58 protein-coding genes (2 of these 58 running past the window's edge) are annotated in these 56083 nt (G+C 72.8%); 33 read left to right on the top strand and 25 right to left on the bottom strand.

Features of this window, described 5'->3' with window-relative positions:
- The 4 genes in view from RWK90_RS02710 to RWK90_RS02695 are tightly spaced (at most 56 nt apart) and all read left to right on the top strand, a layout consistent with a single transcriptional unit that may run on beyond the window.
- A protein-coding gene (locus RWK90_RS02710) for an acyl-CoA dehydrogenase family protein (RefSeq protein ID WP_314034415.1) crosses the window boundary here: on the top strand, positions 1–272 show its end. Its footprint begins 847 nt before the window's first position; 272 of the gene's 1119 nt are visible here — the last part of the coding sequence; the start codon falls outside the window, past its left edge; it ends in the stop codon at positions 270–272.
- 56 nt (positions 273–328) lie between these two features.
- Positions 329–1018 carry an ABC transporter ATP-binding protein gene (locus RWK90_RS02705; protein WP_396230259.1) on the top strand — a complete coding sequence of 230 codons (690 nt, stop codon included), beginning with the start codon at positions 329–331 and terminating at the stop codon, positions 1016–1018.
- Positions 1019–1027: 9 nt separating this feature from the next.
- Positions 1028–2215, top strand: coding sequence for an ABC transporter substrate-binding protein (locus RWK90_RS02700; RefSeq protein ID WP_314034413.1), 1188 nt, complete (start codon positions 1028–1030; stop codon positions 2213–2215).
- Positions 2216–3136 carry an ABC transporter permease gene (locus RWK90_RS02695; RefSeq protein ID WP_314034411.1) on the top strand — a complete coding sequence of 307 codons (921 nt, stop codon included), beginning with the start codon at positions 2216–2218 and terminating at the stop codon, positions 3134–3136. It abuts the gene before it with no gap.
- A gap of 76 nt (positions 3137–3212) precedes the next feature.
- Here the strand turns inward: RWK90_RS02695 and RWK90_RS02690 are convergent, their stop codons facing one another.
- The 4 genes from RWK90_RS02690 to RWK90_RS02675 all read right to left on the bottom strand — a co-directional run bounded on the left by RWK90_RS02690 (position 3213) and on the right by RWK90_RS02675 (position 6311).
- Positions 3213–3695, bottom strand: a complete 483-nt coding sequence (locus RWK90_RS02690; RefSeq protein WP_314034409.1) for an FABP family protein — start codon at positions 3693–3695, stop codon at positions 3213–3215.
- 74 nt (positions 3696–3769) lie between these two features.
- Positions 3770–4297 carry a DUF488 domain-containing protein gene (locus tag RWK90_RS02685; protein WP_314034407.1) on the bottom strand — a complete coding sequence of 176 codons (528 nt, stop codon included), beginning with the start codon at positions 4295–4297 and terminating at the stop codon, positions 3770–3772.
- Positions 4297–5304: a DUF808 domain-containing protein gene (locus RWK90_RS02680; protein WP_314034405.1), complete on the bottom strand. Its 1008-nt coding sequence runs from the start codon at positions 5302–5304 to the stop codon at positions 4297–4299. Before RWK90_RS02680 ends, RWK90_RS02685 begins: the two co-directional genes overlap by 1 nt.
- A 131-nt stretch (positions 5305–5435) precedes the next feature.
- Positions 5436–6311 carry an oxygenase MpaB family protein gene (locus tag RWK90_RS02675; RefSeq protein WP_314034403.1) on the bottom strand — a complete coding sequence of 292 codons (876 nt, stop codon included), beginning with the start codon at positions 6309–6311 and terminating at the stop codon, positions 5436–5438.
- Positions 6312–6414: 103 nt separating this feature from the next.
- On the opposite strand from RWK90_RS02675, the gene RWK90_RS02670 reads away from it, so the two are divergent.
- Positions 6415–7152, top strand: a complete 738-nt coding sequence (locus RWK90_RS02670; protein ID WP_314034401.1) for a CPBP family intramembrane glutamic endopeptidase — start codon at positions 6415–6417, stop codon at positions 7150–7152.
- On the opposite strand, the gene RWK90_RS02665 is transcribed toward RWK90_RS02670, so the two are convergent.
- Positions 7127–8362: a multidrug effflux MFS transporter gene (locus RWK90_RS02665; RefSeq protein WP_314034399.1), complete on the bottom strand. Its 1236-nt coding sequence runs from the start codon at positions 8360–8362 to the stop codon at positions 7127–7129. The genes RWK90_RS02670 and RWK90_RS02665 overlap by 26 nt on opposite strands.
- Positions 8363–8404: 42 nt before the next feature.
- On the bottom strand, positions 8405–8923 hold the full coding sequence (locus tag RWK90_RS02660; RefSeq protein WP_314034397.1) for a hypothetical protein: 519 nt from the start codon (positions 8921–8923) through the stop codon (positions 8405–8407).
- A 168-nt stretch (positions 8924–9091) separates the two neighbouring features.
- Here RWK90_RS02660 and RWK90_RS02655 point away from each other — a divergent pair, with 168 nt between their 5' ends.
- On the top strand, positions 9092–9571 hold the full coding sequence (locus tag RWK90_RS02655) for a VOC family protein (protein WP_314034395.1): 480 nt from the start codon (positions 9092–9094) through the stop codon (positions 9569–9571).
- A gap of 63 nt (positions 9572–9634) precedes the next feature.
- Here the strand turns inward: RWK90_RS02655 and RWK90_RS02650 are convergent, their stop codons facing one another.
- From RWK90_RS02650 to RWK90_RS02620, 7 genes are all read right to left on the bottom strand, one after another.
- Positions 9635–11332 carry a fumarate hydratase gene (locus RWK90_RS02650; protein ID WP_314034393.1) on the bottom strand — a complete coding sequence of 566 codons (1698 nt, stop codon included), beginning with the start codon at positions 11330–11332 and terminating at the stop codon, positions 9635–9637.
- A gap of 64 nt (positions 11333–11396) precedes the next feature.
- Positions 11397–11963: a protein-L-isoaspartate O-methyltransferase gene (locus RWK90_RS02645; protein ID WP_314034391.1), complete on the bottom strand. Its 567-nt coding sequence runs from the start codon at positions 11961–11963 to the stop codon at positions 11397–11399.
- 39 nt (positions 11964–12002) lie between these two features.
- The gene (locus RWK90_RS02640; RefSeq protein WP_314034389.1) at positions 12003–12299 is read right to left on the bottom strand and encodes a hypothetical protein; all 297 of its coding nucleotides are present in this window, start codon (positions 12297–12299) and stop codon (positions 12003–12005) included.
- Between the two features lie 49 nt (positions 12300–12348).
- Entirely contained in the window at positions 12349–13104 is a 756-nt protein-coding gene (locus RWK90_RS02635) for an ATP-binding cassette domain-containing protein (RefSeq protein WP_314034387.1), read from the bottom strand.
- Positions 13101–14159 carry an iron chelate uptake ABC transporter family permease subunit gene (locus RWK90_RS02630; RefSeq protein WP_314034385.1) on the bottom strand — a complete coding sequence of 353 codons (1059 nt, stop codon included), beginning with the start codon at positions 14157–14159 and terminating at the stop codon, positions 13101–13103. Before RWK90_RS02630 ends, RWK90_RS02635 begins: the two co-directional genes overlap by 4 nt.
- Positions 14152–15165, bottom strand: coding sequence for an iron chelate uptake ABC transporter family permease subunit (locus RWK90_RS02625; protein WP_314034383.1), 1014 nt, complete (start codon positions 15163–15165; stop codon positions 14152–14154). The genes RWK90_RS02630 and RWK90_RS02625 overlap by 8 nt, the downstream gene beginning before the upstream one ends.
- 132 nt (positions 15166–15297) lie before the next feature.
- The gene (locus RWK90_RS02620; RefSeq protein ID WP_314034381.1) at positions 15298–16293 is read right to left on the bottom strand and encodes an ABC transporter substrate-binding protein; all 996 of its coding nucleotides are present in this window, start codon (positions 16291–16293) and stop codon (positions 15298–15300) included.
- Positions 16294–16479: 186 nt separating this feature from the next.
- On the opposite strand from RWK90_RS02620, the gene RWK90_RS02615 reads away from it, so the two are divergent.
- The 3 genes from RWK90_RS02615 (at position 16480) to RWK90_RS02605 (ending at position 19597) form a co-directional block, all read left to right on the top strand.
- Positions 16480–17715, top strand: a complete 1236-nt coding sequence (locus RWK90_RS02615) for a sugar phosphate nucleotidyltransferase (RefSeq protein ID WP_314034379.1) — start codon at positions 16480–16482, stop codon at positions 17713–17715.
- A gap of 78 nt (positions 17716–17793) precedes the next feature.
- Positions 17794–18780 (top strand): TIGR03560 family F420-dependent LLM class oxidoreductase, encoded by a 987-nt coding sequence (locus RWK90_RS02610; protein WP_314034377.1) that lies wholly within the window; start codon positions 17794–17796, stop codon positions 18778–18780.
- Between the two features lie 103 nt (positions 18781–18883).
- A complete protein-coding gene (locus RWK90_RS02605; protein ID WP_314034375.1) occupies positions 18884–19597 on the top strand; it encodes a hypothetical protein in 714 nt (237 codons plus the stop codon).
- Positions 19598–19648: 51 nt separating this feature from the next.
- On the opposite strand, the gene aqpZ is transcribed toward RWK90_RS02605, so the two are convergent.
- From aqpZ to RWK90_RS02590, 3 genes are all read right to left on the bottom strand, one after another.
- Positions 19649–20356 carry an aquaporin Z gene (aqpZ, locus tag RWK90_RS02600; protein ID WP_314034760.1) on the bottom strand — a complete coding sequence of 236 codons (708 nt, stop codon included), beginning with the start codon at positions 20354–20356 and terminating at the stop codon, positions 19649–19651.
- A gap of 209 nt (positions 20357–20565) precedes the next feature.
- Complete coding sequence (locus RWK90_RS02595; protein ID WP_314034758.1) at positions 20566–21294, bottom strand: NAD-dependent deacylase; 729 nt, start codon at positions 21292–21294, stop codon at positions 20566–20568.
- Positions 21295–21344: 50 nt separating this feature from the next.
- Positions 21345–22025: a hypothetical protein gene (locus RWK90_RS02590; protein ID WP_314034373.1), complete on the bottom strand. Its 681-nt coding sequence runs from the start codon at positions 22023–22025 to the stop codon at positions 21345–21347.
- Between the two features lie 356 nt (positions 22026–22381).
- On the opposite strand from RWK90_RS02590, the gene typA reads away from it, so the two are divergent.
- Genes typA through RWK90_RS02570 form a run of 4 tightly spaced genes read left to right on the top strand, consistent with a single transcriptional unit; the run spans position 22382 to position 27590 of the window.
- A complete protein-coding gene (typA, locus tag RWK90_RS02585) occupies positions 22382–24304 on the top strand; it encodes a translational GTPase TypA (protein WP_314034371.1) in 1923 nt (640 codons plus the stop codon).
- 12 nt (positions 24305–24316) lie between these two features.
- The gene (locus RWK90_RS02580; protein ID WP_314034369.1) at positions 24317–26230 is read left to right on the top strand and encodes an ABC transporter family substrate-binding protein; all 1914 of its coding nucleotides are present in this window, start codon (positions 24317–24319) and stop codon (positions 26228–26230) included.
- On the top strand, positions 26227–27147 hold the full coding sequence (mshB, locus tag RWK90_RS02575; RefSeq protein WP_314034367.1) for an N-acetyl-1-D-myo-inositol-2-amino-2-deoxy-alpha-D-glucopyranoside deacetylase: 921 nt from the start codon (positions 26227–26229) through the stop codon (positions 27145–27147). The genes RWK90_RS02580 and mshB overlap by 4 nt, the downstream gene beginning before the upstream one ends.
- On the top strand, positions 27144–27590 hold the full coding sequence (locus RWK90_RS02570) for a hypothetical protein (protein WP_314034365.1): 447 nt from the start codon (positions 27144–27146) through the stop codon (positions 27588–27590). Before mshB ends, RWK90_RS02570 begins: the two co-directional genes overlap by 4 nt.
- On the opposite strand, the gene RWK90_RS02565 is transcribed toward RWK90_RS02570, so the two are convergent.
- Together RWK90_RS02565 and RWK90_RS02560 are read right to left on the bottom strand one after the other, a co-directional pair.
- Positions 27561–29252, bottom strand: a complete 1692-nt coding sequence (locus RWK90_RS02565) for a PH domain-containing protein (protein WP_314034363.1) — start codon at positions 29250–29252, stop codon at positions 27561–27563. The genes RWK90_RS02570 and RWK90_RS02565 overlap by 30 nt on opposite strands.
- Positions 29249–29902 carry a PH domain-containing protein gene (locus RWK90_RS02560; protein ID WP_314034361.1) on the bottom strand — a complete coding sequence of 218 codons (654 nt, stop codon included), beginning with the start codon at positions 29900–29902 and terminating at the stop codon, positions 29249–29251. Before RWK90_RS02560 ends, RWK90_RS02565 begins: the two co-directional genes overlap by 4 nt.
- Positions 29903–30002: 100 nt before the next feature.
- On the opposite strand from RWK90_RS02560, the gene RWK90_RS02555 reads away from it, so the two are divergent.
- The 3 genes from RWK90_RS02555 (at position 30003) to dapC (ending at position 34110) form a co-directional block, all read left to right on the top strand.
- Entirely contained in the window at positions 30003–32582 is a 2580-nt protein-coding gene (locus tag RWK90_RS02555) for a bifunctional FO biosynthesis protein CofGH (RefSeq protein WP_314034359.1), read from the top strand.
- An 86-nt stretch (positions 32583–32668) separates the two neighbouring features.
- Entirely contained in the window at positions 32669–32992 is a 324-nt protein-coding gene (fdxA, locus tag RWK90_RS02550; RefSeq protein WP_314034357.1) for a ferredoxin, read from the top strand.
- A gap of 5 nt (positions 32993–32997) precedes the next feature.
- Positions 32998–34110, top strand: a complete 1113-nt coding sequence (gene dapC / locus RWK90_RS02545) for a succinyldiaminopimelate transaminase (protein WP_314034355.1) — start codon at positions 32998–33000, stop codon at positions 34108–34110.
- 37 nt (positions 34111–34147) lie between these two features.
- Here the strand turns inward: dapC and dapD are convergent, their stop codons facing one another.
- Positions 34148–35116 carry a 2,3,4,5-tetrahydropyridine-2,6-dicarboxylate N-succinyltransferase gene (gene dapD / locus RWK90_RS02540; RefSeq protein ID WP_314034353.1) on the bottom strand — a complete coding sequence of 323 codons (969 nt, stop codon included), beginning with the start codon at positions 35114–35116 and terminating at the stop codon, positions 34148–34150.
- Positions 35117–35199: 83 nt separating this feature from the next.
- On the opposite strand from dapD, the gene dapE reads away from it, so the two are divergent.
- The 8 genes from dapE (at position 35200) to RWK90_RS02500 (ending at position 41970) form a co-directional block, all read left to right on the top strand.
- Positions 35200–36369: a succinyl-diaminopimelate desuccinylase gene (gene dapE, locus RWK90_RS02535; protein ID WP_314034351.1), complete on the top strand. Its 1170-nt coding sequence runs from the start codon at positions 35200–35202 to the stop codon at positions 36367–36369.
- A 70-nt stretch (positions 36370–36439) separates the two neighbouring features.
- The gene (locus RWK90_RS02530) at positions 36440–37240 is read left to right on the top strand and encodes a TIGR00730 family Rossman fold protein (RefSeq protein ID WP_314034349.1); all 801 of its coding nucleotides are present in this window, start codon (positions 36440–36442) and stop codon (positions 37238–37240) included.
- The gene (locus RWK90_RS02525) at positions 37240–37794 is read left to right on the top strand and encodes a TIGR00730 family Rossman fold protein (protein ID WP_314034347.1); all 555 of its coding nucleotides are present in this window, start codon (positions 37240–37242) and stop codon (positions 37792–37794) included. The genes RWK90_RS02530 and RWK90_RS02525 overlap by 1 nt, the downstream gene beginning before the upstream one ends.
- A gap of 107 nt (positions 37795–37901) precedes the next feature.
- Complete coding sequence (gene folP, locus RWK90_RS02520; RefSeq protein WP_314034756.1) at positions 37902–38714, top strand: dihydropteroate synthase; 813 nt, start codon at positions 37902–37904, stop codon at positions 38712–38714.
- 50 nt (positions 38715–38764) lie between these two features.
- On the top strand, positions 38765–39136 hold the full coding sequence (locus RWK90_RS02515; RefSeq protein ID WP_314034345.1) for a DivIVA domain-containing protein: 372 nt from the start codon (positions 38765–38767) through the stop codon (positions 39134–39136).
- A 90-nt stretch (positions 39137–39226) separates the two neighbouring features.
- Positions 39227–39394 (top strand): DUF3117 domain-containing protein, encoded by a 168-nt coding sequence (locus tag RWK90_RS02510; RefSeq protein ID WP_007629831.1) that lies wholly within the window; start codon positions 39227–39229, stop codon positions 39392–39394.
- 78 nt (positions 39395–39472) lie between these two features.
- Complete coding sequence (locus RWK90_RS02505) at positions 39473–40951, top strand: M17 family metallopeptidase (protein ID WP_314034341.1); 1479 nt, start codon at positions 39473–39475, stop codon at positions 40949–40951.
- Positions 40948–41970: a putative RNA methyltransferase gene (locus RWK90_RS02500; RefSeq protein WP_314034339.1), complete on the top strand. Its 1023-nt coding sequence runs from the start codon at positions 40948–40950 to the stop codon at positions 41968–41970. The genes RWK90_RS02505 and RWK90_RS02500 overlap by 4 nt, the downstream gene beginning before the upstream one ends.
- 49 nt (positions 41971–42019) lie before the next feature.
- Here RWK90_RS02500 and glgA read toward each other — a convergent pair whose 3' ends face one another.
- Positions 42020–43186, bottom strand: coding sequence for a glycogen synthase (glgA, locus tag RWK90_RS02495; protein WP_314034338.1), 1167 nt, complete (start codon positions 43184–43186; stop codon positions 42020–42022).
- Positions 43187–43329: 143 nt separating this feature from the next.
- On the opposite strand from glgA, the gene glgC reads away from it, so the two are divergent.
- Positions 43330–44556, top strand: coding sequence for a glucose-1-phosphate adenylyltransferase (gene glgC, locus RWK90_RS02490; protein WP_314034336.1), 1227 nt, complete (start codon positions 43330–43332; stop codon positions 44554–44556).
- Positions 44557–44610: 54 nt separating this feature from the next.
- On the opposite strand, the gene RWK90_RS02485 is transcribed toward glgC, so the two are convergent.
- Positions 44611–45219, bottom strand: a complete 609-nt coding sequence (locus tag RWK90_RS02485; protein WP_314034334.1) for a class I SAM-dependent methyltransferase — start codon at positions 45217–45219, stop codon at positions 44611–44613.
- A gap of 197 nt (positions 45220–45416) precedes the next feature.
- On the opposite strand from RWK90_RS02485, the gene sigE reads away from it, so the two are divergent.
- The 4 genes from sigE to tatB all read left to right on the top strand — a co-directional run bounded on the left by sigE (position 45417) and on the right by tatB (position 48704).
- Complete coding sequence (gene sigE, locus RWK90_RS02480; RefSeq protein WP_314034332.1) at positions 45417–46037, top strand: RNA polymerase sigma factor SigE; 621 nt, start codon at positions 45417–45419, stop codon at positions 46035–46037.
- A 104-nt stretch (positions 46038–46141) separates the two neighbouring features.
- Positions 46142–46603 (top strand): zf-HC2 domain-containing protein, encoded by a 462-nt coding sequence (locus RWK90_RS02475; protein ID WP_314034330.1) that lies wholly within the window; start codon positions 46142–46144, stop codon positions 46601–46603.
- Positions 46604–46613: 10 nt separating this feature from the next.
- The gene (locus RWK90_RS02470; protein WP_314034328.1) at positions 46614–48137 is read left to right on the top strand and encodes a trypsin-like peptidase domain-containing protein; all 1524 of its coding nucleotides are present in this window, start codon (positions 46614–46616) and stop codon (positions 48135–48137) included.
- 63 nt (positions 48138–48200) lie between these two features.
- Positions 48201–48704 carry a Sec-independent protein translocase protein TatB gene (tatB, locus tag RWK90_RS02465; protein ID WP_314034326.1) on the top strand — a complete coding sequence of 168 codons (504 nt, stop codon included), beginning with the start codon at positions 48201–48203 and terminating at the stop codon, positions 48702–48704.
- A 51-nt stretch (positions 48705–48755) separates the two neighbouring features.
- Here the strand turns inward: tatB and RWK90_RS02460 are convergent, their stop codons facing one another.
- From RWK90_RS02460 to RWK90_RS02445, 4 genes are all read right to left on the bottom strand, one after another.
- Positions 48756–49895: an Mrp/NBP35 family ATP-binding protein gene (locus tag RWK90_RS02460; protein ID WP_314034324.1), complete on the bottom strand. Its 1140-nt coding sequence runs from the start codon at positions 49893–49895 to the stop codon at positions 48756–48758.
- Between the two features lie 39 nt (positions 49896–49934).
- Entirely contained in the window at positions 49935–51014 is a 1080-nt protein-coding gene (locus tag RWK90_RS02455) for a hypothetical protein (RefSeq protein ID WP_314034322.1), read from the bottom strand.
- Between the two features lie 125 nt (positions 51015–51139).
- Positions 51140–51691, bottom strand: coding sequence for a DUF1003 domain-containing protein (locus RWK90_RS02450; RefSeq protein ID WP_314034320.1), 552 nt, complete (start codon positions 51689–51691; stop codon positions 51140–51142).
- Positions 51688–53013, bottom strand: coding sequence for a magnesium transporter MgtE N-terminal domain-containing protein (locus RWK90_RS02445; protein WP_314034318.1), 1326 nt, complete (start codon positions 53011–53013; stop codon positions 51688–51690). Before RWK90_RS02445 ends, RWK90_RS02450 begins: the two co-directional genes overlap by 4 nt.
- Positions 53014–53082: 69 nt before the next feature.
- On the opposite strand from RWK90_RS02445, the gene RWK90_RS02440 reads away from it, so the two are divergent.
- The 4 genes from RWK90_RS02440 to RWK90_RS02425 form a co-directional block, all read left to right on the top strand.
- Positions 53083–54120 (top strand): CoA ester lyase, encoded by a 1038-nt coding sequence (locus RWK90_RS02440; RefSeq protein ID WP_314034316.1) that lies wholly within the window; start codon positions 53083–53085, stop codon positions 54118–54120.
- Positions 54117–54623 (top strand): general stress protein, encoded by a 507-nt coding sequence (locus RWK90_RS02435; RefSeq protein WP_314034314.1) that lies wholly within the window; start codon positions 54117–54119, stop codon positions 54621–54623. Before RWK90_RS02440 ends, RWK90_RS02435 begins: the two co-directional genes overlap by 4 nt.
- Before the next feature lie 50 nt (positions 54624–54673).
- Positions 54674–55228, top strand: a complete 555-nt coding sequence (locus tag RWK90_RS02430; RefSeq protein ID WP_314034754.1) for a suppressor of fused domain protein — start codon at positions 54674–54676, stop codon at positions 55226–55228.
- A 170-nt stretch (positions 55229–55398) separates the two neighbouring features.
- Positions 55399–56083: the 5' portion of a glycine betaine ABC transporter substrate-binding protein gene (locus RWK90_RS02425; RefSeq protein ID WP_314034313.1), read on the top strand. The gene runs 230 nt beyond the window's last position; only the first 685 of its 915 coding nucleotides appear in the window; it begins with the start codon at positions 55399–55401; the stop codon falls past the right edge of the window.

Below are 56083 nucleotides of genomic sequence, written 5' to 3'. Positions count from 1 at the left end.
CCACCCGCCACACCCACATGCACGCCGAACTGCACCGGCTCGGCGCCGCGCCGGCCGAGGCCGCGCTGGCCGACCTGCTCCTGTTGCGCCTGGACGGCGCGGAGATCGCCCCGGCCGCGACCCGGCTCGAGGCCGTCCTCTGCGGCGGGATGGGTTACGCCCAGGCGGCCCCGGCCAACCGGCGCATGCGCGAGGCCGCGTTCCTGCCGGTGCAGTCGCCCTCGCAGTCGCAGTTGAAGTGGGAGCTCGACCGGCTGGGGATCCGCGCGTGACCGCCGGTGTGCTCGAGCGGCCCGTGGCCGTGAGCGTCACGGGCCTGCGCTACGACCTGCCGGGTGGTCGGCCGCTGTTCTCCGAGCTGGACCTGCAGGTCCGTGCCGGTGAGTCACTGGTGCTGCTGGGACCGTCCGGGGTCGGCAAGTCCACCCTCCTGCGGCTGCTCGCCGGGCTCGAGGAGCCGGCGGGCGGCGACCTGCGCGTCGGGTCCCGCGGCGTCGGCGACGAGGGCGGGCACTCGTACGCGGTGGTCTTCCAGAAGCCGCTGCTCTACCCCTGGCTGTCGGTTCGTGAGAACGTCGCCCTGGGGGCGCGCTTCCGCGCCCTGCGCGGTCGGGTCGACGCGGCCCACGTGGACGACCTCCTGCGCCACTTCGGCATCGCCGACCTCGCCGACGCCCGGCCCGACCAGATCTCGGGCGGTCAGGCCCAGCGCGTGGCGGTGGTGCGCGCCGCGGCCACCCGCCCGGAGATCCTGCTCCTCGACGAGCCCTTCAGTGCCCTCGACCCCGTGACCCGCGCCGATTCCCAGCGATGGCTCGTCGGCGTGACCGCGGACCTCGGTGTCACCACGGTGATGGTGACGCACGACGTGGACGAGGCACTCGTCGTGGGGTCACGCATCGCGCTGCTCGGGTCGTCGGGGCGCGTCCGCGAGGAGTGGACGAACCCCTCCCACGGGACCACGGACTCCGACCCGGCGCTGCGCGAGAGCATCATCGCCGCATACCGGACCGCCTGACCCGCGACGATGACCGATAGTTCCCGGGGCCCGGGCCCCGTCCTGGACAGGCGGGCGCTCCTGCGGGCCGGCGGCGCGATCGCCGTCGGCGCCGGGGCACTCGGAGGTGCCGCCGCCCTCGGCTCCCTCGTCACCGCGGCGACCGGGCCGCGCGGAGCGGTGAGCGAGGAGTTGAGGCTCGGCTACCTCCCGATCACCGATGCCGCGCCGCTGCTGGTGGCGCACGGCGACGGATACTTCGAGCAGCAGAAGCTCATCGTGGGGCGGCCGGTGCTGTTCCGTTCGTGGTCGTCACTGATGGAGGCGTTCCTCACGCGGCAGGTCGACCTCATCCACCTGCTCATGCCCTCGGCGGTCCAGTTGCGGTACGTGATCGGCGCGGACGTCAAGGTGGTGGCCTGGAACCACACCGGCGGCGGGGCCATCACGGTCGCGCCGGGTGTGACGGACATCGGCCAGCTCGCCGGTACGCAGGTGGCGATCCCCGGCTGGTGGTCGATCCACAACATCCTGCTGCAGCGGGTGCTGCGCGCGCACGGTCTCACGCCGGTGGCGCGACGGGCCGCCAGTCGCTCGGACGGGACGGTCGAGCTCGTCGTCATGGGGCCGTCGGACATGATCCCCGCCATGGCCACCGGGTCCATCTCGGCCTTCACCGTCGCCGACCCGTTCAACGCCGGCGCCGTCGCGCAGGGGGTCGGGTCGCTGCACATGCTTCTCGACCAGGTCTGGCGCGACCACGCGTGCTGCGTGACGGTCGTGCACCGGGACCTCATCGAGAACCGCCCGGAGACCGTCCAGGCCCTCGTCGACGCGGCTGTCGCGGCTCAGCTGGGGATCACCGCCGACCGGCCGGCCGCCGCCGCGATCCTCTCCGGGAAGGGATACCTACCGCAGCCGCCCAAGGCGGTCGAGGTGGCCATGACCGGCACGGTGCCCGACTCCGACGGGGGGCCGGCCCGCAACAGGATCGACTTCCACCCGTACCCGTTCCCCAGCTTCACGGCCGAGCTGGTGAGGCAGATGCGCACGACCGTCGTCGACGGTGAGACCCGCTTCCTCGACGGCCTCGACCCCGCCGGCGTCCACGGCGAACTGGTGGACGACAGGTTCGTCCGCACCGCCATCGCCCGTCACGGCGGTCCCGCCGCCCTCGGCCTGCCCGCCTCGCTGACACGACACGAACGGTTGATCTAGATGACGCGCACCGATTCGACCCCGGACCCGGGCACCGACCCCGTCGCCGCGGACCCGACGATCACCGCCCCGGGCGGCCCCGGCGGTGACGTCCCGGCGGCCGGCCCGGTGACCGAACCGTCCCCGCCCGGCGGGGGGCGTCGGCGCCGGGGCACCGGCGGGCCTGCGGGCGGCCTGCTCTCGCGCTGGGCCGCCGGCCTCGTGGGCCTGCTGCTGGGCCTGGCCGTGTGGTCGCTGCTCACCTCGGGACTGGTCACGGATGATCCGGTGATCGGGGGCATGTCGCCGGTGGAGACGTGGTCCGGCTTCGGTGACCTCCTCGACCGGGGTGTGCTCCTCTCCGACGCCGCGGTCAGCCTGTACCGGCTGGTCGCCGGCCTCGCGGTGGCCGCCCTCCTCGGTGTCCCGCTCGGGCTGTGGCTCGGGCTGCGGCGCCGGGCCGAGGCCGTCGCGGGCCCACTCGTCCAGTTCCTCCGCATGATCTCGCCGCTCTCGTGGGCGCCGGTCGCCATCGCGGTGTTCGGGATCGGCAACGAGCCGGTGATCTTCCTCGTGGCCGCGGCCGCGGTCTGGCCGATCATGCTCTCCACGTCGGCCGGCGTCCACGCGATGGACCCGGGGTATCTCGACGTGGCCCGGACGATGGGGGCCAACGGGTGGGAACGCCTCACCCGGGTGGTGATCCCCGCGGTGCGTCCGTCGATCCTCGGCGGCATCCGGCTGGCGCTCGGCACCGCCTGGATCGTCCTGGTGCCGGCGGAGATGCTCGGGGTCCGGTCGGGGCTGGGCTACCAGATCCTCAACGCCCGCGATCAGCTGGCCTACGACCAGGTGATGGCGGTGATCCTCGTGATCGGCGTGCTCGGGTTCGCGCTGGACTCGCTGTCCAGGCTCATCCTCCGGGACGCCTCCGGACGCTGACCGGCGTCATCCCCGGGCCCGGCGCCGCGGCGACCGCCCCGCGCGACCGCTCCGCGGCCGGCGCCCCGCCCGGCGGTCACACGCGCCGGAGGTCCGAGCGCAGGTGGTGGGTGAGCGGCCGGCCGACCGCGGCCATCGCGAACGTCGTGACCATCCGGTCGCCGACGGTCTCGTAGCGACGTCTCGTGGTCTCGACGGTCTTGGCGGTGGCGCTGCCCACCACGCGTGAGTCGAACTCCAGCACCACGGTGTCGGCCTCGGCGATCACCCGCCCCTCGCAGAGCTCGGTCTGCCCGGTGGGCTGGGCCAGCACGAACTCGGCGATCCCGTCCCCGGGGATGCGCAGATACCCGGTCTCGGTGTGCATGGGCGCACCGGCCGGGTTGAACGTGCGCTGGAGGTAGTGCAGGAAGGGCTTGCCCACGTCGGTGAAGGTGATCTCCTCGGTGTAGGTGAAGGGCTCGATGGTCGGGTACGACCCGACGCCCTCGCCCCTCCAGGTGCCGAGCAGAGCCGCGACGGTGGCGAGATTGGGGGCGAGTGTGGAGGCGGGATCCATGGCGTGAGACTAGGCCATCCCCGTGGCGGGAGGCGATCCCGGCGACCGGGGCGGTGACGGACGGCGCCGGAAGGTCAGCCGTCCCAGACGGGCTCACCGTCCGCGTCGAGGCGCAGGCCCTCGCTGGGGGTGTGCTCGGTGACGGAGCCCGAATGCATGAGATGGCCCACCGGGAGCCCGTGGACCGTCGCCACGACGTCGGCGACGATGCGGCGGTGACAGCGCCACCACACGGACTCCGAGCACATCACGGCCACCTGCCGCGCGCGGGCCTCGTCCACCACGCGGGCCAACGCGTCGCGGAAGGCGGGGTCGCGGGTCCACGCGCTGTACGCGCGGAACGCCTCCACGCGCCACCAGGTGTCGGGGGAGCGGCGTCGTTGCTCCGCGGTGAGGCGGCGGCGGCCACCCAGGTCCTCCTCCCAGCGGTACTCGATACCGGCTCCGGCGACGATCTCCGGCACCGCGCCCTTCGCGGCGGCCGCGTTCGCCCTGCTGCCGGGGAAGCGCCGGATGTCCACGAGCACCTCGACCCCGGCACCCCGCAGGAGGGCGGCGAGCTCGTCGCGCTCCAGGCGGCCGTGCCCCACGGTCAGCAGCATCAGTGACCCGGCTCCTCCCGCGTGGGGGCCTCGGCCGCCCGGGCGTCGGGATCGGCGGCCACGGGGCTGCCGCCGTGGGCGTCACCGCGGCCGCGGCGGGGGATGAGGTGCATGAGCGCGACGACGACGGCGCCCACGACGAGGCCGAAGACGAGCGCGCAGAGGGTGTCGACGAGCCATCCCAGGACGGCGCCCACGCCCGCCACCGCCGCCGCGGGGTCGGCCAGGACGTGCACGAGGTGGTAGGGCGCGGTGACCCCGAGTTCGTCGAGTCCCACGAGCAGGATGTGGCCACCGACCCACAGCATCGCGAGCATCCCGACGAACGAGATCACCTCGAGCACGGTGGGCATCGCCTTGACGAGGCCGAGGCCGAACCGCTTGCCGCCGGGCGAGTCCTTGCCCGCGAGGTGGAGTCCGATGTCGTCCATCTTCACGATCACGGCGACGACGCCGTAGACCAGCGCGGTGATCCCCAGGCCCACCACGACGAGGATGACGGCCCGGGACCAGAAGCTCTCCGAGGCGACCTCGTTGAGCGCGATCACCATGATCTCGGCGCTGAGGATGAAGTCGGTCGTGACGGCCCCGCGGACCATCTTCGCCTCGGCCTCGGGGCCCTTCTCGACGACCGGCGCGGCCTCCTCGTGGTGGCCGGACACGCGCTCCCACACCTTCTCCGCGCCCTCGTAACAGAGGTAGAGGCCGCCGAGCATGAGGATCGGGGTGAGCAGCCACGGGACGAACTGGCTGAGCAGGAGGGCGAACACGATGATGATCGCCTTGTTGCCCAGTGAGCCGAGGGCGATCTTGCGGATGATCGGCAGCTCGCGCGACGGTTCGACGTCGCGCACGTACTGCGGGGTGACGGCGGTGTCGTCGACCACCACGCCGGCGGCCTTGACGCTGGCGCGGCCGGCGGCGGCGGCGACGTCGTCGGCACTGGCGGCGGCCATGCGGGCGAGCACCGCGACGTCGTCGAGCAGGGCGGCGAGTCCACCGGCCATGGATGACCTCTTTCGTGCGGGCGGGCGCGGCCCGGTGGTCGGGTGCGGCCCCGCGGACGGGTCCGACCGCAGGGGTCGGGTCGTCACAGCGTATCGCCGGGGCGGCGCCCGCGCCGCCGCACACCCGGTGCTCAGTCCAGGGCGTCGAGGACCCAGCGCAGCGTGGAGACGCCGGCGCGGCCCGCCGCCAGGCCCAGATCGCGGGAGCCGAGCGGCCCTGCGGGCAACTCGAGCATCGCGCGCGCCCACCCGGGTAGTGCCGCGACGGCGCCCTGGCGCAGCAGGGCGTACGCGGGCCGGTCCGTCCACGCCATGGGCGGGCCGTCGAGGAGGAAGCGCCGGGCGTCGAGTGCGGCGGGGGAGGCCTCGAGCTCGGGGCGGTAGGACTCGAGGGCGTCCTCGAGTCCCCGCACGGTGGTCGGGACGTCCTTCGCGCCCAGCATCTGTCCGGTCCGCGCGGACTGGCGGACGTAGGCGTCCCGGTCGGCGCCGAACAGCTTCTCGCGCCCGTAGAGGCGGTGGCACTCGAGGAAGCTCCAGATCTCGGCGACGTGCACCCACCGCAGGAGGTGGGGGTCCCGGGCGTCGTAGGGGCGACCGCGGTGGTCGGTGCCGACGACGCTGCGGTGGGCTCCGTTGATGGCGCGGATGAGGGCGGAGGCGTCGGGGATCGTGCCGAAGGTGGTGGTGGCGATGAACTGGGAGGTGCGCTGGAGGCGGCCCCACGGGTCCCCGCGGTAGTCGCTGTGATCGGCGACCCCGGCCATCGCGCCGGGGTGCAGGGACTGCAGCAGCAGGGCGGTGAGGCCGGCGGCGAACATCGAGGCGTCGCCGTTGACCCGGCAGATGGCGTCGTCGGGGGAGTTCCACCGTTCGCCCTCGGACAGCCAGATCTGCTGCCGCCGTGCGTCGGCGTCGTCGCCGGCGATCCGTGACCGCACCACCAGGCCCACCCTGCGCCGGGCGCCGGTGAGGGCGCGGGACGCGGTCGTCGTCACCGTGGTCATGGCGGACACCACCTCGTGCCGGAGCGGTCGTCGTGGGACGACTCGCGGTCGTCCGCGTCACCATACCCCCGGTACGGACGTCGCGCGAGGTATCGTCGCGGTGATGTCCCCGCAGTACCGCGTCCCGGCCGACCGTTCCCGCCTGAGGGGGGTGGTCGGGGTCGTCGGGGTCCTGGGCACGTTGGTGGCGATCAACCTCACCGCGAACCTGGCGGGGCTGCCCCACCGGGAGTGGGTCGTGCCGCTGTCCGTGCTCGCCCTGGTGATCGTGGTCAAGGCCCGCGGGATGCACTGGGCCGAGCTCGGCCTGTCACTGCGCCACATGCCGCGGGGGCTGGCGTACGGGCTCGCCGCGACCGTCGCGGTGGCCGCGGTGGTGACGGCCGGGTGCCTCATCCCGGCCACGAGCCCGTTCTTCCTCTCCGAGCGCTACTCCGATCTGCGGATGGCCGTGTTCTCGGCGCTCGTGCTCATCCCGCTGATGACCGTGCTGCCGGAGGAGTTCGCGTTCCGCGGGGTCCTGCAGGGCGCGCTCGAGCGGACTTTCGGCACGACCGGCGTGTTCGTGGTCGGTTCGCTCGCGTTCGGCCTGTGGCACGTCACCTCGTCACTGGGACTGACGGCCGGCAACGCGGGCCTGGCGGAGGTCCTCGGGACCGGACTGGCCGGTCAGCTCGCCGGGATCGGCCTCGCGGTGGCCGCGACGTCGGTGGCGGGTGCCGGGTTCATCTGGATCCGTCGCCGCAGCCGGAGCCTGCTGGCGCCCATCGGGCTGCACTGGGCGTTCAACGCGGTGGGTGCGCTCGCCGCCGCGCTCACGTGGCGCGCACTGGCCGGCTGAACACCGCCCGCGCGGCCAGCACCGCGACCGCCGCGCACGTGCCCATCACGGCGAGCATCGGGGCGGCCGAGTGCGGACCGGCGAGGCCGGTCAGGGGGGACACGAGCGCGGCCAGGCTGAACTGCGCGGCGCCGAGCAGCGCGGACCCCGCGCCGGAGTTGCCCCGGGTGGCCTGCATCGCCAGCGCCACGGCGTTGGGCAGGACCGTGCCGATGGACAGGGTGAGCAGGATGAACCCGACCGTGACCGGGGCCAGCGCGAGGGTACCGGCGGGGGAGAGGGCGACGACGACGACGAGGAACGCGATCGCCACGACCATGCCCGCCACCCCGGCGCCCATCAGTTTCTCGGGCGCGAACCTGCCCACCAGCCGCGCACCCGCGAGATTCGACACGAGGATGCCGAGGGCGTTGACGGTGAACGCGATCGCGTACGCGGTGGGCGACAACCCGACCATGTCCTGGTAGATGAACGGGCTGGCGGAGATGTAGGCGAACAGGACGCCGAAGGTGGACACGAACACCGTGACGCGGGCGGCGAACGGGAAGTGGGTGGCCACCGTTCGCATCCCCGAGACCGTGGCGCGGACGCCGCCGGCTCGACGGTCCGCCGGGTCCAGGGACTCGGGCACGGCCACGGCCACGCCCACGGCCGTGACCGCGGCCAGCGCTCCGAGCAGCCAGAACACGCCCCGCCACCCGCCGAACGGCACGACGGCGCCGCCGACGAGCGGTGCGATCACCGGGGCGACGGACTGGATGGCCATGAGTGTGGCGAAGGCCTTGGCCACGCCCGCGCCGCGCCCCACGTCGACGACGACGGCCTTGGTGAGCACGACTCCCGCGGCGCCGAAGAACCCCTGGGCCACCCGCCCGGCCAGCAGCACCCAGATGTTCGGCGCGAGTGCGCACACCACGGCCGCCACCGCGGTGCCTATCGAACCGGCGATGAGCAGGCCGCGACGCCCGGTGCGGTCGGACAGCGGGCCGATCACCAGCTGACCGGCGGCGAGCGCCACCATGAACGCGGTGAGGGTGAGCTGGGCGGTCGAGGCGGACACGCCGAACTCGTCGACGATGAGCGGCAGCGCCGGCAGGTAGGTATCGGTCGCGAACGGGCCGATCGCACCGCACAGGGCCAGGGCCAGCAGCATCGTCGCGGGCACGGCGCCCGGCGGCGGGGTCGGGGTCGGGGAGGGGGTCGTCGTCACGACTGGACGATAGCGCCGGGGTGCCGACCGGCCCCGACCGGGTCAGTCGGTCCGGACCTCGGCGACGCCGTCGAGGTAGGTGATCACGCCGCCGTCGAAGGTGGAGATCCAGCCGCCGTCCGTGGTCGCCTCGTCGGCGGTGGGGAAGCCCAGGTCACCGGCCGGGCCGCCCGCCTCCCGGTAGGCGGCGAGGATCTCGCCCTGGACGACGAACGCCCGCCCGGTCGGTGTCAGGACGACCGCGCCGCCCTCGAAGTCGACGACCGCCCCACCCTCTACATCCGTGGCGGGTCCCGTCACCCGGCCGAGCGTGCCCTGCTCGCCACCGAGTTCGCTCCAGCGGTCCGCCACCGCCACCGGGATGTCCACCGGGGTCTCGGCGGGGCCGAGAACGGGGGTCGAGCTCGTCGTCGTCGCCGTCCGGGTCGTGGTGAGAGTCGGTACGGCCGGCGCGGCGGGGTCCCCCGCGGCGGGACCGTCCTCCGACGAGCAGGCCACCAGAGCAGCCCCGGTGACCACGGCCACGGCGAGGGGGGCGAGGACACGCGTCATCCTGTCCATGTCCCCGATCCTAGCCACCCGCGCACGGGTGCCGATCCGTGGCCGGATCGCGACCACCGACCTCTTCCCGACGGCAGCGCGGCGGCGCAGACTGGGACCCGACCCCGCCGGTCGCCACCACCGCCCGGTATGCCGCCGGGACGCCGACCGGCCCGCGAGGAGGACACCATGGCCGAGATGACGACATGCCTGTGGTTCGCCACCGAGGCGCAGGAGGCCGCCGAGTTCTACTGCTCGGTCTTCCCGCGCTCGGCCATCCGCGCCGTCGACACCACGCCCGTCGACACCCCCGGCCCGTCGGCCGGTGACGTGCTGCTCGTGGAGTTCGAACTCGACGGCCGGCCGTTCATCGCCCTCAACGGCGGGACCGCCGCGGAGTACACCGACGCCGTCTCACTCGAGATCCGGTGCGAGACGCAGGACGAGATCGACCACTACTGGAACGGGTTGCTCGCCGGCGGCGGGCAGGAGGTCCAGTGCGGGTGGCTCATCGACCGCTACGGGCTGCGCTGGCAGGTGGCGCCGCAGATGTTCTACCGGCTCGCGCGGGGCGGTGACGTCGAGGCCGCGCGCCGGGCGTTCACCGCGATGCTGGGAATGGTGAAGCTCGACATCGCCCGGATCGACGCCGCCGCCCGCGGGGACTGAGCCCCACGGACGGCGATGCCGTGGCGCGGCGGAGAGGGCCGGCGGGGAGCCGGCCGTCGCCGGTCAGAGGCCGGGGCGCTTGCCGATCGTCAGCGTGACCTCGCCGGTGTGGGCGAAGAAGTCCTCGCCCTTGTCGTCCACCACGATGAAGGCGGGGAAGTCCTCGACCTCGATCTTCCACACCGCCTCCATGCCGAGCTCCTCGTACTCGATGATCTCGACGTGCTTGATGCAGTCCTGCGCCAGCCGCGCGGCGGGGCCGCCGATCGAGCCGAGGTAGAAGCCGCCGTGGGTGGCGCACGCGTCGGTGACCTGCTTGGAGCGGTTGCCCTTGGCGAGCATGACCATGGAGCCGCCCGCGGCCTGGAACTGCTCCACGTAGGAGTCCATCCGGCCCGCGGTGGTCGGGCCGAACGAGCCCGACGGCATACCCTCCGGGGTCTTGGCCGGGCCCGCGTAGTACACGGGGTGGTCCTTGAGGTACTGCGGCATCTCCTCGCCGGCGTCGAGGCGCTCCTTGATCTTGGCGTGGGCGATGTCGCGGGCCACGACGAGCGGGCCGGTGAGCGACAGGCGGGTCTTCACCGGGTGCTTGCTCAGCTCGGCGAGGATCTCCGGCATGGGCTTGTTGAGGTCGATCTTCACCGCGGCGCCCTTGCCGGTACCGGAGATGCCGTCGGTGGCGGCGTCGAGCTCGGCGTCGGTGGTGGCGGGCAGGTACTGACCCGGGTTGAACTCGAGCTGCTCGAGGAACACGCCCTCGGGGGTGATCTTGGCCTTGGCCTGACGGTCGGCCGAGCACGACACCGCGAGCGCCACCGGCAGGGACGCGCCGTGGCGGGGCAGGCGGACCACGCGGACGTCGTGGCAGAAGTACTTGCCGCCGAACTGCGCGCCGATACCGATCTTCTGGGTCAGCTCGAAGACCTTCTCCTCCAGCTCGACATCGCGGAAGCCCCGGCCCGTGATGGCGCCCTCGCGGGGCAGCTCGTCGAGGTAGTGCGCGGAGGCGAGCTTGGCGGTCTTGAGCGCGAACTCGGCCGAGGTGCCGCCCACGACCAGGGCGAGGTGGTACGGCGGGCACGCCGCGGTGCCCAGCGACCGGATCTTCTCCTCGATGAACTGCATCATGCGGTCGGGGTTGAGGATCGCCTTGGTCTCCTGGTACAGGAAGGACTTGTTGGCCGACCCGCCGCCCTTGGCCATGAAGAGGAACTTGTAGGCGTTCTCGGAGCCCGGGGTGGTGTTGGCGCCGATCTCGATCTGGGCCGGCAGATTGGTGCCGGTGTTCTTCTCGTCCCACATCGTGATGGGGGCGTTCTGCGAGTAGCGGAGGTTGAGGCGGGTGAACGCGTCGTAGACGCCGCGCGCCACGGCCTCCTCGTCGGGGCCCGGGGTCAGCACGTGCTGGCCGCGCTCGCCCTTGACGATCGCCGTCCCGGTGTCCTGGCACATGGGCAGGACACCGCCGGCGGCGATGTTGGCGTTCTTCAGCAGGTCCAGCGCGACGAACTTGTCGTTGTCGCTCGCCTCGGGGTCGTCGAGGATCTTCGCGACCTGCGCGAGGTGGTCACTGCGCAGGTAGTGGGAGATGTCGTGCATCGCCGTCTCGGTGAGCAGGCGGATCGCCTCGGGCTCGACCTTGAGGAACGTCATACCGTCGGGGCCCTCCACCGTCGAGACGCCCTCGGTGGTGAGAAGGCGGTACTCCGTGGTGTCCTCCCCGACGGGAAGAAGGTCCTCGTAGAGGAAGTCGGCCATCGACGGCTCCTGGGTGTGCGGCGCGGATGAGGTCCGCCTCAGGATAGTTGCCGGATCACGCTGCTCAGAATCGGGTGTGCAGCAAGGGTACGAACCGGTAGCCGCCGTGCTCGGTGATCTCGACCTCCGCGCCGACCCGTCGCACGCGGTGCATCCGGTTCGCCCACGGCGCGACCATGATCCCGTCGTCGGCGAGCTGGTCGACGAGCTCGCGCGGCAGATCGGGGGCCATCGCGGAGACGAGGATCCGATCGAAGGGGGCGAGGTCGGGGAGCCCCAGGATCCCGGGCTCGGCCGGGTGGACCCTGACCCACGGCTGGTCGATCGCCTCGCGTGAGCGCTCCACCAACTCGGGGACGAGTTCCACGGCGTGGACCCGCGACTCCGGGCCACCGAGTTCACCGAGGATCGCGGAGGTCCATCCGCTGCCGGAGCCCACGTCGAGCACCGTCATCCCGGGGAACGGTTCGAGGAGGCCGAGCATGTCCGCCACCGTGGACGGCTGGGAGTTGGTCTGCCCGTACCCGATGGGCAGCGGGGCGTCGCGGAAGTGATCCGCGACGACCTCCGGCGGGAGGAAGCGGCGGCGGTCCTGGGCTCGCATCGCCGCGGCGATGCTCCGGCCGGTCACTGCGCCACCTCCTCCCGCCGGGTGCGGGGGACGGACCCGCTACGCCTCGCCGAGGACGCGCGTCTCGCCCTCAGGGTCCAGATCATCGATCTCGTCGCGCGGCTCGGGGGAGACGCCCTCGTCCTCCGGCTCCGGGCTGTCGACGTCGGGGCGCTCCGCGGCGAGCTTGTCGTCGAGGTCGTGGTTCTCCTCGATCGGCTTCCACGTCTCGGGGGCGTCGACGGTCAGGTCCTCGTTGTCGGTCGTGATGACGTCCGCGTCGAGCCCCTCGCTCCCGTCCAGGGTGTTCTCGTCGTAGTCTCCGTCGGTGTCCTGGTCGTACTGTCGTTCGGTCATGCCCCGATTGTCCTGAATCCGGGGCGGTCGCGCATCCGGTCAGCCCGGCTCAGTAGTAGCAGGCGAGCTTGCCGTCCGGGCCGTCGATCACGCTCACCGGGGTGTCGAAGACCCTGCTCAGGACCTCGTCGGTCATGATCTCGCCAGGGGTGCCGAACTCGACCACCTCGCCGTTCTTCATGGCGCAGATGTGATCCGCGTAATGCGAGGCGAAGTTGATGTCGTGCAACACGATCACGATGGTGCGGCCGAGCTCCTCCGCGGCGCTGCGCAGGTGCTTCATCATCTGCACGGAGTGCCGCATGTCGAGGTTGTTGAGCGGCTCGTCCAGCAGGACGTAGTCGGTCTGCTGGCTCAGCACCATCGCCACGTACGCGCGTTGACGTTGACCGCCCGAGAGCTGGTCGAGGTATCGGTTCTCGAGCGCGGCCAGGTCGAGGAAGTCGATCGCCTGGGTGATGATCTCCTCGTCCGCGACCGTGAGCCGGCCCTTGGAGTGCGGGAAGCGCCCGAACCCGACGAGCTGGCGCACGGTGAGCCGGGTGATGAAGTGGTTCTCCTGCCGCAGGATCGACACGATGCGGGCGAGGTCCTTGGACTTGGTGGTGGTCACGTCGTACCCGGCGACCTCGATGACACCCTCGTCGAGCCCCATGAGACGCCCGATCATGGTGAGCATCGTGGACTTGCCCGCCCCGTTCGGACCGACCAGCGCGGTGATACCGCCGCGGGGGATCTCGAGGTCGACGGGCCCGATGGTGACCGTGTCGGAGTAGTTCTTGGAGACCTTCTCGAGGGTGATCACAGGCGTCCCTTTCTGAGGATGACGAAGAGGAAGACCGAGCCGCCGATCACCTCGATGATGATCGAGACGACGCCCTGCGCGTAGAAGACGTGCTTCATGATGAAGTAGGCGCCGGAGAGCACCACGAAGCCGAGCAGGGCGGACACGGGGAAGATGTAGCGGTGGTCGTAGCTGTCGGCGAACTGGTAGGCCAGCGTGGCCACCAGGAAGCCGAGGAAGGTCATCGGGCCGACGAGCGCGGTGGACACGGCCATGAGGATCGACACGAAGAACAGCGTCCGCATCACCTCGCGGCGATGGTCCAGCCCGAGGTTGTGGGTGATGTCCTTGCCGAGGGAGACCACGTTGAGGCGTTTGGCGCTGAGCACGAGCATCACGCCCGCGACCACGCACAGCGGGATCGCCACGGGCAGGTAGGACACCTCGGCGTTGGCCATCGAGCCGAAGAGCCGGGCGGTGAGGATGTCGAAGTCGCTCGGGGTGAGCAGGCGCTGCATGAAGGTGGAGATCGACCCGAGGCCGCCGCCGATCACGATGCCGATGAGCAGCATCACCTGGATGTTCGCGTAGCGGCCGGAGAGCAGCCACCCGTACAGCGCGACCGACAGTCCCACCATGAGCGCGACCTGCAGGATGAACTGGGGCAGCCCGGTCAGCGCCATGAGCCCGGCGGCGCCGAGGAAGTAGATGGCGGAGGTCTGCACCGCCACGTAGAGCGCCTCGAAGCCCATGATCGACGGGGTGACGATCCGGTTGTTGGCGACCGTCTGGAAACTCACCGTGGCCAGCGCCTGGCACAGGGCCACCACGACCATGACGACGACCGTCGTGGTGCGCAGTTCGGCGACGCGCCAGAAGCCCGTCGACCCGATGGGCATGGGGTTGTCCCAGGCGAGGATCCCGAATCCGAAGCCCACGGCGAGGAGCGACAGGGCCGTGACGACGATCCAGTAGCGGCGCCGCGAGCGGGGCGTGGGCAGGGGGCCGCTCTCCCGGGCCGGGGCGCCCGGACCGTGGATCGCACCCGGGTCGGCGGCGGCGTCGCGGCTATCCATTGCTGCGCTGCCGGAGGAGCAGGGACACGAACACGACCGAGCCGACGATGCCGAGGATGAGCGAGACCGGGACCTCGAACGGCATGATCACGGTCCGGCCGACGAGGTCGCAGACGGTGACGATGCCGATCCCGAGCAGGCACACCCAGGGCAGGTTGGACCGCAGGTCGTCGCCGCGGATGAGGGACACGATGTTGGGGACGATGAGCCCGAGGAAGGGCAGGTTGCCCACCACGACGGTGACCACGCCGGTGGCGACCGAGATCAGGGCGGTGCCGACGAGCAGGATGCGGTTGTAGTTGAGACCGACGTTGGTGGAGATCTCCTCGCCGAGCCCGGCGACGGTGAAGCGGTCGGCGACGATGAACACGGCGAGCCCCACGAGCGCGACGACCCACAGGACCTCGTACTGGCCACGGATCACGGACGTGAAGCTGCCGGCGAACCAGATGCCGAGACTCTGCAGCATGTCGGTCTGCAGCGCGATGAACGTGGAGACGGAACCCACCACGGCGCCGAGCATGATCCCGACGATCGGGACGATGAGCGACGAGCGCAGGGACACCCTGCGCAGAAACAGGAAGAACACCATCGTGCCGATGAAGGCGGCGATGACGGCCGCCACCATGCGCGTGAGGATGTCGGCCTCGGGGTAGAGGATGAGCACGGCGAGCAGGCCCAGTCCCGCCCACTCGGTGGTCCCGGTGGTGGTGGGTTCGACGAACCTGTTCTGGGTGAGCAGCTGCATCACGAGCCCGGACATGGCCATCGCGGCGCCGGCGAGGACCAGCGCGATGGTGCGGGGGATCCGGGTGATGCCGAACATCTCGGCCCCGTCCTCCGCGCCGAAGACGTCGTAGACTCCGGTGAACAGCGACAGGGCGAGCAACCCGGCCACGACGAGGACGCCGACGAGCAGCTTCCAGTCGAACAGTCGGCCCTTGGATCGGGTGGGGGTGGGAGGTGTACCGGCCCCGGGCGGGGGAGCGGTGGAGGAGGCAGTCACGTCTGGTCGTCAATCGGTGTCGTCACGGGCGGGGGACGGTGCCGTCCGGACCGGGAGGGCTCCCGGCGACGACGACGAGGGTGGGCCCGCCGCGACCGGCGGTCCCACCCTCGTCCGACAGGTGTCGCGAGATCAGTTCTTCGCCGCTTCCAGCTTGTCGGCCAGGGCGTTGAGGAACTCGGTGTAGGTCTGGATGCTCTCGTTGGTGTAGGTGTCCGCGGGCATGTAGACGATGTTGTCCTCACGCACGGCGGTGACTCCCTGGAGCGCCTGGGACTCGGCGAGCAGCTCGCTGGCCGGGCGGTAGGCCGGGTCGTCGGCGCCGGTGGCGGTGCCGCCGTCACGGTCCATGACGATCATGATGTCCGGGTTGGAGTCGGCGATCGCCTCGACGGAGATGTCGTCACCCTGGTGGTTGCTCGAGCCGTCCTCGACCTCGAGGGACGGGGTCAGGCCGAGGATGTCGAACAGGGGGCCGATGGTGCGGCCGGTGCCCGGGGTCACGTAGTTGATCTCGCCACCGGAGGTGATGAGGCCCATGACGGTGTCGTCGGCGGAGTAGGCGGCCTTGACGCGCTCGATGGCGGCGTCGAGGTCGGCGTTGAGCTGCTCGGCCTCGGCCTCCTTGCCGAAGATCTCGCCCAGCACGGTGGTCTGGCGCTTGAGCTCGGCGTCGAAGGGCTGGCCGTCACGCGGGTCGAGGGAGATGATCGCGGCGTCGGGGACCAGGCGCTCGAAGTCGGCCTGGTACTGGGTGAAGCGCTGACCGTTGATGATGAGGTCGGGCTCGGCGGCGACGACGGCCTCGAGGTCCGGCTCGCGGTGGCTGCCGAGGTCGATGATGCTCTCGTCGGTCTTGTAGGCGATGGTCTTCGGCATGAGGGAGACCGCGCCGGCCTTCAGCTCGACCCCCCAGTCGGCCAGCGTCTCGAACGTACGGTTGTCCGTGGCGACCACGGACTGCGGCGGGATGGTGACGGTCTGGGTGCCGTTGTTGTCCTCGACCTCGATGGTGGTCGTCTCGCCCTCGGCGGCGGTGTTCTCGACGTCGGCGTCCGAGCCACAGGCGGTCAGGCCGAGAGCCAGCGCGCCGAGGACGGCGCCGATACGTACGCGTGTAGAAATCATGATTCCCTTGCTTCAACGTGACTGGAAGGGTCGCCCCGCCGTGTGACGAGCGCCGCTTAGCCAAACCTAACCTAAGCCCCGGCTGACCGGCAAACCCGGGTGGGTGGCGGATCCACCGCGCCCGTCGGCACTAGAGTGGGCGCACCGACGCGCCGTCAGAGACGGTGCAGGAGAGGAGTCCTCGTCATGGCGCCGCTGTCCGTGGTCACGATCGTCCTCGCAGGCGGGGCGGGGTCCCGTCTCCGCGCACTCACCCGGGACAGGGCCAAGCCCGCCGTGCCGTACGGCGGCGGGTACCAGCTCATCGACTTCTCCCTGAGCAACGCGGCCAACTCCGGCCTGAGAGACGTCTGGGTGGTCCAGCAGTTCCATCCGGTGTCACTGGGTTCTCATCTGCGCAGTGGGCGCCCGTGGGACCTCGACCGGCTGGACGGGGGCCTGTTGGTGCTGCACCCCTCGCAGGGCACGGGCCGCGACGGGTTCCACTCCGGCACGGCGGACGCGTTGTGGAAGCAGGTCGAGCCCCTGCGCGAGGCCGCGCCGGAGGTGACGGTCGTGGTGAGTGCTGACGCGGTGTACCGGCTCGACTACGACCGCCTGGTCCGGGACCATCTGGCGTCGTTCGCGGAGGTCACGATGGTGACGACGCGCGTGGCGCCGGAGGACGCGGGACGCTACGGCGTGGTCCGCGTGGACGAGGCCGGAGCGGTCACCGACTACGCCTACAAGCCCGAGGATCCCGACGGCGACCTGATCTGCGCGGAGATCTTCGCGTTCAACACCGCTGCGCTGATCCGCCACCTGGAACAGGCCCACGCCGACGTCGAGGCCGCCGGCGGGGACGGCGACATGGGCGATATCGGGGACAACGTCCTCCCGGCCATGGTGTCGGCCGGGCACGCGCGGGAGTGGCGGCACGAGGAGTACTGGCGGGACGTGGGGACCGTCGCGTCGTACTGGGCGGGGCACATGGACCTGATCGGGGACCCGCCGGTCCACGAGCTCGACGTGCCGGGCTGGTCGCTGCGGACGGCGTCGGCGTACAGCGGCCCGGCCAGGACGGGCCCGGAGGCGCGGGTCTCGCGGTCCCTGCTGGGGCACGGCGCCGTGGTGGACGGTGCGGTGGAGCACTCGGTGATCGGGCCGGGCGCCGTCGTCGAGGAGGGGGCCCGGGTGCGCGACAGCGTGGTGCTCCCCGGTGCCGTGGTGCGGGCCGGGGCGCGGGTCGACACGGCGGTGATCGACGCCGGGGTGGAGGTCCCGGCGGACGCGCGGATCGGCGAGCACCAGCCCGGCGCCGAGGAGTCGTCGGTGCGCGTGGCATTGCTGGGCACGGCCCCGGACTGGCCGCGGCCGTCCGGGTTCACCCTCCCGGCGGGGGAGCTCGACCCACCCGACGACGACGAGGACCCGCGCGTCTGACGTGGGCCGGGGCCGTGGGGGCGGAGCCGGCCCGGCGCGATCCCGCCGGTGATGCGGCGCCGGCGCTACGCTCGTGCCATGCGATTCGGTCTCTTCCTGCCCCAGGGTTGGCGTCTCGATCTGGTCGACGTGCCGGCCGCCCGTCACTGGCCGGTGATCTCCGACCTGGCCGCCCGCGCCGATGCCGGACCGTGGGAGTCGGTGTGGGTCTACGACCACATGCACTCCGCGCCGTTGACCACCACCGAGGCGACGCACGAGGCGTGGAGTCTGATGTCGGCGCTGGGGGCGGTGACCACGCGTGTGCGTCTCGGCCAGATGTGCACGTGTCTCGGGTACCGCAACCCGGCGCTGCTCGCGAAGATCGCCGCGACCGTCGACCACATCTCCGGTGGTCGCGTGGAGATGGGGATCGGGGCGGGGTGGTACGAGCACGAGTGGCGCGCGTACGGCTACGGGTTCCCCTCCGCCGGCGACCGCCTGGCGATGCTCGACGAGGGCGTGCGGATCATGCGCGGGGCCTGGGCGGACGGTGTCGTCTCCCTCGACGGTGAGCACTACCGGGTGGACGGGGCGGTCGTGCAGCCGCGGCCGCTGCAGCCGGGCGGGATCCCGATGTGGATCGCCGGCGGCGGGGAGCGCAAGACGCTGCGGACCGCCGCCCGCTTCGCCGACTACACCAACTTCGACGGCACGCCTGAGGGGTTCGCGCACAAGGCGGATGTGCTGCGCGGACACTGCGCGGACCTCGGCCGCGATCCCGCGGAGATCACGATGACGGCCAACTACAACGTGGCCATCGGCGAGACCGAGCGGGAGGTCGCCGACCGGCTGGAGTTCCTGCGCGACCGCATGTCGCGCCACGTGGGTGCCGAGGAGGCGGACCGCCAGCTCGGTGCGTACCGCGGACTGCCCGGGGTCGGCACGCCGGAGCAGATCGTCGAGAAGCTCACCGCGCTGGAGAAGCTGGGTATGGGCTACGGCATCTTCTACTTCCCGGAGATCGCCACCGACACCTCGGGACTCGAGCTGTTCGAGCGGGAGGTCGTGCCCGCGCTGTCCTGAGCCCGCACCCGGGGCGGTGTCCGCCGACCGCGCTCCGGTGGTGATGCCCTCCGGCCGGGGTTACGTTCCAGGTTCATCCGACCCCGTACCGAGGGAGGCAGCCGTGGACCCGATCATCTGGATCGTCATCGGAGTGGTCGCGCTGATCGTCGTGATCGCGCTCATCGCCCTGGCGGTGAGGAACAACAACCGGAGGAAACTGACCGAGGCGGCGGAGCTCCGTGCCGAGGCCCGCGAGCGCGAACAGCGTCTCGAGCGTCAACACGCGGCGGCCCGCGAGCAGGAGCACCGTGCGGGCGCGGCCGAGCAGGAGGCCAGGGCGAAGGCGGCGGAGGCCGACAGGCTGCGCGCCGAGGCCGACGAGCAGCGCCGCACACTGGACGAGCAGCACCGTGACGTGAAGCGGATGGAGCAGACCGCCGAGAAGCTCGACCCGCGGCACCGCGCAGATGAGCAGGGGCGGGATCGCCGGGACGACAGCGGACACCGGGGCGAGCGCGGACACGGCCACGACCACGGGCACGACCACGGTCACGACCACGGTCGAGACGGCGGTCGCGACCACGTCGCCGCGGGTCCGGCTGACACCGCGGACCGTGGCCGTCACGCGGCGGCGGACGATGCGACCCCGGGCCGGCCCGGCGGGGAGGGCACGCTCGGTCGCCATGCGACCCCGGACGACGCGGCGGGGCTCGCGGCACCCGGGGGCGTCGCCGATCCGGGGACGACCGGCCCGGGCGGTGCGGACGCGGGCCGCGGGCGCGGTGTCACGGACGGGCTGCGCGAGCACGGTCGTCCGGACGAGCCGCGTCGGTAGAGCGCACGCGGAGGGCGGCCGCCGGGGAAGACTCCCCGGCGGCCGCCGCCGTCAGTGCGACACGCGCCGGGGGCGTTCGCCGAACAACGGACCGTAGAGGGCTCCGGCGAGGAGGGCGCCCGCGATCGGCGCCACCCAGAACAGCCACAGCTGGCCGGGGGCGCCGTCCCCGTTGAAGAACGCGACGGCCGTGGAGCGGGCCGGGTTCACCGAGGTGTTGGTCACGGGAATCGAGATCAGGTGGATCAGGGTGAGGGTCAGGCCGATCGCCGCGGGCGCGACCCCGGCCGGGGCCCGGCGATCGGTGGAACCGAGGATGACCCACACGAACACCGCGGTGAGGACGACCTCGATGATCAGGGCCGAGAGCAGGCTGTAACCGTCCGGCGAATGGGCCCCGAAGCCGTTGGCGGCCATGTGCCCGGTGGCCTCGAACCCGTCCTTCCCCGACGCGACCAGGAGGATCACCGCGCCCGCGGCCAGGCCGCCGACGACCTGGCTGACGACGTAGACTGGTGTCGCGGACCAGGGAAGGCGTCCGGCGATCGCGGCGCCCACGGTCACGGCCGGGTTGAAGTGCCCGCCCGAGATGTGGCCGAACGCGTACGCGCCGGTGAGGACGGTCAGGCCGAACGCGAGTGACACGCCGAGGTAACCGACCCCGACGGGGACGTCACCGGTGTCGGCGGTGGCGACCTGCACCGCCGCGAACACGGCGGTGCCGCACCCGCCGAGGACGAGCCAGAACGTCCCGATCAGTTCGGCGGCGATGACGGAGGAGACCCGGGGCGCGGGGGGCGGTGTGGCCTCGGCGTCCGCGGGCGGGGCGGCGGTTGACGGATCGGACACGGCTGACCTCCTGGCCTCTGCGGGGTGGAGAACCGCGGCCTCGGGGGTGAGGTCCCGGTCCGGTCAACCTAGCGCGATCGCCGCCGCTCCGGGGCGGGTATCCGGGGCCGATCCGGCGGTCAGGCGTCGAGCAGCGCCGGGAGGGCGTCGCCGGCCGTGGAGCGCACGTGGACGCTCACCTCGGGGCCGAGGCCCGAGGGGCCGGGGTTGACCTCGACCACCGGGAGCCCGGCGTCCGCCGCCAGGCCGGGGAGCGAGGCCGCGGGATGGACCAGCCCGGAGGTCCCCACGACGAGCACCGCCGCGGCGGAGGTGACCGCGTCGACGGCGGCCTCCCAGGGGGCGCGGGGGAGCAGCTCGCCGAACCACACGACGCCGGGACGGGCCCGCCCGCCACACCGTTCGCAGGACGGTGGGGTCATGCGGTCTACCGGGTCGGCGGGGGGCGCGCCCACGTCCATCGGCGACCCGCAGGTGTCGCACCGGTGGGCGAACAGGCTCCCGTGGACGTGGTGGACACGCTCGGAACCGGCGCGTTCGTGGAGGTCGTCGACGTTCTGGGTGACCACGGTGACCTCACGGCGGGCCTGCGTGCGGGCCACCGCGAGATGGCCGGCGTTGGGCCGTGCCCCGGAGACGAGGTGCTCCCGCCAGCGGTACCAGGCCCAGACGGTGTCGCGGTCGCGGGCCCAGGCCTCCGGTGTCGCCAGGGCCGTGGGATCGTATCGCTCCCACAGGCCGGTCTGGGCGTCGCGGAACGTGGGGACACCGCTCTCGGCACTCATGCCGGCGCCGGTGAGGACGACCAGAGGCCCGTCGCCCGCGAGGGCGAGCCGGGCCTCGGTCAGAGTCCGGTCGGGGTCGCGGGCGGACCGCCCCGACTCCCGGCCCCCGCCGGTCACGGGACGAACGCGGTCCCCACGGTGGGGAAGGCCACGCAGTTGGCGGTCCCGCCGTTCTCGAGGTTCGTGGTGACCCCGCCCTGCAGCAGCATGAGCACCTGACCCGGGCCGGTGTCGGCGACCCCGTTGACCGTGGCCGGCCCGCCCTCGTTGATGCCGTTGTAGCCCAGGACCGTGGTGCCGCGCCGCCCGTTGCTGACGTTGAACCAGTCGACGGTCATGGGCTGGGCCTGCTGGGCGGCGACGCCCTCGGTGCCGAGGGCGGTGAAGATGAAGCCGAGGTGGCCGGGTGCGATACCGGGCAGCGGGAGGTCCGCGGGGCCGGGGACCGCGGTGGCCGCGCCCACGGCGGTCTGCTCCCCACCGATGCACTGTTGCATGATCGTCGGGTAGGCGAACTGCGCGATGACCGGGCCGTTCTCGGGCAGCGGCGTGCCGGGCTCGCCGGTGCCGCGGAAGAAGCCGACGAGACGCGCGATGGTGCCCCGGGTCTCCTCCGGGATCCACTGCTGAGCCGCGACCTTCTCGATCGCCTGGAGGACTGGCTCGGTCGGGCGACCCAGCTCGTCCAGGGACTGGGCGCCGGCGGTGGCGGGCGCGGCGAGTCCCACCACGACGGCGGTGGCGGCGCCGAGGCCGAGGGTCCGGAACGAGGTCCTGAGCGAGTGGCGGGTCACTGGCGAGTCCATTCTTCGGCGGGGTGGGCGGACCGGTCGGCGGCCGACCGGGCGACCGCTCGATAATCTCACAGTGCCCCCGTATCGGGGACGGGCGGACTCGGCAGCGCGAGTCGGCTGGGGCTGATGTTACAGAAGTTGTACGTGATGTAAATAACAACGCAGGTAGCGGTGGCGGCCGTGGGGTTCGGGATAGGGGTTCCGCGCCCATCAGCGGGTAATGTGGTCACGCAACGCGCGCTCGACCGGACGCGCTTGTGGATCACGCGGGAGACCCCGCCGATTCCCACGCCACGCGCCCCGGCGGTGACATCAGCCGCCTCGGCGCCGTAAGCCTCCGAGGGAGAACCCAGCGTATGGCCCAGACCGAGTTCCGTAATGTCGCGATCGTCGCGCACGTCGACCACGGTAAGACGACCCTCGTCGACGCGATGCTGCGTCAGTCGGGGGCGTTCGACGAACGCGCAGAGCTCGTGGACCGCGTCATGGACTCGGGGGACCTGGAGCGGGAGAAGGGCATCACGATCCTCGCCAAGAACACCGCCGTCCGCCGCCCCGGCGCGGGCTCCGGTGGGGCCGACCTCGTCCTCAACATCATCGACACCCCCGGCCACGCCGACTTCGGCGGCGAGGTCGAGCGCGGTCTGTCGATGGTCGACGGCGTGGTGCTGCTCATCGACTCGTCCGAGGGCCCGCTGCCCCAGACGCGCTTCGTCCTGCGCAAGGCGCTCGCCGCCTCGCTGCCGGTGATCATCGTGGTCAACAAGACCGACCGCCCGGACGCCCGGATCGACGAGGTCGTCGAGGAGGCGCAGGACCTCCTGCTGGACCTCGCCTCGGACCTCGAGGACCCCGACGCCCAGGCCGCCGCCGAGCGCGCCCTCGAACTGCCCGTCGTGTTCGCCTCCGGTCGCGCCGGCAAGGCCTCCACGACCCAGCCGGCCAACGGCCAGGAACCGGACGCCGAGAACCTCGACGACTTCTTCTCGCTCCTCTACGACGTCATCCCCGCCCCCCGTGGCGACGCCGACGCCCCGCTGCAGGCGCACGTGACCAACCTCGACGCGTCCAACTTCCTCGGCCGCATCGGCCTGGTCCGCATCCACAACGGCCGCCTCCGCAAGGGGCAGCAGGTCGCGTGGATCCACCACCTGCCCGAGGGCGGGACCGAGACCAAGACCGTCCGGATCTCCGAGCTCCTCGCGACCGAGGGCGTCGAGCGCGTCCCCACCGAGGAGGCCGTGGCCGGCGACATCGTCGCGGTGGCCGGAATCAGCGACATCATGATCGGCGACACCCTCGCGGACCCGGAGAACCCGGTCGCGCTGCCCGCCATCACCGTGGACGAGCCCGCGATCTCCATGACCATCGGCGTCAACACGTCCCCGCTCGCCGGACGCAACGGCGGCACCAAGCTCACCGCGCGGATGGTCAAGGCGCGCCTCGACCAGGAGCTCGTGGGCAACGTCTCCCTCAAGGTGCTCGACACCGAGCGCCCCGACGACTGGGAGGTGCAGGGCCGCGGTGAGATGGCGCTGTCGATCCTCGTCGAGACCATGCGCCGGGAGGGCTTCGAGCTCACCGTGGGCAAGCCGCAGGTGGTCACCAAGCGCATCGACGGCAAGGTCCACGAGCCGATGGAGCACATGACCATCGACGTGCCCGAGGAGTACCTCGGCGCGGTCACCCAGCTCATGGCCGCGCGCAAGGGCCGCATGGAGCAGATGAGCAACCACGGCACCGGATGGGTCCGGATGGAGTTCCTCGTCCCGGCCCGCGGCCTGATCGGCTTCCGCACGACCTTCATGACCGAGACGCGCGGCTCCGGCATCGCCAACTCCGTGTCCGCCGGCTACGAGCCGTGGGTCGGGGAGATCCGTTCGCGGCACACCGGCTCCCTCGTGGCCGACCGTGCGGGCAAGGCCACCGCGTTCGCGCTGCTCGGCCTGGCCGACCGCGGCGACTTCTTCATCGAGCCCGGCTCGGAGGTGTACGAGGGCGTCGTCGTGGGTGAGAACCCGCGCTCCGAGGACATGGACGTCAACATCACCAAGGAGAAGAAGCTCACCAACATGCGGTCGGCCACCTCCGACGCCACAGAGACGCTGCAGAAGCACCGCAACCTCTCGCTCGAGGAGGCCATGGAGTTCTGTGCCGGCGACGAGTGCGTCGAGGTCGGCCCGGACGCGATCCGTGTGCGCAAGGTCGCGCTGACCGCCACCGAGCGGGCCAAGGCCCGCAGCAAGGCCAAGTCGCGCGAGCAGCAGTCCGTCCACTGACGGGGTGAGAAGGTGACGACGACGGGGGCGTTCGCGCGCCGGCGGGCATCCGCCGTACTGGGCGCCGCGCTCGCCCTCGTCGTCGTCACCGGGTGTGTCGCCGACCCGCCGCCCCCCACGGTCGTGGGCGACGAGCGCACCGACGGCACCGCCGTCACCCTCACCGACGGCGGGGTCCTCCTGGCGGTGGACCGCCTCGAGGAGGGGTTCAACCCCCACCTCCTCGGCGACCAGGGCGTGGACACCGACCTCGTCGCCTCGCTCGTCCTGCCCAGCGCGTTCGTCCCCGGCCCCGACGGTGACCCGGTCCTCAACCGCGACCTGCTCCGCTCCGCCGGCCCCCTGCCGGGGTCGCCGGAGACCATCAGGTACACCATCGACCAGCAGGCCCAGTGGTCCGACGGCGTGCCCGTCGCGGCCGAGGACTTCGAGTACCTGTGGCGGCAGATGATCAGCGAACCGGGGGTCGTCGACCCCGCCGGGTACGAACGGATCGTCGACGTCCGCTCCGGCGCCGGCGGCAAGGTCGTCGACATCGTCTTCGACACCGTCCCCACACACTGGCGCTCGCTGTTCCAGCACATGCTCCCCGCGCACATCCTCAAGGGCGCGCCCGACGGTTTCCAGGGGTCGATGGAACGACTGCCCGTCATGAGCGCCGGGCCGTTCATGATCCGCACGGCGGACATCGGCCGCGGTGAGATCGAGCTCGTCCGCAACGACCGCTACTGGGCCACGGCGCCGGAGATCGAGCAGATCGTCGTGCGGCGGGCCACCGGGCCCGGCCAGCTCGGCGCCGCCCTGCGCGACGGGCCCGGGGCGATGGCGCTGGTCTCCGCCACGCCCGTCGCCACCGACGTCGCCGCCACCGTTCCCGGGGTCTCCGGCACCACCCTCGACGCCACCGCGCAACTCGAGCTCGCGTTCAACTCCGTGGCCCCCGCCGTGGCCGACCCCGAGATCCGCCGCGCCGCCGCGGCGGCGCTCGACCCGCGGGTGGTCGGCCGGATCGTCACGGGTGAGTCGGGTCCCGCCGCGACCTCCTTCCCCTTCCCGGACGGGTCCGCCGCCGCCCCGACCGCCGATCCCGCGCTCACCGCCCGCACCCTCACTGACGCCGGGTTCACCCGACGCGGTCCGCGCTGGCAGCGGGACGGGACCCCGCTGTCCCTCACGATCGGGGTCGAGGCCACCGACGACCGCGCCGTGACCGCCGCCTACACACTCGCCGACCAGCTCCGCGGAGCCGGGATCGGGGCCCGGGTCTGGGAGCTCGACCACACCGATCTCCACGCCGACGCCCTGCCCCACGGCCTCGTCGACGCCGTGGTGGGGTGGCAGCGCACCGACGGGCCCCCAGAGGTCGCCGCGCTGTCCCGCTTCGCCTGCGACACCGCCCGGACCCGCCCGGCCCCGGGCACGTCGGCCACCGCCACCGGGTCCGAGTCGACGACCACGCCCCCGGCGCGGCCCCGCACGACCGTGACCAGCCTGTCGCCGCCGGAGCCGGACACCGGACAGAACCCGCAGCGGCACGCCACCGGCACCGGCACCAGCACGGGCTCCGGCACGCCCACCACCACCCCGACCACCCCGCCCCGCACGATCGGCCGGGACGCCGCCGCCCGCGCCTCCGACGTCGCCGGGATCTGCGATCCCGCGCTCGACCGCGCCCTCGGCGTCCCCGACGGGGCGTCCCCGGGCGGACCGGCCCCCGAACCCGACCTGGTCGCCGCGGGGGAGCGCGTCGCCGAGCTCGCCCTGCGCGTCCCGCTGGTGCGGCCAACAGTGCTGCTGGCCACCGATGGGGTGGACCACGGTGGCCCGGGCACCGCGCCCGCCGGGCCGGACGGGGACGCCGACCGACGACCGCGGTCCGTCACCGACCTGTTCGACACCGCACCCACCTGGAGGAGGATCGGATGACCCCGACGCCCGCGCCACCGTCCTCGACGCAGCCCGCGACGCCGTCCGCGGCCGGACTGCGCGCCCTGTTCGTCCACGCCCACCCCGACGACGAGGCGATCACCACCGGCGGGACGATCGCCGCGCTGGTGGCCGCCGGGGCCGAGGTCCGCGTGCTCACCTGCACCCTCGGCGAGGAGGGCGAGGTCCTCGGCGAGGCACTGGCCGGGCTCGTCGCCGACCGGGCCGACCAGCTGGGCGGGTACCGGATCGGCGAGCTCGGGATCGCCCTGCGCGCACTCGGCGTCGACCACCCACGCTTCCTCGGCGGCGCGGGCCGATGGCGGGACTCGGGCATGGCGGGCACCCCGTCGGCGGACCACCCGCGCGCGTTCGTCCGGTCGGGCGACGAGGCGGTGACCGAACTGGTCGCGGTCCTCGACGACTTCCGCCCCCACCTCGTGGTGACCTACGACCCCCGCGGCGGATACGGGCACCCCGACCACATCCGCGCCCACGAGGTGGTGCACGCCGCCGTCGAGGAGGCCGCCCACCGGCCCCATCGCCTCGCCTGGACCGTCACCGCCCGCAGCGAACTCGACCGCACGCACCCCGAACCGCCCGCGCACCTGCGCCACGCCGAGCCGGACGAACTGCCGTCCGTCCCCGACTCGCGCCTGACCCACCGCGTGCCGCTGGACGACGCCGACTACGCCGCCAAGCTGGCGGCCCTCACCGGGCACGCAACGCAACTCGAGCTGGTGCCCGGACCCGAGGGCGAGCCGTGGTTCCTCGCCCTGACCAACGGTGTCCTCCAGCCCGTGCCGCAGGTGGAGTGGTACATCGCCCACGATCGGACCGGCGAGGACGGGCCCTACGTCAGATGCCCGTCCGGGACCGCGCATCTGCTCACGGGGCTCGCAGCGGACGCGTCGTGACCGCCGCGGCCACCGGGTCCACCGGGCCCACCGCCGACCCCGCGACCGACCCGGCGCGTCGGGCACGACCCGCCTCGCCCGTCGAACTCGGCCTCGCGCTGGCCCTGCTGGCGATCGGCGCGGCGACGAGCTGCGTCCTGGCCTCGGCCTGGCTGACGCTCCACGTGGGCCCCGTCCCGCTGCCCCTGAGCGTCCTGGCCGCCGGGGCCTGGTCGCTGTTCCTCGTCCGCGTGGCCGCCACGTGGTCGGACAGCAGGATCGTGGCCGCGTTCCCCGCCCTCGTGTGGATCCTCACCCTCGTCGCGCTCGACCTCGGCCCCGGCGGCGACATGCCCGTGCCCGTCGGCCTGCGCGGCCTCGCCCTCCTCGTGTTCGGAGGTCTCATCCCGCTGTGGGTGGCCACCCTGCGGATCTCACCCGCGCCGGACACCCATCGACGGTGACACCCGACCGCCGGGGTCGCCGTCGTGGTGCCACACGTCGGTGATGCCCGGCGTCAGCGTCTCGGCCAGTGCCCACGCCTCGTCGGCGTCGATGTCCATCACCGAGTAGACGCCGTTGCCCGCCGGGGTCGCCGCCGACACGGTCGCCACGCCCGCCGAGCGCTGGAACACCGACTGGGTGACGGTCCAGCCGATGATCCCGTCGGCCTCGAGCACCGTCCGCTTGGCCGACCACGAACCGTGCGACGTGACCAGCAGCCCCGGCAACAGCGCGTGCCCGAGCATCCGGATGCGGTCCACCGCGAGCACCAGGAAGAACACCAGCGCGGCCGGGATGCCCCACTCCACCCAGATGTCCGCCGAGGGCCCGGAGTCGATCCGCACCAGCACGATCAGCCCCGCGACGACCCAGAACGGCAGCAGCCCGCGCGTGATCCGCCGACGGATCGCCTTCCACGGATGGCGGCGCAGCCGGATGGTCACCGGCGTCTCGTCGCCGAGGATGCGGATCGCCACCCGACGCACGTCCGCGATCGGCGCCTGCGGCAACAGTGTCGACGCCGTGGCGCCCTTCTTGGTGCCCGTCATGATCGGCTCGAGGCGGCCGCCGCCGAGCATCCGCAGGTACACCGGCAGCCGCATCTCCACCCCGCGCAGGCGCGCCTTGTCGAGCGCGATGTGCTTGCGCCGGAGGATGCCGTTCTGGACGTAGAGCAGCTGCCCGTGATCGGTCAGCGCGTACTTCCCGTAACGGATCGCGTAGGTGATGATCGCCAGCACCCCGGCCACCGCCCAGATGGCCACGCCCTTGCCCACGAACGCCCACGGCTGGCCCAGCGAATCCAGCCAGTCGACCGTCCCCTCGACCACCGCGAGGTCCATGATCCGGTCGTGCATGTCGCCCATCTGCCACGAGATGAGCCACAGCGAGAACAGCACACCGAAGCCGATGAAGGAGAACGGGGCGAACCGCGCCCACGTGACCTTCCACTGGGCGATGTCCTCACCGTACTTCGAGCCCCACTGGACCTCGTCCTCTTCGGAGAGCGTCGGGTCCAGCGCACGGCGGTGCTTGAGCAGCTCGTCGCGCAGCGGCTCCACCAGCGAGGTGTCGATCGCGTCCAGGCGGAACCGCTCCGCGTCCGACTTGCCCGCGTCCGCGCGGCCCGTGCCCACCTCGACGATCGACACGCGCATGACCCGGTGGAACAGGTCCGACTCGGTGTCCACGCTGCGGATGCGGTGCCGGGCGACCGTCACGACCTGCCGGCTGAAGAAGCCCTTGCGCAGGATGATGTGCGTGCGCCCGATCTGGTAGCTCGTCGAGAGCCACCGCAGCAGACCACCGAGCACGACCAGCGTGATGACCGCGGTCTCGAACCAGTAGTTGCTGCGGTTGGACCCCAGCCACAGCGAGACGAGGAACAACGGCAGCAGACGGGTGAGCGTCCCCAGCGGGTTCACGAGCAGCATCCGCCACGACAACCGCTGCCACGGCGCCTCCGGGTCGACCTTCTCCGCGACCGCGGGCTCGTCCGGGGCCAGGACCTGCTCGGCCGGTTCCGCCTCCGGGGCGTCCGCGGTGTCGACCGGGGCGCCGACCTCGTCGTCGTCGACCCCGGATCGTCCCCCCGCGCCCGGCGCGGTACCCGGCCCGCTCACGTCCCGTCCCCGGTGTCGAGGTTGGCGATCGCGATGAGGTGCTGGGCCAGCGCCTCCGCGTCCGCGAGGTTGAGCCCCCGGATCTCCACCGTGCCCTGCGCCGACGCCGTCGAGGCGTTGACCGTGGCCAGGCCGAACCAGCGCTCGAACAGCGTCCGCGTGGTGTACACGGTCTGCAGGCGGGCCAGCGGCGCGATCCGGAACTGGGTGGTCCACCAGCCCTTGCGCGAACACACCGCCGTGTCCGACACGTCCCACCGCGCGACCAGGTAGCGCCACCACGGCGCCACGACGATCCCCATGAACGCGAACGGCACCGTCACGCCCAGGGCGACCCAGTTCCAGAAGCCCATGACGTTCTCGCCCCAGTAGAACCACGCCACCTGCAGCCCGGCGAGGACCGCCCACGACCAGATGCCCTCGATCACGAAGAGCAACGCGGTGCGCTTCTCGATCCGGTGCCGCGGCGCGGTCACCAGCACACGGTTGGAGGTGAGCAGGGCGTCACCGGCGTCCGGCGTGGCCCCGGAGGCCCCGTCGTCCTCTGCCGGGCGGGTCTCACGGAGCGCGTGGGCGCCCCCCTGGTCGGGCGCCGCCGTGGAGACCAGGGGGTCCCCGTTCGTGCGGAGGGGCACAGCGTGATCGGGCATGGCGACAACAGTAGTGCCAGCCGGGCGCGGGTAAGCCCGTGACCACCCGTGGAGCACCGCTCCGCCCGCGGCGCCGGTGCGGTGGGGCATCATCGCGGGTATGGATCCCGTCGTGCCGCCCGCCGATCCCCAGCCCACGCCGTCGGCCATGCGACGCGCCCTGCGCCGCGCCGCCGACGGTCTCACGCTCGACGTGACCGAGGCGGCGGTCCTGCTCGCCGCGCGCGGTGAGGACCTGGACCGCCTCATGTCGCTGGCCGCCGCCCGACGCGACGCCCGGCTCGTCGACGAGGGACGCCCCGGCGTGGTGACCTACTCGCGCAAGGTCTTCGTGCCGCTCACCCGGCTGTGCCGCGACCGCTGCCACTACTGCACCTTCGTCACCGTGCCCGGCAAGCTCCGCGCGGCCGGCCACGGCATGTTCCTCGACCCCGACGAGGTCGTGGAGCTGTGCCGGCGCGGCGCCGAGGCCGGGTGCAAGGAGGCGCTGTTCACGCTGGGGGACCGGCCCGAGGACCGCTGGCCCGAGGCGCGCGAGTGGCTCGAGTCCCGCGGTTTCTCCTCCACGCTCGACTACGTGCGCGCCATGGCGATCCGCGTGCTCGAGGAGACGGGGCTGCTGCCGCACCTCAACCCGGGGGTCATGAGCTGGGCGGAGCTGTCCCGGCTCAAGCCCGTCGCGCCGTCGATGGGCATGATGCTCGAGACCACCGCGACCCGGCTGTTCACGACCCCGGGCGCGGCCCACCACGGCAGCCCCGACAAGGACCCGGCCGTGCGCCTGCGGACCCTCACCGACGCCGGCCGGCTCGCCGTGCCGTTCACCACCGGCATCCTGGTGGGGATAGGGGAGAACCGCACCGAACGGGCCGAGAGCCTGCTCGCCCTGGCCGGGCTCGCCCGCGAGTTCGGGCACCTGCAGGAGGTGATCGTCCAGAACTTCCGCGCCAAGCCCGACACCGCGATGCGCTCGGCCGACGACGCCGACCGCGACGAGTTCCTCGCGGCCATCGCCGTGGCGCGCCTCGTGCTGGGACCGCGCGTGGCCGTGCAGGCACCGCCCAACCTCGTCGACCGCGGCGACGTGCTGGCGCTGGTGGACGCCGGGGTGGACGACCTGGGCGGGATCTCGCCGCTGACCCCCGACCACGTCAACCCCGAGCGGCCGTGGCCACATCTGGACGAGCTCACCGCGGACCTCGCCGCGCACGGCTGGACCCTGACCGAGCGCCTCACCGCGCATCCGCGGTACGTCGGCGCGGGAGACGCGTGGATCGATCCGAGGGTGGCGGGCCACGTCCGCGCCCTGGCCGACCCGGCCAGCGGGTTGGCGCTGGTGGGCGACGACGACGAGGTGGTGCGGCCACAGGGACGGCCCTGGCAGGAGCCGGACGACGACTGGGACTCGAGCGGGCGGACCGATCTGCACACCGCGATCGACACCGAGGGCCGCGCCACGGACACCCGGTCCGACATCGGCGAGGCGTTCGGCAACTGGGACGTCATCCGGGCCCGCGCCGCCGAGCTGGGGGCGGCGGCCCTGACGCCCGAGCGGGCGGACTCCGAGGTACTCGCGGCGCTGCGGGCGGCCGAGGCCGACCCGGCCGGCCTCACCGACGAGCAGTACCTCGCCCTCGCCACCGCCACCGGGGACGGCCTGGCGGCGGTGGCGGGCCTGGCCGACCGGATCCGCGCCGACGTCGTGGGGGACACCGTCACCTACGTCGTCAACCGCAACATCAACTTCTCCAACATCTGCTACACGGGCTGCCGCTTCTGCGCGTTCGCCCAACGCAAGGGCGACGCCGACGCGTTCTCCCTCTCCGCCGCCGAGGTGGCCGACCGCGCCTTCGAGGCGTACGTCGCGGGCGCCTCCGAGGTGTGCATGCAGGGCGGGATCGACCCGGACCTGCCCGTGTCCGGCTACGCCGACCTCGTGCGCGCGGTCAAGCAGCGGGTGCCGTCGATGCACGTCCACGCCTTCAGCCCGATGGAGATCTCCAACGGGGCGTCGCGCTCCGGCGTCGGCGTGCGCGAGTGGCTCACCGAGCTGCGGGCCGCGGGCCTCGACACGATCCCGGGCACCGCCGCGGAGATCCTCGACGACGAGGTCCGATGGGTCCTCACCAAGGGCAAGCTGCCCGCCGCCGAGTGGATCGACATCGTCACCACCGCGCACGAGGTGGGCCTGCGCTCGAGCTCGACGATGATGTACGGCCACGTCGACACCCCCCGCCACTGGGTGGCGCACCTGCGGACCCTGCGCGGGATCCAGGAACGCACCGGCGGGTTCACCGAGTTCGTGCCACTGCCCTTCGTGCACCGCAGTGCCCCGCTCTACCTGGCCGGGGCCGCCCGACCCGGCCCGACGCGCGAGGAGAACGTCGCCGTCCACGCGCTGGCGCGGATCATGCTGCACGGCGCGATCGACCACGTCCAGACGAGCTGGGTCAAGCTCGGGGTCGCGGGGACGCGCACGATGCTGCGCTCGGGCGCCGACGACCTCGGGGGCACCCTGATGGAGGAGACCATCTCCCGGATGGCGGGGGCGGAGAACGGGTCGGCCAAGAGTCCCGAGGAGATCGAGGAGATCGCCACCGGGATCGGTCGCCCCGCCCGGCGCCGCGACACGGTGTACGGGCCCGCGCCGCGGCCGATCGAAGTGACCGTCGTCACATAGTCGGATGTGCATGCGGGGCGGCTTCCGCGCCGGGCCGTGTCGTGGCATACGATGCAGGCCATACCGCTACGAGGAAGGTGGCTGACGTGACCTACACGATCGCAGAACCGTGCGTCGATGTGATGGACAAGTCCTGCGTCGAGGAGTGTCCGGTCGACTGCATCTACGAGGGTGGACGGATGCTCTACATCCACCCCGACGAGTGTGTCGACTGTGGCGCGTGCGAGCCGGTCTGTCCCGTGGAGGCCATCTTCTACGAGGACGACGTCCCGGACGAGTGGACCGAGTACAACGCGGCCAACGCCGACTTCTTCGTCGAGCTGGGCTCGCCCGGCGGTGCGGCCAAGGTCGGCAAGGTCGACTACGACTCGCCGTTCGTCAAGGCGCTCCCGCCCATGAACCAGGAGTGATACCGGTGGTGTCGCGCCCGGAGCGTCGACCGCCCGGGCGCGCGCTCCCGGTGTTCCCCTGGGACACCCTCGCCGACGCGCGCTCACGCGCGGCCGCTCATCCGGACGGGCTCGTCGATCTCACGGTCGGCACGCCCGTCGACCCGGTCGCCCCGGTCATCCGTGAGGCGCTCGCCGCCGACGCGGCCGAGCCCGGGTACCCCACGACCGTCGGCACGCCCGCACTACGGCGAGCCGCGGTCGACGCACTCGAGCGTCGGTACCGCGTGAGCGGTCTGACGACCGACGCCGTCCTTCCGGCGATCGGCACCAAGGAGCTCATCGCCGGCCTGCCCGCGCAGCTGGGGCTCGGGCCCTGGCACACGGTCGTGGTCCCGGAGGTCGCCTATCCCACCTACGAGGTGGGTGCCCTGCTCGCGGGGGCGACCGTCGTACGCGCCGATTCGCTCACCCAGCTCGGGCCGTCGTCGCCCACCCTGCTGTACCTGAACTCGCCGTCCAACCCGAGCGGCAAGGTCCTCGGAGTGGACCATCTGCGCAAGGTCGTGGGCTGGGCCCGCGAGCGTGGGGTGATCGTCGCGTCCGACGAGTGCTACCTCGGTCTGGTCTGGGAGGGCGAGGCCCCGTCGATCCTCGATCCGCGGGTGTGCGACGGCGACCACACCGGCCTGCTGGCGCTGCACTCGCTGTCCAAGACCTCGAACCTCGCGTCCTACCGGGCCGGGTTCGTCGCCGGCGATCCCGCGCTGGTGGCCGAACTGCTCGCCGTGCGCAAGCACGCCGGGCTCATGATGCCACTGCCCGTCCAGGCGGCGATGGCGGCCGCGCTCGGCGACGACGCCCACGAGTCCGAGCAGCGCGAGCGGTACCGGGCGCGCCGGTCCCGCCTGCGGCCCGCCGTGGAGGCCGCCGGATTCCGGATCGACCACTCCGAGGCCGGGCTCTACCTGTGGGCCAGCCGCGACGAGCAGTGCCGCGACACCGTGGACTGGTTCGCCGCCCGGGGCGTCCTGGTCGCCCCGGGCGAGTTCTACGGCCCGGCGGGGTCGCGGCACGTGCGCATCGCGCTCACCGCGACCGACGCGACGGTCGACGAGGCCGTCCGCCGCCTGGCCTGAGCCCGGGCCCCGGCCGGAGCGGCCGGGGCTACGGGGCTCAGTCGTTGGCGTGCAGATCGGCGTTGAGCTCGACACCCTCGCGCTTCCACGGCACGGCCTCCACCGCGCCGGAGACCGAGTTGCGGCGGAACAGCAGGTTGTCCATCCCGGACAGCTGCCCCGCCTTGACGGGCTCGCGCTCCGCCCAGGCGCCGGCGCGGACGTCCACCTTGGTCCCGGCGGTGACGTAGAGACCGGCCTCGACCACGCAGTCGTCGCCGAGCGAGATCCCGACACCCGAGTTCGCGCCCAGCAGGCAGCGCTCGCCGATCGAGATGGTCTCCTTGCCGCCGCCCGACAGCGTGCCCATGATCGAGGCCCCGCCACCGACGTCGGAGTCGGCTCCCACGACGACGCCCGCCGAGATGCGGCCCTCGACCATCGACGCGCCCAGCGTGCCGGCGTTGAAGTTGACGAAGCCCTCGTGCATGACCGTCGTGCCCTCGGCCAGGTGCGCGCCGAGCCGCACGCGGTCGGCGTCGGCGATCCGCACGCCCGACGGGACCACGTAGTCCACCATGCGGGGGAACTTGTCCACGCCGTAGACGGTCACGGGGCCGCGGGCGCGGAGCCGGGCGCGGACCAGCTCGAAACCCTGCACCGCGCACGGCCCGTGGTTGGTCCACACGACGTTGGTGAGCGTGCCGAACAGTCCGTCCATGTTGGCGAAGTGCGGCCGGATGAGCCGGTGGCTGATCAGGTGGAGGCGCAGGTACGCGTCGTAGGCGTCGGCCGGCGGCTGGGTGAGGTCGGCGATCTCCACGCGGACGGCCACCCGCTCGACCCCGCGGTCCTCGTCGGGGCCGGTCAGGGACGCGAGCTCGGCCGGGATCTCGTCGCCGGACAGGACCCGGTGCCCGCCCGAGGACACGGCGCCCAGCTCCGGCTGGGGGTACCACACGTCGAGGACGGTGTGGTCGGACGTCAGCGTCGCTATTCCGGTGGCCAGGGCTCCATGTGCACTCATGGACACGATGCTAGCGGTCCGCCCGGACGCGCACCGGTCCCAGGCGGGGCGCGCACGGGGCGTCGCCAACTAGGGTGGAGGGCGTGACCGCCGCCCTCGATCTGACCGCAGACCCGGTCGACCTCACCCGCGCCCTGGTCGACATCCCGAGCCCGTCGCGGCACGAGGACGCGATCGCCTCGGCCGTGCACGCCGCGCTCGAGGCGACAGTGGCGGGCTTCACCGGCCCCGCCGCGGGGCGGACGGAGGTGATCCGCGACGGCAACCGGGTGCTCGCCCGGACCAGGCGGGGTCTGCCGACGCGGGTCGTCCTCGCCGGGCACCTGGACACGGTCCCGCTCGCCGACAACGTGCCGTGTCGCGTCACGGGGGCGGGGGACGAGAGGATCCTGCACGGGTGCGGGACCGTGGACATGAAGTCCGGCGACGCGGTGTTCCTGCACCTGTTCGCGGGTCTCGCGGACAGTGCGGAGCTGGCGCACGACCTCACGCTGGTGTTCTACGACTGCGAGGAGATCGAGGCCACCGCGAACGGCCTCGGCCACCTCGAGCGCACCCGCCGGGAGTGGCTCGCCGGGGACGTGGCGATCCTCGGCGAGCCGACCGGCGGGATGATCGAGGCGGGCTGTCAGGGCACGCTCCGGATCCGGGTCCACGCCCGCGGGGTACGCGCCCACTCCGCGCGCAGCTGGCTGGGGGACAACGCGGTGCACCGCCTCGCGCCGGTGTTCGCCGCGCTCGCGGCCTACGAGGCCCGCTCGGTGGACATCGACGGCTGCGTCTACCGCGAGGGCCTGCAGGCGGTGCGGATGGAGGCGGGCGTCGCCGGCAACACGGTCCCCGACGAGGCGTGGGTGGACGTCAACTTCCGCTCGGCCCCGGACCGGGACACCGACGCCGCCCTGGCCCACGCGCTCGACGCGCTCGGGCTCGCCGGGTGCCCACGGGTGGAGGCGGGTCGGACCCCGCCGAGCGAGCCCGGCCTCTACTGGGAACTCACCGACCTGTCACCCGGTGCGCTGCCGGGGCTCGGCGCGCCCGCGGCGGCCGAACTGGTCCGCGCGGCCGGGGGGAGGGTCCGGGCCAAGTACGGCTGGACGGACGTGTCCCGGTTCGCCGCGCTGGGAATCCCGGCGGTCAACCTCGGCCCCGGGGACCCGGGGCTGGCACACAAGCGGGACGAGCACTGTTCCGCCGCGCAGATCACCGAGGTGGCCCGGACACTGCGCGACTACCTCACCACCGCGGGCTGAGCCGGACCCGGCCCTCACCGGGTATCCACCGCGCCGCCCGCCACACCAGACCGAGAAGGAGAAACGGCCCATGGCCCCGAGCGATCCGGTCCACATGCGTGGACCCGTCCTCGTCCGTCGCCCCAGGGACGAGGAACGGACGACCACCGACCAGCGGCTGCTGGACAAGAACCAGGACACCGACTGGCTGCACACCGACCCCTGGCGGGTCCTGCGGATCCAGAGCGAGTTCGTCAACGGCTTCGGCGCGCTGGCGGAGCTCCAGGACGCGGTCAGCGTCTTCGGCTCGGCCCGCACCCGGCCCGGCGACCCCGCCTACGAGCAGGCGGTGGAGCTGGGCCGCGCGCTGGCCGAGGCGGGCTACGCGGTGGTGACCGGGGGCGGCCCGGGGCAGATGGAGGCGGCCAACAAGGGTGCGTGGGAGGCCGACGGCCAGTCGGTCGGACTGGGCATCGAGCTCCCGCACGAGCAGGGCCTGAACCGGTGGGTCGATCTGGGCCTGCATTTCCGGTACTTCTTCATCCGCAAGACGATGTTCGTCAAGTACACGCAGGCGTTCGTGTGCACCCCCGGTGGGTTCGGAACCCTGGACGAGTTCTTCGAGGCCATCACCCTGGTGCAGACGGACAAGATCACCCGCTTCCCGATCGTCCTGCTCGGCGTGGACTTCTGGTCCCCGCTGGTGGACTGGATCCGCGGGACGCTCGCCGGGCAGGGGATGATCTCCGCGTCGGATCTGGACCTGTTCCTGGTGACCGACTCGGTGCCCGAGGGGGTGCAGTTCATCCGTGACGCCCACCAGCGGGCCGCGGTGACGTCCGAGGAGCGGGAGGATCTCTTCGGCGAGGAACACCGCGGGGTGGAGCGCTGATGGCGCCGGTCCCCGGCCGGCGGGTGTGCGTCTACTGCGCGTCCTCCACCTACGATCCGCAGTTGTTGGAGATCGCGACGGAGGTGGGCGCCGCGATCGCCCGCCGCGGGTGGTCGCTGGTCTCGGGTGGCGGCAACGTCTCCATGATGGGGGCGTTGGCCGAGGCGGCCCGTGCGGGCGGGGCGCGGACGGTCGGGGTGATCCCCGAGGGACTGCGGGTCCGCGAGGTCGCCGACACGGCGGCCGACGAGCTCGTCGTCGTCACCTCCATGCGGGAACGCAAGCGCGAGATGGAGGAGCGCTCCGACGCGTTCCTCACCCTGCCCGGCGGGATCGGGACGATGGAGGAGATGTTCGAGATGTGGACCTCGGCGTCGCTGGGGTTCCACCACAAGCCGGTCGTGCTCTACGACCCCATCGGGTTCTACCGTCCGCTGCTGGACTGGGTCGAGGGGCTGGCGGAGGCCGGGTTGGTCAAGCCCGAGGCACTGGACTGTCTCGTGGTCCGCGACGGCCTCGACGCCGCGCTCGACGCCTGTGGAGGCCGCAGGTGACCACGCCCCGCCACCCGTCGGTGACCGCGTCCGGCCACGCACAGCCCGGGCCGGCCCCCCGGCCCACGCTGTGCGGGCGCCCGGTCCCGGTGGAGCGTCCCCTGGTGATGGCGATCGTCAACCGCACTCCGGACTCGTTCTACGACCGCGGCGCGACGTTCACGGACACCGCGGCGATGCGTCGGGTGGACGAGGTCGTCGCCGCGGGGGCGGACATCCTCGACATCGGCGGCGTCAAGGCGGGGCCGGGCGAGGCGGTCGACGCGGAGGAGGAGACGCGCCGGGTGGTCCCGTTCGTGGAGGCGGTGCGCGCCCGGCATCCCCGGGTCCTGATCTCCGTGGACACCTGGCGTGGCGAGGTGGCGAGGCGCGCGCTGGCGGCGGGCGCGGACCTGGTCAACGACACGTGGGCGGGCCACGACCCCGGTGTGCTCGTCGCGGCGGGGGAGGCCGGCGCGGGGTTCGTGTGTTCCCACACCGGCGGTGCCGTCCCCCGGACGCGTCCGTTCCGGGTGGGGTATGCCGACGTGGTCCACGACGTCGTCGCCGAACTCACGGCCTCCGCCGAGCGCGCCCTGGCGGCCGGGGTGCCGGAGGACGGCGTCCTCATCGACCCGACCCACGACTTCGGCAAGAACACCTTCCACGGCCTCGAGCTGCTCCGGCGCATGGACGAGATCGTGGCGGTGGGGCACCCGGTGCTGATGGCGCTGAGCAACAAGGACTTCATCGGCGAGACGCTGGACGCCAGCGTCGACGACCGCGCGGAGGGCACCCTGGCGGCGACCTCGGTCGCGGCGTATCTCGGCGCGCGGGTGTTCCGCACGCACGACGTCCCCGGCACGATGCGTGCCCTGGAGATGGTGGCGTCGATCGTGGGGACCCGCCCACCTGCGCGGACGGTCCGCGGCCTGGCCTGAACCGTGTGGGAGACTGGGCGCGGCGGTCGTCACTACAGGAGGGGAGCGCGATGCTCACCATCGTCGTCTACGTGGTCGTGACGCTGATCGTGGCCGCGGGCCTGTTCGCGCTGTCGGTCGTGGTGTTCGGGCGGTCCGAGGTGTTGCCCCCCGTCGCCGCGGGGCACACGGTCACCCGGCTGCCGCAGGGCGCGCTGACCGGGGAGGACATCCGGGCGGTGCGGTTCGGGGTGTCGGCCCGCGGGTACACGATGGCGGAGGTCGACTGGACCCTGGAGCAGGCCGCGCTCGAGATCGACCGGTTGCGGGCCCGGCTGGGGGAGGCCGCCCTCGACGGTGGGGCGCCCGACGAGGCGTCGATCGGGGCGGACGGGTCGGACGCTCGCTCCGCTACGACGTCCGAGTCCGGCCGGACGCGCTAGAATCGTCAGTATCCACTCAGCAGTACCGATCGTGGGCACGGGCGCCTGTCAGGGCGCGCCCCGCGGACACAGACGAAGGGAATCGACCCGATGGCGGCTATGAAGCCCAGGACCGGTGACGGACCGATGGAAGCGGCCAAGGAGGGCCGCGGGATCGTCATGCGCGTCCCTCTCGAGGGTGGTGGACGACTCGTCGTCGAGCTGACCCCCGATGAGGCGAAGTCGCTCGGCGAGGAGCTCACTCAGGCCACCTCCTGATCGAACGTCCCACCGATGCCGGCGCATCCGACCCTCGTGGCGGGTGCGCCGACTCATGTCTACCGGAAGGTGTCGCCGATGTCCGTCGTCCCCAGTCGTCCCCTGCCCGCGGTCCGCGTCGTCTCCGGTGAGGTGCCCGCGCGGGCCCGTCGGGCCGTGATGCGGCCGCCGGAGCCGGGTCGGGCCCCGCGCGGTCGGGCGGCCGAGGTCCGGGTGGGCGTCCGGGACGGGCGCGCGGTGCTCGAGGTGGAGCTGGACGACTCGGCGCCGCGGGCGGGCTGGTCGGGCGCGGTGGACCGGGGACTGGGGCACCGGCGGGCGGGTGCGGCCCTGGCGCGGCACCTGCGGGATGCGCGGTGCGGGGATCCGGTGGCGTTGGCGGTGCCGGGTGAGGTGCCGGTGGACCGGGTGGCCGACGTGGTGACGGGGTACCTGGTGGGTGCGCGCGGCCAGGACGTCTTCGCCGCCGAGCCGGTCCCGGTGGCCCCGGAACTGCTGGTGGTGGTCGGCGCCGGAGCGGGTGGAGGAGACGACGACGACGAGGTGCGCGTCTCGGGCGAGGTGGCCGCGGCCGTGGAGGCCGCCCGGGCCACGGCGGTGGCCCGCGATCTCGCCGGCGCCCCCTCGGATCTCAAGACCCCGGAGTGGCTGGTGGGGCGGATGGCGGAGGCGCTTGGCGCGGTCGGGATGCGCACGCGGGTGCTCTCCGGGGACGACCTCGTCGAGGGAGGTTTCGGCGGGGTCCTCGCGGTGGGCGGTGGCTCGGCCACCCCGCCGTGTGTCCTCGTGGCCCGTCGGCCCGGTCCGGGGACACGGGTGCTGCTGGTCGGCAAGGGCATCACGTTCGACACGGGGGGCATCTCCGTCAAGCCGGCCGAGGGCATGCACCTCATGCGCACGGACATGGCGGGGTCGGCGGCCGTGGTGGCGGCGGCGGAGGCGTTCTGCGCCGACGACTCTCCGGCGCACGCGGAGCTGGACCTCACGGTGGTGGTCCCGTCGGCGGAGAACATGCTCTCCGGCTCGGCCTATCGCCCGGGTGATGTCGTCACGCACGTGGGTGGGACGACCTCGGAGGTCACCAACACCGACGCGGAGGGCCGGATGGTCCTGGCCGACGCGCTGGCCCACGGCATCGCCGAGTGTGACCCGGACGTGGTGGTCGACGTCGCGACCCTGACCGGGGCGATGAAGGTGGCGCTGGGCATGCGCACGGGCGCCGTCATGGCCACCGACGACGATCTCGCCGACCGGGTCTCGGCCGCGGGCGCGCGGGCCGGGGAGCGGTGGTGGCGGTTGCCCCTGCCCGACGACCTGCGCCCGGCGGTCCGGTCCGACATCGCCGACCGTCGGCAGGCGCCGAAGGGCCCGGGCGCGATCACGGCGGCGTTGTTCCTCGAGGGCTTCGTCGACGGCCGCCCGTGGGCGCACCTGGACATCGCGGGCCCGGCCCGCTCCCCGGAGGAGATCGACGAGGTCGGCCCGGTCGCGACGGGCTTCGCGACCCGCACGCTGCTGGGGTTCCTGCGCGACCTCGCGGATCGACCGCGCGCGTGAGCGCCGGGCCGGCCGCGCTGCCGAGCGCCCTCGAGCGGGTGGTGCCGTTACTGCGTTGTCCGCTCTGCCGAGAGGGCCTGCGCCCGGCCGACGCGGGGCCGGACGGGGCGGTGGCGCGGGCTGTGGTCTGCGGTGCCGGGCACTCGTTCGACCGCGCCCGCCACGGGTACCTCAGCCTGTTCGGCCCGCGTGGTCGCCGGTTCCCCGGGGACACCGCCGACCAGGTGGCCGCCCGCGACCGGGTTCTGGGGTCGGGCCTGTTCGACGGGGTCGTCGGCGTCCTGGCCGAGGTGGCGCGCGAGGCGGTCGCGGACGGTGGCCCGGCGGTCGGATCCCGCCCGTGGCCCGGGCCGGTCGTCCTCGAGGCGGGGGCGGGAACCGGCCACTACCTCGCGGGGGTGCTGGACGCGCTCGCCGGCATCGCCACCGCCACCGCCACCGCCACCGGCGCCGGCATCGCCACCGCCACCGCCACCGCCACCGGCGCCGCCACCGGCGCCGAGACCCGTGGCACCGGGGGCGTGCTGGGGATCGGCACCGAGATCTCGGCGGCCGCCGCGCGACGGCTGGCCCGCGCGCACCCCGACGCCGCCGCGCTGGTCGCGGACACGTGGGAGGGCCTACCGCTCGCCGACGGGATCGCCGATCTGGTGCAGGTGGTCTTCGCTCCCCGCAACGCCGCCGAGTTCGCCCGCGTCCTGCGCCCGGGCGGCACGCTCGCCGTGGTCGTGCCGGGGGAGGGGCATCTCGAACCGCTGCGGACGGCCGGGGGCATGCTCGCACCCGCACCGGACAAGGTGGCGCGTCTGGACTCCGAACTCGGCGGCGCATTCGAGCCGGGACCGGTCCGGGTGGTCGACCGACACCACGAGGTGCCCGCGACCGTCGCCGTCGACCTGGCTCTCATGGGACCCAGCGGGGTCCACCTCGACCGCGCGCGGCTGGAGCACACGCTCGGCCCCGGCGACCGGCCGGTCCGCGTCCACCTCGAGGTGCACACCTACCGCAGGCCGCGCTGACCCCACACCGCCCCGACCCGGCCGCGATCAGCCGGGACCCTCGCAGGTGCTAGAGGAGTGAGGCGTACATCCTGTGCGTCTGCTCGGCGATCGTCTGCCAGGAGAACCGGGACACGGCCCGCTCCTTGCCGGCCCGTCCCATCCGCGCCGCGCGCCCGGGGTCCGCGACGAGCTCGTTGACCGCCTCGGCGAGCCCCCGCTCGAACGCCTCGGGCTCCGACTCGTCGTAGTGGACGAGCAGGCCCGTCTCGCCGTCGACGACGACCTCCGGGATCCCACCGACGTCGGAGGCCACCACGGCGGTGTCACACGCCATGGCCTCGAGGTTGACGATGCCCAGCGGCTCGTACACCGACGGACACGCGAACACCGTCGCGGCGGACAGGATCTCGATGACCTCGTCGCGCGGCAGCATGTCCCGCAACCAGAAGACGCCGTCCCTCGAGGCCCGCAGCTCCGCGACCAGGGTCTCCATCTCCGTGGCGATCTCCGGCGTGTCCGGCGCACCCGCGCAGAGGACCAACTGCGCGTCGGGGTGGAAGTCCCGTGCCGCGCGCACCAGATGGGGCACACCCTTCTGACGGGTGATGCGGCCGACGAACGCGACGATGGGTCGGTCCGGGTCCACCCCGTGCCGACGCAGCACCGAGTCCTCCCCGCGAGGGATCCCGACCGGCGCCCACACCGAGGTGTCGATGCCGTTGAGGATCACGTGGATCCGGTCCGCCTCGACCTCGGGATAGACACGCAGGATCTCGTCCTTCATCCTGGCGCTCACCGCGACCACGGCATCGGCATGCGCGAACGCGTTGCGCTCCGACCACGACGAGACGCGGTACCCGCCGCCCAGCTGCTCGGCTTTCCAGGGCCGGCTCGGCTCGAGCGAGTGCGCGGACACCACGTGCGGCACGCCGTACAGCTGACCGGCCAGGTGCCCGGCGAGCCCGGCGTACCAGGTATGTGAGTGGACGAGGTCGGCCCCCTGAGCGGCGACGGACATCCGCAACCCGGCGGACAGGGTCTGGATGGCGGGGTTGGCGTCCGCGCCGAGCTCCGGGTCGGGGCGGAACGCGCGGGCGGTGTCGCGGTCCGCGCCCATGCACAACACGTCCACGTCACACAGTGGCCGCAGGTTCGCCACCAGTTCGGTCACGTGCACGCCCGCCCCGCCGTAGACCTCCGGCGGGTACTCCCTCGTCATCATCGCTACTCGCACACCGGCCAAGGTAGTCGCTCGCGCGCCCGCCCGAGGCGTGCCCGGTGAACACCGCCCGACGGCGGGGTGTCCGCGGGGCGTGGGTCGGGGGCAAAGCCCGCGTTGGCCCCTGACGGGCCCGTCGGAGTCGTTACGGTGGGGGTGTGAGGAATCAGCCGCACGTCCTAGCAATCGTCCTCGCCGGCGGCGAGGGCAAGCGACTCTTCCCGCTCACGGCGGACCGGGCCAAGCCGGCGGTGCCGTTCGGGGGGTCCTATCGGCTCATCGACTTCGTGCTGAGCAACCTCGTCAACGCGGGGTTCATGCGCATCTGCGTCCTCACCCAGTACAAGTCCCATTCCCTGGACCGGCACATCGCGCAGGTCTGGCACATGCGGGGGATGGGCGGCGAGTACGTGGCGCCCGTGCCGGCCCAGCAGCGCCTCGGGCCCCGCTGGTACACGGGCTCGGCCGACGCCATCCTGCAGTCGCTGAACCTGGTGCACGACGAGAGGCCGGACCACATCGTCGTGTTCGGTGCCGACCACGTGTACCGCATGGATCCGCGTCAGATGCTGGAACACCACATCGAGACCGGCGCGGCGGTCACCGTCGCGGGGATCCGCGTCCCCCGGAGCGAGGCCTTCGCCTTCGGCTGCATCGACGCGGGCGAGAACGACCTCATCCGTGGCTGGGTGGAGAAGCCCTCCGACCCGCCCGGCACCCCCGACGACCCGGATGCGACGTTCGCGTCCATGGGCAACTACATCTTCACCACCGAGGCGCTCATCGAGGCACTGCGGGCCGACGCCGAGAAGCCGGACTCCACCCACGACATGGGCGGCGACATCATCCCCGCCCTGGTGGAGCAGGAGCGCGCGTACGTCTACGACTTCGCCCGGAACGAGGTGCCCGGTGAGACCGAGCGGGACCGCGGTTACTGGCGTGACGTCGGCACCATCGACGCGTTCTACGACGCGCACATGGACCTCGTCTCGGTCCACCCGGTGTTCAACCTCTACAACGACCGTTGGCCCATCCGCACCCAGCAGGACAACCTCGCCCCGGCGAAGTTCGTCAACGGCGGCATGTCGCAGGAGTCGATGGTCGGGGCGGGCACCATCATCTCGGCCGCCACCGTGCGCAACTCGGTGGTCTCGAACAACGTGGTCGTCGAGGACGGAGCCGTGGTCGAGGGCAGCGTGCTCATGCCCGGGGTCCGGATCGGCCGCGGCGCGGTCGTCCGCAAGGCGATCGTCGACAAGAACTGCCACATCGGCGACGGTGACCTCATCGGTGTCGACCACGAACGCGACCGCAAGCGGTTCCCCATCAGCGCGGGCGGCGTCGTGAGCGTCGCCAAGAACACCGTCACGTCCCTGCCGGGCTGAGCCGGGCGCGCGACGGGGACGCGTCGGGGCGGACGCGATCCCCGGGGGGTGACGTCAGAGGGTCACGACGGTGAGGCCGCTGCCGACCGGGAGCACCGTGACGTGCGCGTGTTCGGGGAGATCCGCGTCCTCGGGCAGGGGTGCGTGCTCCCCGATGAGCACCAGCGCGCCGCCGGACCGCAGCAACTGGTGGGACCGCGAGACCAGCCGCGTCACCGAGTGGGCCGGGACGTCGGCCACCACCATGTCGTAGGCCCCGTCGGCCAGCTTGTCCGCCACCTCCAGGGGGCGGGCCGCGATGTACCGCGCGGACGAGGCCGGGTGACCCGCCCCTCGCACCGCGGCCCGGGCGGCGTCGAGGTGGTGGGGGTCGTCGGTGATGCAGGTGACCACGGCGCCGCCGCGCGTCCCGGCCGCCGCGAGGATCGCCAGCGCGGGGACCCCGGGGGCGGGGGTGATGCACACCGCCGCCCGCGTGCCGTTCAGCCGGGCGATCAACCGGATGGTCTCCGCGGTCAACGCATCCGGAGACGCGGCGCCCAGCTCGTCCGCCTCCGCGCGCGCGGAGGCGTAGAGCGAGTCGTCGACGAGAGCGGAGCTGCGGTGCACCAGTGCGTCGGAACCGGAACCGTCGGTGGCGGGGAGATCAGAGGAATCGGACACCCGTGAAGCGTATCGCCGCCGGGCCGCACAGCGGCGGACAACGCGCGGTGACCGGATCGGTATCAGACTCTCAGGAGGATCTCAGTACGCGTATACCGCAAGGACAGACCCGTGGGGGAGAGTAGGCGGACGTCGCGCCACGAGGGCGCGGCCCACCACCGCGCGGTACACGCCGCGCCGGAAGGCGGCGGCAGCGCATGTACTCACGAACCGTGCACGGGACGGTGACCGCCCCGGCGGCGGCGGACGAGTTCGCCGGCACCGCACGGTTCGACACCACAGGCGATTCCGCCGACATGCCCTCGTGGTCCGAGCTCGTGGCGCAGCACGGTGACCGTGTGTACCGACTCGCGTTCCGCCTGTGCGGCAACGCGCACGACGCGGAGGACATCACCCAGGAGGCGTTCATCCGGGTGTTCCGGTCGCTGGACCGCTACAAGCCCGGGACCTTCGAGGGGTGGATGCACCGGATCGTCACCAACCTGTTCCTGGACATGGCGCGGCGGCGGACCCGCATCCGGTTCGAGACGCTCCCCGACGACGCCGAACGGGTCCCCGGGCGCGCACGCAGCCCGGAACAGGTGCTGTCCGACGAGACCTTCGACCCCGTGCTCCAGGCCGCGCTCGACAACCTGTCCCCGGACTTCAGGGCCGCCGTCGTGCTCAGCGACATCGAGGACCTCAGCTACGAGGAGGTCGGCCGCATCCTCGGGGTGAAGATGGGGACCGTCCGCAGCCGCATCCACCGCGGGCGCGCGGCCCTGCGCGCCGAACTCGAGGCGGCCGGGGTCACCGGCGCGCACCACCGCAGCACCTGACCCGCCCCTCGAGCGGACCGGGAACCGCCGGGCCCCGTCGCACGTTGATCTCTGGAGACGGGGCCGGGTGCGGCCCCGCGGCACGGCGGACGGGAGGGCGCGGCGTGGAGCGTCGACATGGCGAGCGCGGTCCCGCGCCCGAATTCCGGCTGTCACCCACATCCGCGGACGAAGTCGTCGGGCGGACCGGCCCACCCCGGGCACGGGAACACTTCCTCTCCACCGATCACCTCTCCACCGAGGCCGCGGCCGCCTACGTCGACGGACGCCTGCCGCACGCCGGTCAGCTCCGCGCGGACGCCCACCTCGAGCGGTGCGCCGACTGCCGACGCGAGGTCGAGCACCAGCGCGAGGCCCGTCACGTCCTCCGCGGCTCGGGGCCGATCCACATGCCCCGCGATCTGCTCGAGAGGCTGCGCAACCTGGGCGACGCGGACACGACCACCTCCGTTCCGCCCGGAGCGCCGGGCGGAACGCCCCCCGCTGTCGACGCGCCCGCGTCCCCGTTCCCGCCGCGGACCCCGTGGGAGAGACTGCTGCGCCGGTTGTGGCGCCGCGGCCGTTAGGGTGGGCCGGGTGGAGGATCTCAATGGCGTACGCGGGTCGGCGGGGCCCGGCGGGGAACCGGAGCGTCCCCTGCGCGACCCGACCCCTGTCCACCGGCCGGCCATCGATCCCGCCGACGTCGCACGCTACGCGCGCCCCGACGGCGTCTCCGGGGGGTTCGACCCCGCGGCGGTCGCCACCGGGCCCGTCGGCTCCGCGGGCGCGACCGCGGTACGCGACGCCGACCCCGCTCTCGCTCAGGCCTTCGGTCCCGGCCCCGACGCGCCCAGGGGCATCGAACGGCACCCGGACTGGCAGGACGAGAGGGCAACGCCCCCGCCCCCCGCGCCCGACCCCTGGCGGGACCCGCACGCCCCGGTCGGGATCGGCGCGCCCGCCGTGGCCGCCGCCGTCGAACCGGGGCCGGTCGACCTGTCGGGCGGGGACGAGGCCCCTCCGCCCCGGCTCTCGCTCGCCGAGGTCCTGTTCGAGCGCCGGCTGAGCAGGCGCGCCCTGGCCGGGGCGACCGCGGCCGTCGCCGTCGTCGCCCTCGTCGGCGGTGCCGTCGGCGCCCTCGTCGCCGATTCCGCCCGCGTCCTCACCACCTCGACCGTCCGCATCGCCGACGCGCCGGACAACGCGCTGCGACCCGGCAACCCCGTCGGCGAGGTCGCGCGGCGCGTCCAGCCCGCCGTCGTCAACATCCAGGTCTCCACCCCGTCCGCGCGCGGCGAGGGCTCCGGCATCGTGATCGACCCCGCGGGTTACATCGTCACCAACAACCACGTCGTCACCATGGACGGAGCCGCGGACCGCGCCGACATCGACGTCATCTTCCCCGACGGCTCCCGCGCCTCCGCCGAGACGGTGGGACGCGACCCCGCCACCGACCTGGCCGTCCTCAAGGTCGAGGACGTCCAGAACCTCACCGTCGCCACCCTCGGTGACTCCGACGACGTCCAGGTGGGGGAGCAGGTGATCGCGATCGGGTCCCCTCTCGGGCTGGCCCGGACCGTCACCGAGGGCATCGTCTCCGCGACGCGCCGTCCCATCGCCCTGGGGGAGTCGACGTCGGACGGAGACGTGGTGATCGACGCCATCCAGACCGACGCCGCCATCAACCCCGGTAACTCCGGCGGCCCGCTCATCGACGCCACCGGCGCCGTCATCGGCATCAACACCTCGATCTTCACCCAGTCAGGCGGGTCCATCGGACTCGGGTTCGCGATCCCGGTCAACGACGTCCGCGACATCGCCACCTCGCTCATGACCGAGGGCTCGGTGCGGCACGCCACCATCGGTGTCAACGCGCGCAAGGCCGACAACGGCGCGGTCGAAGGGGCGGAGATCGTCAACGTGCGCGAAGGATCGCCGGCACAGGACGGCGGGCTCCGCGAGGGCGACGTGGTCACCCGGGTCGGCGAACGTCGGGTCCGGTCCTCCGACGAACTCGTGGTGGCCGTGAGACGGGCCGGCGCCGACGTCGACGTCCCGGTCGAGGTGATCCGGGGCGGGTCGCGGGTCGAACTGACGGTCCGCCCCACCCTCGGCTGAACCGGGGGTCACCCGCGCGGGCCACGCTCCCGTCCGCGGGCGTCACGACGTATCCTGGCTGCGATGTTCACTAACGTGGGGTGGTCCGAGCTCCTGGTCCTCGGGGTGATCGCGCTGGTCGTCCTGGGACCCGAGCGCCTACCCGAGGCCGCCCGGTGGCTGGCCTCCACCATCCGCAAGGTCCGGGAGTTCGCGAGCAACGCCCAACAGCAGCTCAGAGACGACTACGGGACCGACTTCGAGGAGTTCCGCGAGCCGCTCAAGCAGCTCAACGACCTGCGCGGGATGAGCCCCCGGGCCATGGTCACCAAGCATCTTCTCGACGGGGACGACTCGCTGTTCACCGGCGACTTCAGTGCGGCCGCCCCCACCGGTGGGACTACCGTCAACGGTGGAGCGGCCGCCAACGCTGGAGCGGCGGGCTCGGCCGGTGCCGGGGCCGCCGCCACCGACCCCCGGCGCCCGACGGCGCCGTCCGCGACCCCGCCCGCGGCCGGTCCCGCCACGGGCACCGTGGGCGAGGCACCGCGGGCGACCGGGCCGGCCTGGGACCTCGACGCCACCTGAGGCGCGAGGCGCCGCCCGCCGCGGGGAGGCCGGCGGCGGGCGACGGCACCGTCAGAGGTGGCGCGTGGTGTCGATACCCAGATTCATCCCGGCCAGTCCCCGCGGCCGCACCGCGAGACCATCCGCGATCTGGCGGTAGGCACGACCCGACGGGGAGTCGGGCTCGGCCAGCACGATCGGGGTCCCCTCGTCCCCGTGCTCGCGCACGGCCTGCTCCAGCGGCACCTGCCCGAGCAGCGCGACGGGTGCTCCGACCGAGCGGGACAGGTTCGCCGCCACATCGGCGCCGCCGCCGGAGCCGAAGACGTCCATCCGGGTGCCGTCCGGCAGTTCCAGCCACGACATGTTCTCGATCACGCCGGCGATCCGCTGACGCGTCTGCAGCGCGATGGACCCCGCACGCTCGGCGACCTCCGCGGCGGCGGCCTGCGGGGTGGTGACCACGAGGATCTCCGCCGACGGGATGAGCTGCGCGATCGAGATGGCCACGTCACCGGTGCCCGGGGGCAGGTCCATCAGCAACACGTCCAGGTCGCCCCAGTACACGTCCGCGAGGAACTGCTGCAGCGCCCGGTGCAGCATCGGCCCCCGCCACACCACCGGGGTGTTGCCCTTGGTGAACTGCGCGATCGAGATGACCTTCACGTCGTGCGCGACCGGCGGCAGGATCATCTGCTCGACCTGGGTCGGCCGGGCGTCGGTCCCGAGCATCCGCGGGATCGAATGCCCGTAGATGTCGGCATCGAGCACCCCCACGGACAGGCCGCGGGAGGCCAGCGCCGTGGCCAGGTTGACCGTGGCGGTGGACTTGCCCACGCCGCCCTTGCCGGAGGCCACCGCGTACACACGGGTGAGGTTCCCGGGCTGGGCGAACGGGATGACCGGCTCGGCGGCATCACCGCGCAGATGCCGGCGCAGCTCGGTGCGCTGCTCGTCGCTCATCACGTCGAGCTCGACCGCGACCTCGCCGACGCCCGGGACGTCGGACACCGCGGAACGGACGCGGTCGCTGATGGTGTCCCGCATCGGGCACGAGGCGACGGTCAGGTAGATGCCGACGTCGACGCGGCCGGTCGCCGGGTCCACCTCGACACCCTTGACCATGCCGAGCTCGGTGAGCGGCTTGCGGATCTCCGGATCATCGACCTTGGCCAGTGCGGCGCGGATCGATTCTTCGCTGGGTGCACTCATGATGCCCCGAGTCTAGGCGTCACGGCACCCGGTGACGATTCAGGCGGGAGGCGGCGGGACACAGAACGGAGGGATGCAGGGGAGTTCGATGACAGGCAGCCCCGGGAATGCGGGTGCCGGTGCCGGGCCGGGCGCCGGGGACGACTCGGTCGCCGTGGGCGTGGGCGCGGTGGACGGCGCCTCGGTCCGGGACGGCTCGGTCGGCGGCGGCGTCACCTTGGTGCAGCCGGGCACCGGTGGTTCGGGCTGGCCGGGCTCGGCGGGCTCCGGTGCGGCGGTGGGCTCGCCCTCCCAGCCCTCCGGGCAGTGCTCGGGCGGCTGCGGGGGTTCCACGACGGGCTCGGGACGGTGGATCTCCGGGAGGTCCGACGGCAGGGGGAACGCGTTGACCGCGTAGCCGTGCGCCCACGCGTTGACGTTGGCGACGTAGGCCAGCGAGTTGTTGTAGGCGAGGATCGCGCGGGTGCGGGCCGCCGGGTCGGCCATCGACCCGCCCTGGCCGCACAGGAGCGTCGCGGCGGACAGCGCGCCGTCGTAGATGTTGTTCGGGTCCGCGACGCCGTCACCGTTACCGTCGCGTCCCAGATTCGCCCAGGTGGACGGGATGAACTGGACGGGCCCGACGGCGCGGTCGAACTCCCGGTCACCGTCGAAGCGACCACCGTCGGTGTCGGTGATGACCGCGGTGCCCGGCAGGGAGCCGTCGAGCCGGGGACCGAGGATGCGGCCGATGGTGTTGCCGTGGACGTCGAAGAGCCCGCGCCCCTGGTTGGACTCGACCTGCCCGATGCCGGCGAGGACGGTCCAGTCCATCTCGCACGAGGGGCGCTCGGCGTTGAGCCGCTCGGTCGCGCGATGGTAGGCGTCGAGCGCGATGCCGGGGATCCCCAGCGGACCGTCCGGGATCGACGCCGGCTCGATGTGCGCCGACCCGGGGTCCTCGGCCGGGGCCGGCGCGGGTTCGGTCGGGGTCGGATCGGTGGTCGGCGGCGCGACGGTGGTCGGGGCCGGCGGCTGCGGAGAATACTCGGCGAGCGGCGTGATGTCCGGGGCGTCGGGGGGACTCGTGTCCACCGTCAGCCCGACGGCGGCGAGGACCGTGATGGCCCCGACTGTCACGGCTGCGCTGGTCAGCACCCGACGATCTGCAGTGTGCGCGAATCGGCGCAAGTTCATCCCCCTACGACGTACCGGACGGCGCCACGGTCGTGCACCGCCCCCGCGACGCTTCGTCTGGGCAGAGGTTACCCCCGGGCCCTGCTCTGTGGATCTGTTTCCCCGCCCTCGGCGTTACCACCGGGGTCGGCCAACCCGGCCAGCAGCGTCTCGATCCTCTCGACGGAATCCCGCAGGTCGTCGAGCTCGCGACGCAGGTAGTCGCGGGTGACGGTCTCACCGACGGACAGGCGTACGGACGCGAGTTCGCGGGCGAGGAACTCCGTGTCCGCCTTGGTCTGGGTCGCCCGGAGGCGGTCCTCCTGGACCGAGGCCTTGTCGCGGTCCTCCTGCCTGTTCTGCGCGAGCAGGATCAGGGGCGCGGCGTAGGCGGCCTGGGTCGAGAACGCCAGGTTGAGGAGGATGAACGGATACGGGTCGAACCGCAGGGCGACGACAGCGACGTTGACGACGATCCACACGATCACGACGACCGTCTGGATGAGCAGGTACATGCCGGTGCCGAAGAACCGGGCCACGGCCTCGCTGTACCGGCCGACCGCGTCGGAGTCGAAGCTGATCCTGGGCCGACGCGAGGTCACCGGGGTCGAGAGCGAGGACCGCACGGGGGAGTCGCTCATCGCGTGGCCTCCGTGTCGTCGTGCAGGTCCATGTCGCGCCAGTCCTCGGGCAGCAGGTGATCGAGCAGGTCGTCGACCGCCACCGCGCCGAGGAGGTGACCCTCGTCGTCGACGACCGGGCCGCAGACCAGGTTGTACGTGGCGAAGAAGCGCGTCACCGCGTCCACCGAGTCGGTGGGGCGCAGCGCCGACAGGCTCGTGTCGACCGTCTCGGCGACCATCGCGGAGGGCAGTTCCCGCAGGAGCGCCTGGATGTGGACGCAGCCGAGGTACTTGCCCGTCGGGGTGGCGGTGGGCGGCCTGACGACAAAGACGAGGCTGGCCAACGCCGGGCTGAGGTCCGGGTTGCGACAGTGCGCCAGCGCCTCCGCGACCGTGGTCTGCGGCGAGAGGATGATCGGCTCGGGCGTCATCAGCCCGCCGGCGGTGTCCGAGTCGAACGTCAACAGGCGGCGGACGTTCGACGAGTCCTCGGGGTTCATCCGCTCCAGATACGACTCGGCGTCCTTCTCGGGAAGCTCGCCGAGCAGATCCGCCACGTCGTCGGGGTCCATCGCCTCGAGCACGTCCGCCGCCCGCTCCAACTCGAGCCGGCTGACGATCTCGGTCTGCTCGTCGTGGGGGAGTTCCTGCAGGATGTCGGCCAGGCGTTCGTCGTCGAGGGTGCGCGCCACCTCCAGGCGTCGCGCCTCGGGCAGTTCACGCAGGGCGATGGCCACGTCGGCGGGACGGAGGTCCGCGTACTGCTCGACCAGGCTCTCGGCGCCGTGCTCCGGCGTCCCGATCGCGACGTCGAGCCCTCTGATCCGGCTCCACGGGTGGATGGAGACCGCCCCGCGCCGGCCGAGGGGGCTGCGGCCCCGGCGTTCGCGGACGGCGAGCCGCGACACGAGCCAGTCCCGGGAACGCTGGCGTTCGATCTCCACGTCGACCACCTGGTACCGGGTCGGACGGCCCTGGGCGCCGGTGCGCTCGCCGCCGGAGCGTTCCGCGCCGGGTTGGTCGTGGTCGACATCGATGACCGAATCGACCAGCGCTCCCAACACCAGGTTCTCCCCGGGCCGGGACTGGAACCGGTGCAGGTTGATCGTCCCCGAGACCAGCGACACCGACCGCGGGTCGATGGAGGCGACCCGGAGCATGGGCACGAAGATCCGGCGGCGCGTGGGCAGCTCGACGACCAGCCCGATGACGCGTGGGGGTTTGTGCCCGGACCGCATCGTCACCACGACGTCGCGGATGCGGCCGATGTCGTCCCCATCGGGGCCGATCACCGGCAGTCCGGCTAGCCTGGCGACGAAGGCCTTGTTGAGGTTCGCCATGCAGACCAACCTAGTCACCGACCGCTGGCGGCCGCCCGCCGTATCGGAGGTAAGGGAGTGCCACCCACGATGACCGCAGCCCCCCACGTGACCACCGCGCCGTCGGAGGACGCCGCCTCGGCGATAGCCGAGCTGCGCGCCCGGCCCAGGCGCACCGTGCTGGCCGTGCCCGGCAGCAGCGTGAAGATGATCGACAAGGCCCGGGGGCTCCCGGTGGACGAGGTCTTCCTGGACCTCGAGGACGCGGTCGCCGGTCCGGCCAAGGACGAGGCCCGCGCGAACGTCGTGACCGCCCTGGGGCAGGGCGGGTTCGCGGCGCCCACCGTCGTGGTGCGGGTGAACGCCTGGGACACCGAGTACACCGTCCGTGACGTCACGGAGGTCGTCGGCAGGGCGGGGGCCCACGTCGACGCGCTGCTGCTGCCCAAGGCGCGGACGGCGGCCGAGGTCGCCGCGTTGGACCTCGTGCTGACCCAGGTGGAGAAGGCCGCCGGACTCCCGGTCGGCCACATCGGGATCGAGCCACAGATCGAGGACGCGCTGGGGCTGACCAACATCGACGCGATCGCGACGGCCAGCCCGCGCGTGCTCACCCTGGTGTTCGGCCCGGCGGACTTCATGGCCTCGATCGGGATGCGCACCCTGACGGTGGGCGAGCAACCGGACGGCTACACCCCGGGCGACGCCTACCACCACGTGTTCATGACGATCCTCGTCGCCGCCCGCGCACACGGACTGCAGGCGATCGACGGGCCGTTCCTCAAGGTGCGCGACGAGGAGGGGTTCCGTCGCGCGGCGGCACGGACCGCGGCGCTCGGCTTCGACGGCAAGTGGGTGCTGCATCCCGCCCAGGTCGATGCGGGCAACGAGGTGTTCAGCCCGCGTCAGGACGAGTTCGACAAGGCCGAGGCCATCCTCGAGGCCTACGCCCGGTCGACGTCGGTGGAGGGTGGCGCCCGCGGTGCGGTGATGTTCGGGGACGAGATGCTGGACGAGGCCAGCCGTAAGATGGCGCTGGTCGTCTCCGCACGGGGCCGCGCGGCCGGGATGACCGTGACGGACCGGGCGCGGTCGCAGGACTCGGACGCGGAAGGACGGACCCCATGACCTCTCCGGTGAACCCGCGGGGCGCGCGCGGTCGGGGCGTGCAGACGCCCGGTCTGCCGACCCCGCCCACGGGCTGGGTGGTCGGCTCGTACCCCACGTATGCGCAGGCCCAGGCTGCGGTCGATCACCTGGCCGATGAGGACTTCCCCGTTCACGAGGTCACGATCGTCGGGGTCGATCTCATGCAGGTCGAGCGGGTCACCGGGCGTCTGACCTGGCCCAAGGTCCTGCTGGGCGGTCTGGCGACCGGCGCGTGGCTGGGCCTGTTCGTCGGCCTGCTCCTGGGGATCTTCACGCAGCCGATGTGGGGCGTGGTCCTGACCGGCCTGATCGGCGGGTCGGTGTTCGGTGTCCTGTCGGCGTCGCTGTCCTACGCCGCCACCCGCGGCAAGCGGGACTTCGCGTCCACGTCCCAGCTGGTCGCCGGCCGGTACGACGTCCTGTGCGAGCCCGGTAACGCGGAGCGGGTCCGGGACGAGCTCGCCCGGCTCGGGCTGAAGTAGTGCGGCCCCACGGCCCCGTGGACCCCGCGGCGGTCCTGGCCGCGGTGCGCATGCATCTGGAGGCGCGGTACGGCCCGGACCCCCAGGAGGCGTCCGTGACGTTCCTGGGAGCGGCGCCCATCAAGATCCTGCGGTTCGTGGACATGGAGTCGGGGGTGGTCCGCTACGTGTCCCTGGGGTGTTCGGCGGATCCGATGGGGGACCCCTCGGCGCTCGTGCCGGACCCGGCGGCGCCCCGGGCGGAGCTGAGCCTGGTCCTGCGGGGCGGGGTGGACGGCGTGGTCCGCGCCCTCGCGGTCCTGGCCGCCGCGCCCGCGGTCGAGGGACTGGTCCTGTCGGAGGGGGCGCTGGTCGATCTGGGGGAGCCGCTGTGGCCGGGTGCGGCGTTCACCGCGGTCGTGCTCCGCGCCCCCGAGATCCCGGACGTGGACCTGCCGGGTGAGTCCGCGCCCGTCAGGATCTTCCGGGCGGTCCCGGTGACGCACACGGAGGCGGCGTGGGTGCGGATGAAGGGCGCGGCGGAGCTGGAGGACGCGTGGGCCGAGGCCGGGATCGACGTCACCGATCCCGCGCGGTCGGCGGTGAATCCGGGCCTCACGCGCTGACCCCCGACCCCGCCCGCCGGCCCCGGCCCCACGGGCTGCGCGGGGGCGCGGCATCGTCGCGCCAGCGGATCGGGACTCGGAGTGACGCCGCCCGGGCGCGACTGGGACACTGTCGGTCGGGATCCACGGCGCCGACGGGCGCGGTCGGTGCGAAGGAAGGACGTGATCGGGTGCGGTGGACGGTGGGACGGTCCGGTAGAGCCCTGGCGGCGCTCGCGGGTGCGGGTGTCGTCGTGCTGTCGGGGTGTCAGGCGCAGTCGTCGATCGTGCCGGCGCACACCGACGATCCCGTGGTGGTGATCGAGACCGCCTCGTTCGGCGAGGCCGAGATCGTGGGACACATCTACGGCAACGCCCTGGTACGGGCGGGCTCCCGGGTGACCGCGCGACCACAGTCCGGGACGCAGTCGGAGGTCGTGCGGTCCGTCGTCGAGGGCGGGGCGACCTTCACCGTCGGCTTCACCGGCGAGCTCCTGCGCACGTTCGACCCCGACTCCACGGACGTCGCCGCGGACGAGGTGTACGCCGCGATGATGGCCGCGCTGCCGGAGGGGGTCACCGCCGCGGACCCTGCACCCGCCGAGGACGCGCCCGTGTATGTGGTCACACGCAACACGTCGGAGACCCGGGGCCTGCGCGCGATGTCGGATCTGGCCGGGCGGTGCGGTGAGCTCACCCTCGGTGCGCGGCAGGAGGCCCTCGCCGACTCCGAGCTGGCCACCGCGGTGGGGACGACGTACGAGTGTGGGTTCGGACGGCGTATCCCGTTGGGGCCGAATCCGCGCGCGGTGTTCGACGCCCTGCGGGCGGGGGAGATCGGCGTGGGGTTGGTGCAGTCGGCCGACCCGGTGGGGC

Source organism: Dietzia sp. CH92, from assembly GCF_032248695.1.
Classification (GTDB): domain Bacteria; phylum Actinomycetota; class Actinomycetes; order Mycobacteriales; family Mycobacteriaceae; genus Dietzia.
Note: the sequence above shows the minus strand (reverse complement) of the source record. Positions and strands in the feature narration are given on the sequence as shown.

Bases quoted from the DNA above. Each gene is read 5' to 3' on its own strand.
- RWK90_RS02560 (WP_314034361.1), bottom strand. From the start codon at position 29,902: ATGCCCGATCACGCTGTGCCCCTCCGCACGAACGGGGACCCCCTGGTC.
- RWK90_RS02515 (WP_314034345.1), top strand. From the start codon at position 38,765: ATGCTCACCATCGTCGTCTACGTGGTCGTGACGCTGATCGTGGCCGCG.
- folP (WP_314034756.1), top strand. From the start codon at position 37,902: ATGGCGATCGTCAACCGCACTCCGGACTCGTTCTACGACCGCGGCGCG.
- RWK90_RS02450 (WP_314034320.1), bottom strand. From the start codon at position 51,691: ATGAGCGACTCCCCCGTGCGGTCCTCGCTCTCGACCCCGGTGACCTCG.
- RWK90_RS02620 (WP_314034381.1), bottom strand. From the start codon at position 16,293: ATGATTTCTACACGCGTACGTATCGGCGCCGTCCTCGGCGCGCTGGCT.
- typA (WP_314034371.1), top strand. From the start codon at position 22,382: ATGGCCCAGACCGAGTTCCGTAATGTCGCGATCGTCGCGCACGTCGAC.
- RWK90_RS02505 (WP_314034341.1), top strand. From the start codon at position 39,473: ATGTCCGTCGTCCCCAGTCGTCCCCTGCCCGCGGTCCGCGTCGTCTCC.
- RWK90_RS02610 (WP_314034377.1), top strand. From the start codon at position 17,794: ATGCGATTCGGTCTCTTCCTGCCCCAGGGTTGGCGTCTCGATCTGGTC.
- RWK90_RS02630 (WP_314034385.1), bottom strand. From the start codon at position 14,159: ATGGATAGCCGCGACGCCGCCGCCGACCCGGGTGCGATCCACGGTCCG.
- RWK90_RS02675 (WP_314034403.1), bottom strand. From the start codon at position 6,311: ATGACCACGGTGACGACGACCGCGTCCCGCGCCCTCACCGGCGCCCGG.
- RWK90_RS02525 (WP_314034347.1), top strand. From the start codon at position 37,240: ATGGCGCCGGTCCCCGGCCGGCGGGTGTGCGTCTACTGCGCGTCCTCC.
- RWK90_RS02615 (WP_314034379.1), top strand. From the start codon at position 16,480: ATGGCGCCGCTGTCCGTGGTCACGATCGTCCTCGCAGGCGGGGCGGGG.
- RWK90_RS02435 (WP_314034314.1), top strand. From the start codon at position 54,117: ATGACCTCTCCGGTGAACCCGCGGGGCGCGCGCGGTCGGGGCGTGCAG.
- RWK90_RS02655 (WP_314034395.1), top strand. From the start codon at position 9,092: ATGGCCGAGATGACGACATGCCTGTGGTTCGCCACCGAGGCGCAGGAG.
- RWK90_RS02700 (WP_314034413.1), top strand. From the start codon at position 1,028: ATGACCGATAGTTCCCGGGGCCCGGGCCCCGTCCTGGACAGGCGGGCG.
- RWK90_RS02510 (WP_007629831.1), top strand. From the start codon at position 39,227: ATGGCGGCTATGAAGCCCAGGACCGGTGACGGACCGATGGAAGCGGCC.
- mshB (WP_314034367.1), top strand. From the start codon at position 26,227: ATGACCCCGACGCCCGCGCCACCGTCCTCGACGCAGCCCGCGACGCCG.
- dapD (WP_314034353.1), bottom strand. From the start codon at position 35,116: ATGAGTGCACATGGAGCCCTGGCCACCGGAATAGCGACGCTGACGTCC.
- RWK90_RS02430 (WP_314034754.1), top strand. From the start codon at position 54,674: ATGCATCTGGAGGCGCGGTACGGCCCGGACCCCCAGGAGGCGTCCGTG.
- RWK90_RS02690 (WP_314034409.1), bottom strand. From the start codon at position 3,695: ATGGATCCCGCCTCCACACTCGCCCCCAATCTCGCCACCGTCGCGGCT.
- RWK90_RS02650 (WP_314034393.1), bottom strand. From the start codon at position 11,332: ATGGCCGACTTCCTCTACGAGGACCTTCTTCCCGTCGGGGAGGACACC.
- sigE (WP_314034332.1), top strand. From the start codon at position 45,417: ATGTACTCACGAACCGTGCACGGGACGGTGACCGCCCCGGCGGCGGCG.
- RWK90_RS02685 (WP_314034407.1), bottom strand. From the start codon at position 4,297: ATGCTGCTGACCGTGGGGCACGGCCGCCTGGAGCGCGACGAGCTCGCC.
- RWK90_RS02440 (WP_314034316.1), top strand. From the start codon at position 53,083: ATGACCGCAGCCCCCCACGTGACCACCGCGCCGTCGGAGGACGCCGCC.
- RWK90_RS02680 (WP_314034405.1), bottom strand. From the start codon at position 5,304: ATGGCCGGTGGACTCGCCGCCCTGCTCGACGACGTCGCGGTGCTCGCC.
- tatB (WP_314034326.1), top strand. From the start codon at position 48,201: ATGTTCACTAACGTGGGGTGGTCCGAGCTCCTGGTCCTCGGGGTGATC.
- RWK90_RS02695 (WP_314034411.1), top strand. From the start codon at position 2,216: ATGACGCGCACCGATTCGACCCCGGACCCGGGCACCGACCCCGTCGCC.
- RWK90_RS02670 (WP_314034401.1), top strand. From the start codon at position 6,415: ATGTCCCCGCAGTACCGCGTCCCGGCCGACCGTTCCCGCCTGAGGGGG.
- RWK90_RS02530 (WP_314034349.1), top strand. From the start codon at position 36,440: ATGGCCCCGAGCGATCCGGTCCACATGCGTGGACCCGTCCTCGTCCGT.
- RWK90_RS02640 (WP_314034389.1), bottom strand. From the start codon at position 12,299: ATGACCGAACGACAGTACGACCAGGACACCGACGGAGACTACGACGAG.
- RWK90_RS02660 (WP_314034397.1), bottom strand. From the start codon at position 8,923: ATGGACAGGATGACGCGTGTCCTCGCCCCCCTCGCCGTGGCCGTGGTC.
- RWK90_RS02445 (WP_314034318.1), bottom strand. From the start codon at position 53,013: ATGGCGAACCTCAACAAGGCCTTCGTCGCCAGGCTAGCCGGACTGCCG.
- RWK90_RS02460 (WP_314034324.1), bottom strand. From the start codon at position 49,895: ATGAGTGCACCCAGCGAAGAATCGATCCGCGCCGCACTGGCCAAGGTC.
- RWK90_RS02555 (WP_314034359.1), top strand. From the start codon at position 30,003: ATGGATCCCGTCGTGCCGCCCGCCGATCCCCAGCCCACGCCGTCGGCC.